General features: G+C 74.5%; 54 protein-coding genes and 1 riboswitch (2 of these 55 only partly in view). Of the genes, 26 read left to right on the top strand and 28 right to left on the bottom strand.

Annotated features, from left to right (window positions below):
* Together ACZ7RU_RS30215 and ACZ7RU_RS30220 are read left to right on the top strand one after the other, a co-directional pair.
* Window positions 1-1,359 carry the 3' portion of an HAD-IC family P-type ATPase gene (locus tag ACZ7RU_RS30215; protein WP_470344137.1) on the top strand. Its footprint begins 1,104 nt before the window's first position, so the window shows 1,359 of its 2,463 coding nt (coding positions 1,105-2,463); its start codon lies beyond the left edge, outside the window; the stop codon is at window positions 1,357-1,359.
* Window positions 1,360-1,385: 26 nt separating this feature from the next.
* Window positions 1,386-1,664: a hypothetical protein gene (locus ACZ7RU_RS30220; RefSeq protein WP_470344138.1), complete on the top strand. Its 279-nt coding sequence runs from the start codon at window positions 1,386-1,388 to the stop codon at window positions 1,662-1,664.
* A 62-nt stretch (window positions 1,665-1,726) separates the two neighbouring features.
* Here the strand turns inward: ACZ7RU_RS30220 and ACZ7RU_RS30225 are convergent, their stop codons facing one another.
* Window positions 1,727-5,023, bottom strand: a complete 3,297-nt coding sequence (locus ACZ7RU_RS30225) for a sacsin N-terminal ATP-binding-like domain-containing protein (protein ID WP_470344139.1) — start codon at window positions 5,021-5,023, stop codon at window positions 1,727-1,729.
* 151 nt (window positions 5,024-5,174) lie between these two features.
* The gene (locus ACZ7RU_RS30230; protein ID WP_470344239.1) at window positions 5,175-6,056 is read right to left on the bottom strand and encodes a DUF3027 domain-containing protein; all 882 of its coding nucleotides are present in this window, start codon (window positions 6,054-6,056) and stop codon (window positions 5,175-5,177) included.
* Between the two features lie 581 nt (window positions 6,057-6,637).
* On the opposite strand from ACZ7RU_RS30230, the gene ACZ7RU_RS30235 reads away from it, so the two are divergent.
* From ACZ7RU_RS30235 to ACZ7RU_RS30250, 4 genes are all read left to right on the top strand, one after another.
* Window positions 6,638-7,990 (top strand): MFS transporter, encoded by a 1,353-nt coding sequence (locus ACZ7RU_RS30235; protein ID WP_470344240.1) that lies wholly within the window; start codon window positions 6,638-6,640, stop codon window positions 7,988-7,990.
* A 72-nt stretch (window positions 7,991-8,062) separates the two neighbouring features.
* Entirely contained in the window at window positions 8,063-8,593 is a 531-nt protein-coding gene (locus tag ACZ7RU_RS30240) for a hypothetical protein (protein WP_387760414.1), read from the top strand.
* A gap of 10 nt (window positions 8,594-8,603) precedes the next feature.
* On the top strand, window positions 8,604-9,401 hold the full coding sequence (locus ACZ7RU_RS30245; RefSeq protein ID WP_470344140.1) for a futalosine hydrolase: 798 nt from the start codon (window positions 8,604-8,606) through the stop codon (window positions 9,399-9,401).
* Window positions 9,394-10,245, top strand: coding sequence for a 1,4-dihydroxy-6-naphthoate synthase (locus ACZ7RU_RS30250; RefSeq protein WP_470344141.1), 852 nt, complete (start codon window positions 9,394-9,396; stop codon window positions 10,243-10,245). The genes ACZ7RU_RS30245 and ACZ7RU_RS30250 overlap by 8 nt, the downstream gene beginning before the upstream one ends.
* A 61-nt stretch (window positions 10,246-10,306) precedes the next feature.
* Here ACZ7RU_RS30250 and ACZ7RU_RS30255 read toward each other — a convergent pair whose 3' ends face one another.
* Window positions 10,307-10,690 (bottom strand): cold-shock protein, encoded by a 384-nt coding sequence (locus ACZ7RU_RS30255; RefSeq protein WP_470344142.1) that lies wholly within the window; start codon window positions 10,688-10,690, stop codon window positions 10,307-10,309.
* A gap of 470 nt (window positions 10,691-11,160) precedes the next feature.
* Between ACZ7RU_RS30255 and ACZ7RU_RS30260 the strand changes: the two genes are divergently transcribed.
* The gene (locus ACZ7RU_RS30260) at window positions 11,161-11,400 is read left to right on the top strand and encodes a hypothetical protein (protein WP_470344143.1); all 240 of its coding nucleotides are present in this window, start codon (window positions 11,161-11,163) and stop codon (window positions 11,398-11,400) included.
* A gap of 91 nt (window positions 11,401-11,491) precedes the next feature.
* Here the strand turns inward: ACZ7RU_RS30260 and ACZ7RU_RS30265 are convergent, their stop codons facing one another.
* On the bottom strand, window positions 11,492-12,121 hold the full coding sequence (locus ACZ7RU_RS30265; RefSeq protein WP_470344144.1) for an HAD family hydrolase: 630 nt from the start codon (window positions 12,119-12,121) through the stop codon (window positions 11,492-11,494).
* A gap of 99 nt (window positions 12,122-12,220) precedes the next feature.
* Here ACZ7RU_RS30265 and ACZ7RU_RS30270 point away from each other — a divergent pair, with 99 nt between their 5' ends.
* The 4 genes from ACZ7RU_RS30270 to ACZ7RU_RS30285 all read left to right on the top strand — a co-directional run bounded on the left by ACZ7RU_RS30270 (window position 12,221) and on the right by ACZ7RU_RS30285 (window position 16,171).
* Window positions 12,221-13,252, top strand: coding sequence for a FecCD family ABC transporter permease (locus tag ACZ7RU_RS30270; RefSeq protein WP_470344145.1), 1,032 nt, complete (start codon window positions 12,221-12,223; stop codon window positions 13,250-13,252).
* On the top strand, window positions 13,249-14,295 hold the full coding sequence (locus ACZ7RU_RS30275) for a FecCD family ABC transporter permease (RefSeq protein WP_470344146.1): 1,047 nt from the start codon (window positions 13,249-13,251) through the stop codon (window positions 14,293-14,295). Before ACZ7RU_RS30270 ends, ACZ7RU_RS30275 begins: the two co-directional genes overlap by 4 nt.
* A complete protein-coding gene (locus ACZ7RU_RS30280) occupies window positions 14,295-15,113 on the top strand; it encodes an ABC transporter ATP-binding protein (RefSeq protein ID WP_470344147.1) in 819 nt (272 codons plus the stop codon). The genes ACZ7RU_RS30275 and ACZ7RU_RS30280 overlap by 1 nt, the downstream gene beginning before the upstream one ends.
* A gap of 71 nt (window positions 15,114-15,184) precedes the next feature.
* Complete coding sequence (locus tag ACZ7RU_RS30285; protein ID WP_470344148.1) at window positions 15,185-16,171, top strand: ABC transporter substrate-binding protein; 987 nt, start codon at window positions 15,185-15,187, stop codon at window positions 16,169-16,171.
* 18 nt (window positions 16,172-16,189) lie between these two features.
* On the opposite strand, the gene ACZ7RU_RS30290 is transcribed toward ACZ7RU_RS30285, so the two are convergent.
* On the bottom strand, window positions 16,190-17,020 hold the full coding sequence (locus ACZ7RU_RS30290; protein ID WP_470344149.1) for an AraC family transcriptional regulator: 831 nt from the start codon (window positions 17,018-17,020) through the stop codon (window positions 16,190-16,192).
* An 83-nt stretch (window positions 17,021-17,103) separates the two neighbouring features.
* On the opposite strand from ACZ7RU_RS30290, the gene ACZ7RU_RS30295 reads away from it, so the two are divergent.
* Window positions 17,104-17,691, top strand: coding sequence for a TIGR03086 family metal-binding protein (locus ACZ7RU_RS30295; protein ID WP_470344150.1), 588 nt, complete (start codon window positions 17,104-17,106; stop codon window positions 17,689-17,691).
* 67 nt (window positions 17,692-17,758) lie between these two features.
* On the opposite strand, the gene ACZ7RU_RS30300 is transcribed toward ACZ7RU_RS30295, so the two are convergent.
* A complete protein-coding gene (locus ACZ7RU_RS30300) occupies window positions 17,759-18,643 on the bottom strand; it encodes a LysR family transcriptional regulator (protein WP_470344151.1) in 885 nt (294 codons plus the stop codon).
* A gap of 116 nt (window positions 18,644-18,759) precedes the next feature.
* The gene (locus ACZ7RU_RS30305; RefSeq protein WP_470344152.1) at window positions 18,760-19,761 is read right to left on the bottom strand and encodes a PRC and DUF2382 domain-containing protein; all 1,002 of its coding nucleotides are present in this window, start codon (window positions 19,759-19,761) and stop codon (window positions 18,760-18,762) included.
* Between the two features lie 199 nt (window positions 19,762-19,960).
* Between ACZ7RU_RS30305 and ACZ7RU_RS30310 the strand changes: the two genes are divergently transcribed.
* The 3 genes from ACZ7RU_RS30310 (at window position 19,961) to ACZ7RU_RS30320 (ending at window position 22,229) form a co-directional block, all read left to right on the top strand.
* Window positions 19,961-20,323: a nuclear transport factor 2 family protein gene (locus tag ACZ7RU_RS30310; RefSeq protein WP_470344153.1), complete on the top strand. Its 363-nt coding sequence runs from the start codon at window positions 19,961-19,963 to the stop codon at window positions 20,321-20,323.
* A 170-nt stretch (window positions 20,324-20,493) separates the two neighbouring features.
* Complete coding sequence (locus ACZ7RU_RS30315) at window positions 20,494-21,033, top strand: hypothetical protein (RefSeq protein ID WP_470344154.1); 540 nt, start codon at window positions 20,494-20,496, stop codon at window positions 21,031-21,033.
* On the top strand, window positions 21,030-22,229 hold the full coding sequence (locus tag ACZ7RU_RS30320; RefSeq protein ID WP_470344155.1) for a sensor histidine kinase: 1,200 nt from the start codon (window positions 21,030-21,032) through the stop codon (window positions 22,227-22,229). Before ACZ7RU_RS30315 ends, ACZ7RU_RS30320 begins: the two co-directional genes overlap by 4 nt.
* Window positions 22,230-22,250: 21 nt before the next feature.
* Here ACZ7RU_RS30320 and ACZ7RU_RS30325 read toward each other — a convergent pair whose 3' ends face one another.
* The 5 genes from ACZ7RU_RS30325 to ACZ7RU_RS30345 form a co-directional block, all read right to left on the bottom strand.
* Window positions 22,251-23,042 (bottom strand): hypothetical protein, encoded by a 792-nt coding sequence (locus ACZ7RU_RS30325; protein ID WP_470344156.1) that lies wholly within the window; start codon window positions 23,040-23,042, stop codon window positions 22,251-22,253.
* 118 nt (window positions 23,043-23,160) lie between these two features.
* A complete protein-coding gene (locus tag ACZ7RU_RS30330) occupies window positions 23,161-23,586 on the bottom strand; it encodes a VOC family protein (protein WP_470344157.1) in 426 nt (141 codons plus the stop codon).
* A gap of 111 nt (window positions 23,587-23,697) precedes the next feature.
* A complete protein-coding gene (locus tag ACZ7RU_RS30335; RefSeq protein ID WP_470344241.1) occupies window positions 23,698-24,738 on the bottom strand; it encodes a fatty acid desaturase family protein in 1,041 nt (346 codons plus the stop codon).
* A gap of 156 nt (window positions 24,739-24,894) precedes the next feature.
* On the bottom strand, window positions 24,895-25,542 hold the full coding sequence (locus ACZ7RU_RS30340) for a TetR/AcrR family transcriptional regulator (RefSeq protein WP_470344158.1): 648 nt from the start codon (window positions 25,540-25,542) through the stop codon (window positions 24,895-24,897).
* A gap of 100 nt (window positions 25,543-25,642) precedes the next feature.
* A complete protein-coding gene (locus ACZ7RU_RS30345; protein ID WP_470344159.1) occupies window positions 25,643-26,416 on the bottom strand; it encodes an SDR family NAD(P)-dependent oxidoreductase in 774 nt (257 codons plus the stop codon).
* A 164-nt stretch (window positions 26,417-26,580) separates the two neighbouring features.
* Here ACZ7RU_RS30345 and ACZ7RU_RS30350 point away from each other — a divergent pair, with 164 nt between their 5' ends.
* Window positions 26,581-27,216, top strand: coding sequence for an NAD(P)-dependent oxidoreductase (locus ACZ7RU_RS30350; RefSeq protein ID WP_470344160.1), 636 nt, complete (start codon window positions 26,581-26,583; stop codon window positions 27,214-27,216).
* A 71-nt stretch (window positions 27,217-27,287) separates the two neighbouring features.
* On the opposite strand, the gene ACZ7RU_RS30355 is transcribed toward ACZ7RU_RS30350, so the two are convergent.
* On the bottom strand, window positions 27,288-28,217 hold the full coding sequence (locus ACZ7RU_RS30355; protein WP_470344161.1) for a hypothetical protein: 930 nt from the start codon (window positions 28,215-28,217) through the stop codon (window positions 27,288-27,290).
* A 181-nt stretch (window positions 28,218-28,398) separates the two neighbouring features.
* Here ACZ7RU_RS30355 and ACZ7RU_RS30360 point away from each other — a divergent pair, with 181 nt between their 5' ends.
* Complete coding sequence (locus ACZ7RU_RS30360) at window positions 28,399-30,900, top strand: helicase-associated domain-containing protein (RefSeq protein WP_470344162.1); 2,502 nt, start codon at window positions 28,399-28,401, stop codon at window positions 30,898-30,900.
* Window positions 30,901-30,911: 11 nt separating this feature from the next.
* Here the strand turns inward: ACZ7RU_RS30360 and ACZ7RU_RS30365 are convergent, their stop codons facing one another.
* Window positions 30,912-31,211 carry a hypothetical protein gene (locus tag ACZ7RU_RS30365; protein ID WP_470344163.1) on the bottom strand — a complete coding sequence of 100 codons (300 nt, stop codon included), beginning with the start codon at window positions 31,209-31,211 and terminating at the stop codon, window positions 30,912-30,914.
* 59 nt (window positions 31,212-31,270) lie between these two features.
* Between ACZ7RU_RS30365 and ACZ7RU_RS30370 the strand changes: the two genes are divergently transcribed.
* Window positions 31,271-31,675 (top strand): hypothetical protein, encoded by a 405-nt coding sequence (locus tag ACZ7RU_RS30370; RefSeq protein WP_470344164.1) that lies wholly within the window; start codon window positions 31,271-31,273, stop codon window positions 31,673-31,675.
* Between the two features lie 82 nt (window positions 31,676-31,757).
* On the top strand, window positions 31,758-33,395 hold the full coding sequence (locus tag ACZ7RU_RS30375; protein ID WP_470344165.1) for a DNA repair helicase XPB: 1,638 nt from the start codon (window positions 31,758-31,760) through the stop codon (window positions 33,393-33,395).
* Between the two features lie 9 nt (window positions 33,396-33,404).
* Here ACZ7RU_RS30375 and ACZ7RU_RS30380 read toward each other — a convergent pair whose 3' ends face one another.
* On the bottom strand, window positions 33,405-33,566 hold the full coding sequence (locus ACZ7RU_RS30380; protein ID WP_316526849.1) for a hypothetical protein: 162 nt from the start codon (window positions 33,564-33,566) through the stop codon (window positions 33,405-33,407).
* A 313-nt stretch (window positions 33,567-33,879) separates the two neighbouring features.
* Here ACZ7RU_RS30380 and ACZ7RU_RS30385 point away from each other — a divergent pair, with 313 nt between their 5' ends.
* Window positions 33,880-35,934, top strand: coding sequence for a HelD family protein (locus tag ACZ7RU_RS30385; RefSeq protein WP_470344166.1), 2,055 nt, complete (start codon window positions 33,880-33,882; stop codon window positions 35,932-35,934).
* Window positions 35,935-36,007: 73 nt separating this feature from the next.
* Here the strand turns inward: ACZ7RU_RS30385 and ACZ7RU_RS30390 are convergent, their stop codons facing one another.
* The 3 genes from ACZ7RU_RS30390 to ACZ7RU_RS30400 form a co-directional block, all read right to left on the bottom strand.
* Window positions 36,008-36,694 (bottom strand): copper homeostasis protein CutC, encoded by a 687-nt coding sequence (locus tag ACZ7RU_RS30390; RefSeq protein ID WP_470344167.1) that lies wholly within the window; start codon window positions 36,692-36,694, stop codon window positions 36,008-36,010.
* Between the two features lie 78 nt (window positions 36,695-36,772).
* Entirely contained in the window at window positions 36,773-37,732 is a 960-nt protein-coding gene (locus tag ACZ7RU_RS30395; protein WP_470344168.1) for a hypothetical protein, read from the bottom strand.
* Window positions 37,729-38,112, bottom strand: coding sequence for a PadR family transcriptional regulator (locus ACZ7RU_RS30400; RefSeq protein ID WP_470344169.1), 384 nt, complete (start codon window positions 38,110-38,112; stop codon window positions 37,729-37,731). Before ACZ7RU_RS30400 ends, ACZ7RU_RS30395 begins: the two co-directional genes overlap by 4 nt.
* A 66-nt stretch (window positions 38,113-38,178) precedes the next feature.
* Here ACZ7RU_RS30400 and ACZ7RU_RS30405 point away from each other — a divergent pair, with 66 nt between their 5' ends.
* Window positions 38,179-38,817 (top strand): HD domain-containing protein, encoded by a 639-nt coding sequence (locus tag ACZ7RU_RS30405; protein WP_470344170.1) that lies wholly within the window; start codon window positions 38,179-38,181, stop codon window positions 38,815-38,817.
* An 8-nt stretch (window positions 38,818-38,825) separates the two neighbouring features.
* Here the strand turns inward: ACZ7RU_RS30405 and ACZ7RU_RS30410 are convergent, their stop codons facing one another.
* The 5 genes from ACZ7RU_RS30410 to thrC form a co-directional block, all read right to left on the bottom strand.
* Complete coding sequence (locus tag ACZ7RU_RS30410; protein ID WP_470344171.1) at window positions 38,826-39,182, bottom strand: hypothetical protein; 357 nt, start codon at window positions 39,180-39,182, stop codon at window positions 38,826-38,828.
* 114 nt (window positions 39,183-39,296) lie between these two features.
* Entirely contained in the window at window positions 39,297-40,919 is a 1,623-nt protein-coding gene (gene groL, locus ACZ7RU_RS30415) for a chaperonin GroEL (RefSeq protein ID WP_470344172.1), read from the bottom strand.
* Between the two features lie 335 nt (window positions 40,920-41,254).
* On the bottom strand, window positions 41,255-41,458 hold the full coding sequence (locus tag ACZ7RU_RS30420; protein ID WP_030057071.1) for a cold-shock protein: 204 nt from the start codon (window positions 41,456-41,458) through the stop codon (window positions 41,255-41,257).
* Between the two features lie 537 nt (window positions 41,459-41,995).
* A complete protein-coding gene (locus ACZ7RU_RS30425; protein ID WP_401118504.1) occupies window positions 41,996-42,274 on the bottom strand; it encodes a MoaD/ThiS family protein in 279 nt (92 codons plus the stop codon).
* 26 nt (window positions 42,275-42,300) lie between these two features.
* On the bottom strand, window positions 42,301-43,581 hold the full coding sequence (gene thrC / locus ACZ7RU_RS30430) for a threonine synthase (protein WP_470344173.1): 1,281 nt from the start codon (window positions 43,579-43,581) through the stop codon (window positions 42,301-42,303).
* Window positions 43,582-43,597: 16 nt separating this feature from the next.
* Window positions 43,598-43,733: riboswitch (SAM riboswitch) on the bottom strand.
* Window positions 43,734-43,879: 146 nt separating this feature from the next.
* On the opposite strand from thrC, the gene ACZ7RU_RS30435 reads away from it, so the two are divergent.
* Both ACZ7RU_RS30435 and ACZ7RU_RS30440 read left to right on the top strand, forming a co-directional pair.
* Window positions 43,880-44,881 carry a glucosyl-3-phosphoglycerate synthase gene (locus ACZ7RU_RS30435; RefSeq protein ID WP_470344174.1) on the top strand — a complete coding sequence of 334 codons (1,002 nt, stop codon included), beginning with the start codon at window positions 43,880-43,882 and terminating at the stop codon, window positions 44,879-44,881.
* 38 nt (window positions 44,882-44,919) lie between these two features.
* Entirely contained in the window at window positions 44,920-46,386 is a 1,467-nt protein-coding gene (locus ACZ7RU_RS30440) for an alpha,alpha-trehalose-phosphate synthase (UDP-forming) (protein WP_470344175.1), read from the top strand.
* Here the strand turns inward: ACZ7RU_RS30440 and otsB are convergent.
* Together otsB and ACZ7RU_RS30450 are read right to left on the bottom strand one after the other, a co-directional pair.
* Window positions 46,373-47,197 (bottom strand): trehalose-phosphatase, encoded by an 825-nt coding sequence (gene otsB / locus ACZ7RU_RS30445; RefSeq protein WP_470344176.1) that lies wholly within the window; start codon window positions 47,195-47,197, stop codon window positions 46,373-46,375. The genes ACZ7RU_RS30440 and otsB overlap by 14 nt on opposite strands.
* Before the next feature lie 387 nt (window positions 47,198-47,584).
* Window positions 47,585-47,812, bottom strand: a complete 228-nt coding sequence (locus ACZ7RU_RS30450; protein ID WP_470344177.1) for a DUF3263 domain-containing protein — start codon at window positions 47,810-47,812, stop codon at window positions 47,585-47,587.
* Window positions 47,813-47,913: 101 nt separating this feature from the next.
* Between ACZ7RU_RS30450 and ACZ7RU_RS30455 the strand changes: the two genes are divergently transcribed.
* A complete protein-coding gene (locus ACZ7RU_RS30455) occupies window positions 47,914-48,264 on the top strand; it encodes a cupin domain-containing protein (protein WP_387760513.1) in 351 nt (116 codons plus the stop codon).
* 69 nt (window positions 48,265-48,333) lie between these two features.
* Here the strand turns inward: ACZ7RU_RS30455 and ACZ7RU_RS30460 are convergent, their stop codons facing one another.
* Entirely contained in the window at window positions 48,334-49,614 is a 1,281-nt protein-coding gene (locus ACZ7RU_RS30460) for an extracellular solute-binding protein (protein WP_470344178.1), read from the bottom strand.
* Window positions 49,615-49,918: 304 nt separating this feature from the next.
* Between ACZ7RU_RS30460 and ACZ7RU_RS30465 the strand changes: the two genes are divergently transcribed.
* Both ACZ7RU_RS30465 and nagA read left to right on the top strand, forming a co-directional pair.
* Entirely contained in the window at window positions 49,919-50,866 is a 948-nt protein-coding gene (locus ACZ7RU_RS30465; RefSeq protein WP_470344179.1) for an ROK family protein, read from the top strand.
* A complete protein-coding gene (nagA, locus tag ACZ7RU_RS30470; RefSeq protein ID WP_470344180.1) occupies window positions 50,863-52,044 on the top strand; it encodes an N-acetylglucosamine-6-phosphate deacetylase in 1,182 nt (393 codons plus the stop codon). Before ACZ7RU_RS30465 ends, nagA begins: the two co-directional genes overlap by 4 nt.
* Window positions 52,045-52,111: 67 nt before the next feature.
* On the opposite strand, the gene ACZ7RU_RS30475 is transcribed toward nagA, so the two are convergent.
* A complete protein-coding gene (locus ACZ7RU_RS30475; RefSeq protein WP_470344181.1) occupies window positions 52,112-53,119 on the bottom strand; it encodes a carbohydrate-binding protein in 1,008 nt (335 codons plus the stop codon).
* Between the two features lie 177 nt (window positions 53,120-53,296).
* Window positions 53,297-54,959, bottom strand: partial view of a GGDEF domain-containing protein gene (locus ACZ7RU_RS30480; RefSeq protein WP_470344182.1) — the 3' portion only. The gene runs 131 nt beyond the window's last position; 1,663 of the gene's 1,794 nt are visible here — the last part of the coding sequence; its start codon lies off the right edge, out of view; its stop codon occupies window positions 53,297-53,299.

The following is a 54,959-nucleotide window of genomic DNA, read 5'->3' on the forward strand; positions in this document are numbered from 1 at the left end:
CCCAACCCGTCCATGCAGGCCGTCATCGACGCGTACGGGCGCGGCGACGGCGGTCCGGACGGTGCGACGGGGAACGGCTGGCGGGTGATCGAGGCGATGCCCTTCTCCTCCGCCCGCAAGTGGAGCGGCGTGCAGCTGCTGGAGCCGCAGGGCGGCGAGGCCAGCTGGCTGCTCGGCGCGCCCGACGTGCTGCTGCCCGCCGGGCACCCGGCGCTCGCCGAGGTGGACGAACTGGGCGCCCGGGGCCTGCGGGTGCTGCTGCTGGGCCGCACCCCCGTCCCGCTGGACTCCCCCGACCCGGCGGCCGACCTCACCCCGCTCGCCCTGGTGGTGCTCCAGCAGCGGCTGCGCTCGGACGCCGCCGAGACCCTGCGCTACTTCGAGAGCCAGCGGGTCCGGGCCAAGGTCATCTCCGGCGACGCGGCGGTCTCGGTCGGCGCGGTGGCCGGCCACCTGGGCCTGCCCGGCGCCGACCACCCGCTGGACGCCCGCAGCCTGCCCGCCGACCCGGAGGAGCTCGCCGAGACCGCCGACCGGACCAGCGTCTTCGGCCGGGTCACCCCGCAGCAGAAGCGCCGGCTCGTCGGAGCGCTGCAGTCCCGCGGCCACACCGTGGCGATGACCGGCGACGGCGTCAACGACGTGCTCGCGCTCAAGGACGCCGACATCGGCGTGGCGATGGGCACCGGCTCCGACGCCACCAAGGCGGTCGCCCAGATCGTGCTGCTGAACGACTCCTTCGCCTCGCTGCCGTCGGTGGTGGCCGAGGGCCGCCGGGTGATCGGCAACATCGAGCGGGTCGCTTCACTCTTCCTGGTGAAGACCGTCTACTCGGTGCTGCTGGCGCTGCTGGTGATCTTCACCCACTCGCCGTACCCGTTCCTGCCCCGGCACTCCACCGTGCTGTCCTCGCTGACCATCGGCATCCCGGCGTTCTTCCTCGCGCTCGCCCCCAACAACGAGCGGGCCCGCACCGGCTTCGTGAAGCGCGTGCTGCGCCTCGCGATCCCCGGCGGCGCCATCGCCGGCACCGGCACCTTCGTCGCCTACACCCTCGCCCGCACCGACCACACGACCGACCTCAAGGCCGACACCAGCGTGGCCACCCTGACGCTCTTCCTGATCGCCATCTGGGTGCTCGCCATCGTCGCCCGTCCGTACAACTGGTGGCGCCTGCTGCTGATCGGCACCATGGGCGGCGCCTTCGCCCTGGTCCTGCTGGTGCCCCCGCTGAAGACGTTCTTCGACCTCTCCCTGGTCGGCTTCCGCGACCCGCTGGTGGGCGTGGCCGTCGCGGTGGTCTGCGGCATCGCGCTGGAGGTCACCTGGGCCTGGATGAGGCGCCGCGGGTACGAGTAACGTGCCCGGCGGGAGGGGGTGCCGACATGGCGTACCGAGGTGGGGAGACCGATCGTGAGGCCGGGCAGGTCGAGGCCTTCGCCGCGTTCCTGGGCGGCGCGCTGGCCGCCGGGCTGGCCGTCCTGGCGCTGCTGGGCGGCTCCTGGCTGGCGGACGCCGGCGAGCTGACCGCCCCGGCGCGGCCGTGGCTGCCGACGGCCGTGAAGGCCCTGGTGGCGACCGTCTGGTCGGCCACCACCGTCTGCGTCTACCTGCGGCTGAAGCAGCGCAGGCGGACGCGCCGAGCCGGTTCGGCGCCCCGCTAGGGCCTGCCCGCTCGACCCCCGGATCCGGGCCCGCCGGTCCGGGCGGGCCCGGACCGGTCCGCTCAGCCCTCGAAGTCGCGGGCGGCGGAGAGCTCGTAGGCGCGGTCCGGCTCGCTGAGGGCGGCCAGCACCTCGAAGCGGCGGTGCCACTGCCCGACCGACCAGGCCAGCCCGGCGGCGAGGCCCTCCGGGGTGGCCGCGTGCAGCAGTCCGGGCACCGGCGGGACCTCGAACTCGTCGTCCTCGTCGCCGGCCTCGGCCAGCTCCGGGTCGTACGGCGGCTCCGGGCTGTCCGCCCCGGTGTCCCAGCGCCAGTCCACCGCCGCCTCGCCGCCGTCCGGCCCGACGACCAGCAGCTCCTCGTGCTCCTCGTAGGCGACCGGGCAGCCGGGCAGCAGCTCCCGCACCACCGCCGGGACCCGGTGCAGCACGCCCTCGGAGAGCACCCGGCCGCCCGCCACCTCGCTGGCCAGCGACACGTGCAGCCGCTCGGCGAGGTCGGCGGCCAGCGCCGGGGCGACCGGCAGCAGCGGGTACGGGTGCAGCAGCTGGACCAGGTCCGGGGCGTCGGCGACGACCGCCTCGGTGGCGTCCACCACCACGGTGTGGGCCGGCCGGCGCCCGGTGGCCGGGTCCAGCGGCGGCAGCGCCCGCACCACGTCCAGCGGCTCGATCCGCTCGCGGTCCACCCGGGCCAGCGCGGTGTGGATGCCGTGCAGCTGGCGGTGGCCGACCTCGGCGGCCGGGTCGGTCATCCGGTCCAGCACCTCGTCCGGCCCGTGCGGCTCGGCGAGCAGCGCGGCCAGCGTGGTGCGCACCCCGAGCGCGTGCAGGAACCGGTCGTCCAGGGTGGTGCGGGCCTCGTCGTACAGCCCGCGCAGCAGCGGGTCGGCCCCGGCGGCGCGCAGCCCGGCCGGCTCGCGGCCCCCCAGCACCGGGTGGTCGCGCAGCCACCACGCGGTGTACGGCGGCAGGTCGGCGTACGAGCCGTCCGGCAGCAGCGTGCGCACCGGGTTGACCACCGCGTCCCGGTACGGCGGGCGGGCCAGCGCGGCGAGCGCCTCCGGCCAGGCGTCGTCGTCCACCAGGTCGAGGTCGCGCACGGCCAGCAGCTCGGCGGCCACCGGCGGGACGCCGACCGCCTCGTCCGCCTGGAGCGCCTCCAGCGCGTCCTCGGCCCACTCGGCGAGCCCGTCCGGCGCCTCGTCCAGCAGGCCGGTGGGGTGGCCGCCGGCCGCGCGGTCGGCCGGGACGGTGGGGTCCAGCCGCTCCAGGTCGTCCGGGTCGAGCACCACATCCTCGGCGCGCACCAGCACGAAGTCGGCCAGCACGCCGACGGCGGCGAGCACGTCCGGCCCCCAGCGCTCCAGCAGCTCGTCGTCCACCCAGCCGGCGTCCTCCTCGCGGGCGAGCGCGGCGAACGGGCTTCCGGGCAGGACGAGTTCGCCGGCCCGGGCGGGCTCGCCCTCGTCGTCGAGCAGCGCCAGTCGGGCCAGCCAGGGGTGGGCGCCCGGCTCGGCGGCGGCGGCCTTCACCAACGCCAGGACGGCGTCGGAGAGTTCGAGCGCCGCGTCGAGGTCGTCCTCGGCCAGCTCGTAGGAGCGGGCGACGGCGGCCCGCACCTCGGGGGTGTCCAGCACCCCGGCCGGGGTGGCGGTGCCGGCGCCGAGCTTGGCCAGCAGCGGGTGGGCGGCCTCGGGGTGGGCCAGCCGCAGGTCGAGCGCGGCGAGCGCGCCCGCGAGCGACCCGGGGTAGCCGGGGAAGGCCGCCCAGTCGGCGTCCTCGGAGGGCAGCAGGACGCGCCGCGGCCCGGTGACCGTCCGCCCGTCGGCGAGCGGGACGGGCAGCGCGCCGAGCGCCTCCGGGTCGGCCGCGCCGAGCGCCGCGTACAGGTTGCGCCACCAGGCGGGCTCGCGGTCCAGCCCGCCGAGCTGGTCCACCACCTCGGCCAGCGGCACCCGGCGCACGTTCAGCACCCGCAGCTCGGTGCGGCGCTCCAGGCCGGCCGGCAGCAGCCCGGGGAAGATCGGCGAGAGCGCCTCGACCACCGAGCCGTCCGCGCCCTCCAGCAGCGTCGCGTCCCGGGGCCGCAGCGCGGGCGTGCCCTGCTCGACCGGCGCCGGGTGCGGCAGGAACGGCGTGCCGGGCAGCCGGGAGAGCACCGCGGCGCGCAGCGCGTTGTCCAGCGCGCCCTGGCCCAGCGGGCCCGGGACGAGGCCGAGCGAGCCGAGGTCGGCACCGCGGGCGCGCAGCAGTTCGGCGTAGCTGTCGGCGGCCCGCTCGGTGAGGAAGTCGGCCAGCGGGCCGGGGGCGACGTGCCGGCGGGTGGAGTCCAGCGGGTACGAGGCGATCAGCAGCGCGGGCAGGCCGACCGGCTCGTCGCTGGGGGTGGGCGCGTGCAGCACCGAGGCGATCCCGGGCCGCTGCGGGGCACCGTCCGGGCCGACCGGGACGGCCCAGGTCACCGTCCAGTACGGGCGGGCGCGCTCCTCGGTGGGCCGGTCGGCCAGCAGTTCGGCGGAGAGCGTGCCGGAGGCGCCGGCGGTCTGCCAGACCGTCTGCCGCAGCCCGCCGCCCGCGTCGTCGGTGACGGTGACCTCGGTGACCCCGTCCGGGCGGGTCTCGGCGGCGGCCCGGGTGAGCGTGCGGGTGCCGTCCGGGGTCTCCACCACGACCTCGCGCAGGCCGGGCAGGGTGAGCAGCAGCGCGTCGTCGATCCCGGCCAGCAGACGGCGGGTCAGGTCCTCGGCGGCGGCGTCCCGCAGCGGCAGCACGACCACCGTGTCGTAGCCGTCCGGGGCCGGGCCCTCGGCCGCGAACGGCAACCGCAGCAGCGGCACGTGGCCGTCCCGTCGGCGCAGTTCCTCGGCCAGTTCGGGCTGGGCCCCGGCCAGCGCCCGGGCCTCGCCGAGCGACCAGCGCACCCCGCCGGTGGCGCTCAGCACGGCGGGCTCGTCGGTGACCGCGAGGACGGCGGCGAAGCCGACCCCGAAGCGGCCGACGGCGGGTTCCTCGCCGCGCTTGGAGGACGCGCGCAGGGTGGACAGCGACTCGACGGCGGCCGCGTCCAGCGGGGCGCCGGTGTTGGCCGCGGCGAGCACGCCGTCGGCGAGGGTCAGCCGCAGCCGGCCGGGGCCGTGGCCGGCCCGCACCGCGGCGTCGGCCGCGTTCTGCGCCAACTCGACCACCAGGCGGTCCCGGTAGCCGCCGAGCGCCAGCTCCTCCTCGGCGTTGGCGTCCTCCCGGAACCGGGCCGGCGAGGCGGCCCAGGCGTCCAGCACCCGCCGCCGCAGCGCGGCGCTCCCGAAGGGGTCCGCGAGGTACTCGTCCGTGCCGCTGCCGATGATCCGAGGTTCCACTGGACCTGCCGCCTTCCGCTGCCCTGTTCGTCGTAGGGCATTCTTCCCTGCCCCACCGACTGCTCCCGACCACGGCCCGGCCGCCGCCGAGCCCGGGAACGCCGACGGCCCGCCCCGGTTCGTCACCGGGGCGGGCCGTGCGGCCGGGACCTCAGGAGTGGCCGAGCTCCTCGGCCGGAGCGTCGGGCTCGACGGAGCCGGAGGTGCGGTCGGGGTGCAGCGGGAGCGGCTCGACCACCAGCTCGTCCAGGATCAGCTCGGACGGCGCCGGCGGGGCCGGGATGACGGCCGCCTCGGAGTGCCCGCCGCAGCCGTACGCGAAGGAGACGATCTGGCCGTCGGCCGGGCCGAACTCGTTGCCGCACACGCCGAAGGCCTGCCCGAGCGAGCCGCCGATCGGGACCAGGAAGCCGCAGCTCGCGCACGAGGCCGGGGCGGCCTGCGCCATCGGCGTGTGCGGGCCGTGGACCTTCTCCCAGCGCTCGGCGGCCAGGTGCAGGCCGAGCCGGGAGAGCACCCGGCTGCGGCCCAGGCCCAGCTCCTCGGCGACGGCGTTGATCCGGGCGCGGGCCGGGGCGGGCTGGACGTGCGGGTCGGTGAGGACCAGGTCCTCGTCGTCCACCAGGGCGACCGCGGAGTTCGGCGCGGGCTCGTCCTCGCCGGTCCAGCCGGGCTCCAGCCGCAGGTCGTCGGCATCGGTGGGCAGCAGGTCGCCCGGGCCCATGTCGCCGGGGCGCAGCCGGTCGCTCCACGGCACCCACTGCGGGGCGAGGACCGCGTCGGGGCCGGGCAGCAGCACGACCTCGTCCAGGGTGACGTTCTTGGCGCGCGGCGCACGGGCGACGGTGACCGCCCAGTGCCAGCCACGGTAGGCCGCGTCAAGGCACTCGAAGGTGTGGGTGACGACGCGGTCGGCGTCCGCCTGGACACCCAGGTGCGGCCCGACGGCCTCCGCACCGACGGCCTCCTCGGCGGCCTGGCGGGCGAGTTCGACGGCCTCGGCACAGAGCCGGTCGGGGGTACGGCTTCGCATCGCAGCACTCACGGCGTCGATTCTCTCCCAGTTCTTCTGTCGCCCACGGCGTGTTGCCTGATCCGTCGCGGCTCGGTGTCCCTCGTCCATTCTGCGCGACCCGGAGCCCCCTCGGGTACCGGCCGCGCCGCTCGACCGGCCTGCCGGCGCCCCGGCGGGTCGGCGGGTCGACCTTGGGCAGGCTACCCGCCGGTCGGTGCCCCGGCACAGTCCGGGGCGGACACGGCCGTCCCGGGGCCGCGCCGAGCGGAGCCCGGTCCCGCGTCGGCTCGGCGATTCTGGGGCAGGATGGGCTTGTGGCGGACCACGACCCGTCGCAGCACGCACTCCGCGCCCCGCAGGCCGGCAGCCCCGACCAGGCGGACGCCGTGCCGCGACAGCAGCCCCCGGTCCCCGGCGCGGGCGAACCGCGGCCGGCGGACGGTACCGAGGCGCCCTCCGGCCCCGTCGACCTCTCCAGGACCGGGGCCTCCGCCGCTCCCGCGGACCCCTCCGAGGCCCCGGCTCCGGACGCTCCCGGCCGGGCCGGGCGGGAGCCGCACGAGGACGGGGACGAGGGCCCCGGGCCCCGCCGGAACCTCCTGGTCCGCACCGCCTCCGCCATCGGCTCCCGCACCGGCAAGGTGGTGCACGGCACCGGTCGGCGGATCCGCCGGGCCACCGCCGCCGAGGGCGCCGGCGAGTCCGGCCTCGCGAAGCTGATCGAGTTGCACGCGCTCAACTCCTTCGGCGACATGCTGATCACCGTCGCACTGGCGTCCACCATCTTCTTCTCGGTGCCCACCGGCGAGGCCCGCGGCCGGGTCGCGCTCTACCTGCTGATCACGATGGCCCCGTTCGCCCTGCTGGCCCCGGTGATCGGCCCGCTGCTGGACCGCCTGCCGCACGGCCGCCGGGCGGCCATGGCGATGGCCATGCTGGCCCGGGCGGTGCTGGCCTGGACGATGGCGGGGGTGATCGTCGGCGGCGGCATCGCGCTCTACCCGGAGGCGCTCGGCGTGCTGGTCGCGTCCAAGGCGTACGGCGTGGTGCGCAGCGTGGTGGTGCCCCGGCTGCTGCCGAGCCGGCTGTCCCTGGTGAAGGCGAACTCCCGGGTCACCCTGGCCGGGCTGCTGGCCACCGGCGTGGCGGCCGCGGTGGGCGGGCTGCTGCACCTGATCGGGCCCGGCTGGCCGCTGCGCGGCGCCTTCCTGGTGTTCGTGATCGGCACCCTGATGGCCTTCCACCTGCCGCCCGCGGTGGACTCGGCCAAGGGCGAGCAGCGCGCCGTCCTGCACGCCGAGGTGCACGGCGAGGGCTCCCACCTGATCCACCACAGGCCGCCACCGGTCAAGGCCTCGCTGCGCACGGTCGGCCCTTCGGTGATCCTGGCGCTGCGGGCGATGTCGGCGATGAAGTGGCTGGTCGGCTTCCTGGTGATGTTCCTGGCCTTCCTGCTGCGGGAGGAACCGGTCGGCGGGCTGCGGCCGACGGTGGCGCTGGGCCTGGTGGCGCTGGCGGCCGGCACGGGCAACGCGCTGGGGTCGGTGCTCGGCTCCTGGCTGCGCACCCGGGGCCCGGAGGCGACGGTCACCGCGATGCTGCTGCTGGCGACCTGCGTGACGGCGGCGACCGCGCTCTGGTACGGCGTGGTGACGGTGGTTCTGGTCGCCGCGGTGGCCGGGATGGCGGCCTCGCTGGGCAAGCTGGCGCTGGACGCGCTGATCCAGCGGGACGTCCCGGAGGCGGTGCGGACCTCGGCGTTCGCCCGTTCGGAGACCCTGATGCAGCTGTCCTGGGTGGCCGGCGGGGCGGTCGGCATCCTGCTGCCGCTGAACGGGAAGCTGGGCCTGTCGATCGCCGCCGGGGTGGTCGGCCTGATGCTGCTGTGGACGCTCCGCTCGCTCTTCCGGGTGGGCCTGCGGCGGCACCCGACGGCGCCCCGGGTGGCCTGATCGGGGCGGGCGGCAACACGCGGTGCCGACCCCCGCGTCGCGTGATCGGCCAGGCCCGGTAGATTCTGACGCATGAGCCTCAATTCCCGTGTCATCGCCGCCCTCGGCGCCGTCGTCGTGGTCGGCGCCGCCACGGTGGGCACCTCCGTCGCCATCGCCGCCGACCAGACCGAGCACAGCTCCCACCGGGCCACCCTCACGGTCGGCAACTCCTCGGTCGAGACGGACCCGCTGTGCTGGAACGGCGGCAACCCGATCACCGAGGACCTCCAGCAGGAGTGCCAGGACAAGGCCACCGAGGCCCTCAAGAACGGCACGCTGCCCACCTCGGACGTGGTGGCGAGCGACCGGGTCGGCGTCGGGGTCTCCCCGAACGTGGCCGAGACCGGCTGGTGGGCCTTCACCAACGGCGGCTCGACCGGCCAGGGCGGCCGCTTCAGCCTGTTCTCGTACGCCAAGGGTCCGACCTGGTCGGGTTCCCAGCAGGCCAACAAGGTGCTGAACGCCAGCGGCAAGACCCTGGTCACCGTGGTCGAGGGCGACAAGAACTCGGACAACCCGATCGCCGTCTGGTACTTCCAGCTGAACACCCAGGACAGCTGACGGTCCCGAGATGACCGCACCCGCCGTCACCGACGGCCCCGACGAGCGGTCGGGCCCCGCCCGGGCCCGGCTGCTCGTCGTCGTCGCGGTGGCCGCCGAGGCCGAGGCCGTGCTGCGCGGCCTGCCCGGCGGGTCCGCAGCGCTGCCGCTGCCCGGGGGCACCCTGCACCGGGCCGGACGGGTGCCGGTGGACGTGCTGGCCGCCGGGGTCGGCCCGGCCGCCGCCGCTGCCGCCGCCTCCGCCGCGCTGGCGGCCCACCCGTACGCGCTGGCCGTCTCGGCCGGGATCGCCGGCGGTTTCGCCCCGCTCGCCCCGGTCGGCAGCACCGTGCTGGCCGACGCGATCGTGGCCGCGGACCTCGGCGCCGAGACCCCGGAGGGCTTCGCCGACGTCACCGAGCTGGGCTTCGGCACCGTCCGGCACACCCCGCCGCCGGCCGCCGTCGCCCTGGTCGCGCGGGCGCTGGCCGGCCCGGACCTCGCCGTCGGCCCGGTGCTGACCGTCTCCACCGTCACCGGCAGCGCCGGGCGGGCCGCCGAGCTGGCCGCCCGCCACCCGGGCGCCGTCGCCGAGGCGATGGAGGGCTTCGGCGTGGCCGAGGCCGCCGCCCGGTACGGCGTGCCGGCCCTCGAACTGCGCACCGTGTCCAATCCGGTGGGCCCGCGCGACCGGACCGCCTGGCGGATCGGCGAGGCGCTGGCCGCCCTGGAGCGGGCCTTCGCCGCGCTGCCCGTCCACGAACTGCCCGGGCCGGCCGCCGCCACCGGCCGCGCGGCACGAACCCACCAGGAGGCCGGCCGTGGCTGAACGGCTGAGCATCGCGTACTCGCCCTGCCCGAACGACACCTTCGTCTTCCACGCCTGGGCGCACGGCCTGGTGCCCGGCGCGGACGCCCCCGAGGTGACCTTCGCCGACATCGACGTCACCAACGGCCGGGCCGAACGCGGCGAACTGGACGTGCTGAAGATCAGCTACGGCGCGCTGCCGTGGGTCCTGGAGGAGTACGCCCTGCTGCCCTGCGGCGGCGCGCTGGGCCGCGGCTGCGGCCCGCTGGTCCTCACCCTGCCGGGCGTGGACTCCCCCGCCGACCTGGCCGGGAGGACCGTCGCGGTGCCCTCCGAGCGCTCCACCGCCTACCTGCTGTTCCGGCTCTGGGCGGCGAAGGCGGTGCCGGGCGGCTTCGGCGAGATCGTCGTGCTGCCGTTCCACGAGATCATGCCCGCCGTCCGGGACGGCCGGGTGGACGCCGGCCTGGTGATCCACGAGGCCCGCTTCACGTACCGGCAGTACGGCCTGCACAGCCTGGCCGACATGGGCGAGGCCTGGGAGCGGGAGACCGGTCTGCCGATCCCGCTGGGCGCGATCGTCGCCCGGCGCTCGCTCGGCGCCGAGCGGCTGCGGGCGATCGCCGACGCGATCCGCGCCTCCGTGCGGCAGGCCTGGGCGGACCCGGCGGCGAGCCGCGGGTACGTGCTGGCGCACGCCCAGGAGATGGACCTGGACGTCGCCGAGCAGCACATCGGGCTGTACGTCACCGAGTTCACCGAGGACCTCGGCGAGGAGGGCTACGCGGCCGTCCGCGCGCTGCTCACCCGGGCCGCCGCGGAGGGGCTGGTACCCCCGCTCGACCCGGGTGCGCTCGCGTTCTAGCCGCCGGTTCCGGCCCGCGGTCGCGGCTCGCGGTTCCGGCGGCCGGCTCCGGCCCCGCCGGTCAGATGTCGAACTGGTCGGCCACCGCCCGCAGCAGGCCGGCCAGCTTCTGGCCGGTCGGCTTGGCGGGGTAGCGCCCGCGCTGGAGGCCGGGCAGCACCGAGTCCAGCGTGGTGATCAGGTCCTGGACGATCGGCGCCATGTCGTCGGCGCTCCGGCGCTGGGCGGCGGCCACCGAGGGCAGCGCGTCCAGCAGCTGCACGGCCATCGCCTGGTCCCCGCGGTGCCCGGCGACCACGCCGAACTCGACCCGCTGGCCCGGCTTCAGCGACGTGACACCGTCGGGCAGCGCCTTGGTGTGGACGAAGACGTCGCCGCCGTCGTCGCGCGACAGGAAGCCGAAGCCCTTCGTCTCGTTGAACCACTTGACCTGGCCGGTGGGCATCTCGAACAGTCCTCGAATGGGTGTGAGGGATCCCGGCCCTGGCCGGGGATCACTGGGTGGTGGGAAAAGCGTCCGACCTCGGGTCGGCGCCCATGGGCGCTCATGGTCGGCACGCGGTCAAGGAGCAGACTAACGGTCCGTCACTGCCTCATCCGCGTTCCGCGAGGGAACCGCGTTCCGAGGCCCGGTCGGGGCGGCGGGAGCGGGATCTCGCGGTCACGGGCGACCCGGCACTGGCACGGCCGGGGCGCGGCTCCGCGCAGTCCATCGGCTCACACCCCCGGGTCTGAGGACGCGGGGCGCACCTGTAGCGCCCCTCGGCACCCCGTGCATACCCCCGCTCAACAGGGATCAAAACGTTCAGCTGCCGGGAAACTGCGCAACGTGACCGACCCGCTCCGGTCGACCGCCCCGGCGGCCGCTCTGCCAGACTGGGGGCAGTCCCGACCGGCCCGGAGGAGTGAGCAGACGTGAGCAGCCAGAGCGCCGACCCCGGCGACGTGTACGTCAAGGCCGGGGCGATCGTCTTCGGTCTCGGCGCACTCGCCACCCTGGTCACCTTCGTCCCGCTGTTCCTGCACCTGACGCCGCTGCCGACGGCCGCGTACTGGCTGAGCATGCTGATGCCGGCCGGTTTCCTGGCCGCGCTGACCGGGCTGCTGCTGAACGCGCGGGCCCAGCGCCGCCGGGTCGGGCCCGTCGGGTCCTGAGGGCCCGCCGCGGGCCCGGGCAGGGCCCGGCGTGCGGCCGGCGGACGGCGGACGGCGGACGGCGGACGGCGGACGGCGGACGGCGGACGGCCTAGCCTGCGGCCAGGTGCCCGGCGAGCCAGTCGGGGAAGCCGTTGAGGTCGTCCAGCACCACGTCCGCGCCCGCCTCGCGCAGCTCGACCGCGCTGTACGGGCCGGTGGGCACGCAGACCGCGACCGCGTCCGCGTGCCGGGCGCCCCGGATGTCGCCGAGGTGGTCGCCGACGTAGACGCTCGCGCCGTGCTCGCGCAGTGCCGCACCCTTGGTCTCCGCCCACAGGTCGCCGATCACGGTGTCCGCGACCAGCCCGGCGTGCTCCAGGTGGAGGCGGGCGTTCGGCTCGTACTTGCCGGTGATCACCGCGACCCGGCCGCCGTGGGCGCGGACCGCCTCGACCGCGGCGTACGCGCCGGGCAGGGCCGTGGTCGGGGCGAAGGCGTGGTCGCGGTAGAGCTCGCGGTAGCGGGTCATGGCCCGCTGCACCTCGTCCTCCGGGAACCAGTTGCGGATCTCGTCCACCAGCGGCGGACCGAGCCGGGTGACCACCAGGTCGGCGTCGATGTGGGTACCGGTCTCGGCGGAGAGCGCCAGGTAGGTGGCGCGGATACCCGGCCGGGTGTCCAGCAGCGTCATGTCGAGGTCGAAGCCGACGGTGAGCTGAGCGGTCGAGGTCGCGGGCATGGCGCCAGGCTACCCAACGGGGGCCGTGGACCACGAGGCAATTTGCCCGGGCTCCTGGGCTGAACTTAGGTTTGCCTCAGTTGTCTGCGGAGAGGGCCCATGACCGACACCAGCGCACCGCCCGGCGCGCCCCGCGCGCCGCGGCGCCGAATACTGTGGCTCGCCGCCGCCCTCGCCGTGCTGGCCGCCGCGGTGCTGCTGAGCCTGGCGGTCGGCAGCCGGACCGTCCCGTTCGGCGACACCCTCGACGCCCTGCTGCACGGCGGCGACACCGCCGACGCCGTGGTGGTCCGCGAGCTGCGGGTGCCGCGCACGGTCGTCGGGCTGGCCGTCGGCGCGGCGCTCGGCCTGGCCGGGGCCGTCATGCAGGGCCTGACCCGCAACCCGATCGCCGACCCCGGCATCCTCGGCGTCTCCCAGGGCGCGGCGGCCGGCGTGGTGGTCGCCATCTCCGGCTTCGGCGTCTCCACCCTCACCGGGTACGTCTGGTTCGGTTTCGCCGGCGCGGTGATCGCCACCGTGCTGGTGTACGGGCTGGCCGGGCGCGGCCGGGGCGGCGCCACGCCGATCAAGCTGGCGCTGGCCGGCTCGGCGATGTCCGCCTTCATCGCCTCGCTCAACACCCTGGTGCTGACCACCGACGCGGCCACCATGGACCAGTTCCGCTTCTGGCACGTCGGCTCGCTCTCCGGGCGGACCGCGGACGTGGCCTGGCAGCTGCTGCCGTTCCTGGCCGTCGGCACGGTGCTGGTGGTGGCGGTGGCGCGCGGGCTGGACGCGCTGGCGCTCGGCGACGACACCGCGAAGGGACTGGGCGCCAGGACCGGCCTGGTCCGGGCGGTCGGCGCGCTCGGCGCGACCGTCCTGACCGGCTCGGCGGTGGCGGCGGCCGGGCCGATCGCCTTCGTCGGCCTCGCCGTCCCGCACGCGGCCCGCGCGGTGGCCGGCGCCGACCACCGCTGGATCCTCGCCTTCTCCGCCGTCCTCGGCCCGGCGCTGCTGCTGCTCGCCGACACCCTCGGCCGGGTCCTGTTCCCGCCGTCCGAGGTCCCGGCGGGCGTGATGACGGCGCTGGTCGGCGTCCCGGTGCTGGTCGCCCTGGTCCGCCGCCGGAAGGTGGTGGCGGCATGAGCTCGGTGTCGCTGCGCGGCTACTCGGCCGTCCGGGCCGGGCGCGCGTCGTTCCTGGTGCACCGGCGCTCGGTGGCCGTCGCCGTCGGGCTGCTGGTGGCGCTGGCGGCGACCGTGGTGGCCGCGCTCTGCCTGGGCGAGTCCACCGTCGCGCCGGGCGAGGTGGTCAAGGTGGTGCTCGGACGGCCGAGCCCGCACGAGCTGGTGGTCGGCGAGTTCCGGCTGCCCCGGGTGGTGGTCGGGCTGCTGGTCGGCCTGGCGCTCGGGCTGGCCGGCGCGCTGGTCCAGACCGTCGCCCGCAACCCGCTGGCCAGCCCGGACGTGGTGGGCGTGACCTGGGGCGCGACCGCCACCGTGGTCGGCCTGACGGCGTACGGCGTGGTCGGCTCGACCGGCCAGGCCCCGTACGCGGCGGTGGCCGGCGGCGTGCTGGCCGGGCTGCTGGTGTACGCGCTGGCCTGGCGACGCGGCCTGCACGCGCAGCGCTTCGTGCTGATCGGCATCGGCATCAGCGTCGCGCTGTCCTCCCTGACCTCCGTCTTCCTCACCAAGGGCGACGGCTTCCAGGCCCAGGCCGCCAAGGTCTGGATGACCGGCAGCCTGAACGGCGCCGGCTACGACCAGGCCGGCTGGCTCGCCTGGGTGCTGCTCGCCGCCCTGCCGGTCGCGCTGTGGGCCGCCCGGGCCCAGCGGTCGATCTCCTTCGACGACGCCACCGCCGTGGGCCTGGGCCTGCGCCTGGACCGGATCCGCCTCGGCATGGCGCTGCTGGGCATCGTGCTGGCCTCCTGCGCGGCCGGGGCCGCCGGGCCGGTGGACTTCGTCGCGCTGATGGCCCCGCAGATCGCGCTGCGGCTGGCCCGCTCGGCGCAGGTCCCGCTGTTCTGCTCGGCGCTGACCGGCGCGCTGGTGGTCGTCCTCGCCGACCTGATCGCCCGGCGGCTGCTGGCTCCGACGGAGCTGCCGGTGGGCGTGGTGACCGGCATGGTCGGCGCACCGTACCTGATGTGGCTCCTGATCCGTTCCCGCCGTGGAGGTTCCTGATGTCCGATCACCGCCTGGAGGCCCGGGGCCTCACCCTGGCCTACGAGGCGCGCACGGTCGTCGAGGGCCTGGACGTGGCCGTTCCGGACGGGCGGGTGACGGTGATCGTCGGCCCGAACGCGTGCGGCAAGTCGACCCTGCTGCGGGCCCTCGGCCGGCTGCTGAAGCCGGTCCGGGGCGCGGTGCTGCTGGACGGCGAGGAACTGGCGCGGATCCCGACCAAGCGGATCGCCCAGCGGCTCGGCCTGCTGCCGCAGTCGCCGACCGCCCCCGAGGGCATCTCGGTGGCGGACCTGGTCGCCCGCGGCCGCCAGCCGCACCAGAGCTGGTGGCAGCAGTGGTCGCCGGAGGACGAGGCGGCGGTCGCGGAGGCGCTGGAGCGCACCTCCACCGCCGACCTGGCCGAGCGGAGCATGGACGAGCTGTCGGGCGGCCAGCGCCAGCGCGCCTGGATCGCGATGGCGCTCGCCCAGGGCACCGACATCCTGCTGCTGGACGAGCCGACCACCTACCTGGACATCGCGCACCAGGTGGAGGTGCTGGACCTGGTCCGCCGGCTGAACGTCGAGCGCGGCCGGACCGTCGTCGCGGTGCTGCACGACCTCAACCAGGCCGCCCGGTACGCGGACCACCTGGTGGCGATGCGGGACGGCCGGGTGGTGGCGCAGGGCGCGCCCGGGGACGTGGTGACGGCCGAGCTGGTGCGGGAGGTGTTCGGGCTGGACTCGGTGGTGGTGCCGGACCCGGTGACCGGCACTCCGCTGGTCGTTCCGGGCGCCCCCTGGGCGGCACTCACCCCCGACGGCACCCACGCTTAACGGCACTTCAGCTGCCATTTCGGACATAATCGACGGCGCCCCGCCCCCACCGCGCCGCCAGAGGACCGCCGATGCCCCGGATCTCCCGCCGCACCCTCCTCACCGGTCTCGGCGCGGGCGCGCTCGCGGCGGCCGCCGGCTGCACCGCCCGGCGCCCGGCCCCGCCGACCGCGGACGGCCTCACCACCGGCGCCACGCCGTCCCCGGCCCCGGTCGCGCCGGTGACGGTGAACGCCGCCACCGGTCCGGTGGTGGTGCCGGGCGCGCCGATGCGGGTGGTCGTGCTGGACACCGACGTGCTCGACTCCGCGCTGACCCTCGGCATCACCCCGGTCGGTGCCGCCCTGCCGGGCCGCGACACCAGCTACCCCGAGTACTGGCCGGCCTCCCGGACCGCCGGGATCCGGCTGGTCGGCCCGGCCGGCGCGCCCGACCTGCCGACCGTACGGGCGCTGCGGCCGGACCTGATCCTCTCCAACCAGACCCGCGACGGCGACCGCTACGAGCAGCTGCGGGACATCGCCCCGACCGTGCTCACCCAGACCGCCGGGGCGCCGTGGAAGGCGAACGTCCAGGTGCACGCCCAGGCGCTGGGCCGGGAGGCGGCCGCGGCGGCCTTCGCCGGCGCGTACCAGAAGCACGCCGGGCAGGTGGCGCAGGCGCTGGCGGCGGCGAGGGCGTCGGGGCGCAGGGTGAGCCTGGTGCGGTTCGTGGAGGGCGGCGGCATCCGGCTGTTCGGCCGGCAGAGCTTCCCCGGGACGGTGCTCGCCGACGCCCAGGTGGGCCGGCCGGACGCGCAGAACGTCGACCAGTCGGACTTCGAGATCCCCCCGGACCAGCTCGCCAGGGCCGACGGCGACCTGCTGCTGTACGCGACGTACGGCGGTGCGGAGGCGTCGGGCGCCAACGCCGTGCTGGCGAGCGCGGGCTGGCAGGCGCTGGGGGCGGTCAGGGGGCACCGGGCGTTCCCGGTGGACGACCAGCTGTGGTTCCAGGGGATCGGCTACACCGGGGCCAACTACCTGCTGGACGAGTTGCAGCGCTTCATGGGGGCGTAGGAGCCCTGGAGGCCCGTCTCAGCGCGTCCCCGCGTAGCGGGCCGGGGAGACGCCGACGGCGGCGGTGAAGTCCCGGGTGAGGTGCGCCTGGTCCGCGTAGCCCAGCTCGGCGGCGAGCGCGGCCAGGTCCAACCCGCCGTCCGCACCGGCGCGTTCGGCGGCCTCGTGGAGGCGGGCGCGGCGCAGCACCCACTTCGGGGAGGCGCCCACGTACTCGGCGAACAGGCGCTGGAGGCGGCGGACGGTCAGGCCCAGTTCGGCGGCCAGCCCGTCCACCCGGCACAGGTCCGGCGCGCCGGTGATCCGGTCCACCATGGCGGCGACCTCGGCGGCGACCGGGTCGGGCGCGGGCAGCCGGGGGCGGAGGAAGGCGTCGGCGAGGGCGGCGGCGCTGCCGGGCGCGCCGAGGACCTCCGCGCAGACCCGGTCGGCCTCGGGCCCGAAGTACTCGGCGGCGGGCACGGAACGGTCGGCCAGCCCGCTCACCGGGTGCCCGGCGAAGGGGCGGAAGGCGCCGGGGCGGAACCGCACGCCCAGGACGTGCCCGGCGCCCTCCAGGCGGCGCACGAAGAGCGAGCGGTCCACCCCGTACACGCGCGCCCGCGGGGCCTCGAACACCAGGTGGACGTTGGGGTGGGCGAGCACCTTCTGCTCGTACGGCGGCAGGCCGTGCAGGTCCCAGCGGACCAGCCAGTAGTACTCGACGAACCGCGCCACGGCCGGGTCGGGCGCGAGCCGGTCCACGGTGATCAGCTCCGCCGCCCGGGCGGGGTGGAGCACGCCGCGGCCGAGGTCGGAGGGGTCCGGGGGATCCGGGGACTCCGGGGGATCCGGGGGGTCGATCGCCATGCCGCCAGGCTAGGGCGTGTCCGCCCTGGAGCCGTCGCGTTTCTTCAAGACGAGCCGGTGCCCCCTGCCCCAGAATCGACGCCATGAACGCCCACCCGATGCACCCCTTCCTGGCCCGCGCCGCCTCCGTGGCGGCCGGGGTCGCCGCCGCCGTCCCGGCCGACCGGCCGCTGGACGGGCCGACGCCCTGCACGGAGTTCGACACCCGTGCGCTGATCAACCACTGGGTGCTCTACACCTCGCACGGACTGGAGCACCGGGCCCGGCGGACCGAGCTGCCCGAGGAGCTGGGCTCGCGCGACTTCACCGCCGACGCCGACTGGCGCTCCGCCTACGCGGCCCAGCTGGAGCGGGCGGTCGCGGCCTGGGCGGACCCGGCCGCCTGGGAGGGCGACGTCGACCTCGGCGGCTCGCCGGTGCCCGCGGTCGGGATCGCCCGGATGCTGGTGCTGGAGCTGCTGCTGCACGGCTGGGACGTCGCCCGGGCCACCGGCGGGCGGATCGAGGTCGACGACGAACTCGCCCTGCTGGTCGGGGAGATCGTGGCGGAGAACGCCGAGCTGTACCGGCAGTACGCGGGCTTCGCGGCGTCGGTGGCGCTGCCGGATGACGCCTCCGCCTGGGACCGCGCGCTGGCCGCCTCGGGACGCGATCCGCGCTGGAAGGCCTGAGCCCGAGCCGGAAGGCCTGAGCCCCCGGAGGGCGAGGGGTCGACGCCTCCGCGGCCGCGTCCGACGATCACTCGAAGCGGAGCGCCGCCCGGAGCCTGGCCCGCAACAGCCGTACGGCCGGGGACGGTTGGTCGTGGCGGGCGACCAGGCCGAGCCGGGCGCAGGTGGCGGCGTCGGCCAGCGGGACGGTCCGCAGCCCGGCGTCCTCGGCGCCCGCGACGGAGGACGCGCTGAGGACGGCCACGCCCGCGCCGCGCTCGGCGAGCCGGAGCAGCGCGACCGGGGAGCTGGCCTCGATGTCCACCCGCGGGTCGAGGCCGAGCCGACGGCAGGAGTCCTGGTAGGCGGCGCGGATGCCGGTGCCCGGGGAGAGGCAGAGGATCTTCTCGCCCCGCAGGTCGGCGAGTCGCAGCCGCGCCCGGTCGAGCGGGTGCCCGACGGGTACGACGGCGGCGATCGGCTCGTCGACGGCGACGGTGGCCTCCAGGCCCGGGGACACCTCGCCCGCGTAGCCGATCAGGGCCAGGTCGAGGGAGCCGGCCAGGACCTGCGCCTGGAGGTCCTCGGAGTGCCCCTCGTGCAGGCTGAGTTCGATGCCGGGGTGGCTGCGGCCGAGGTCGGCGACGGCGTCCAGGAAGGGCGGGATCGAGCAGCCCATGATCATGCCGAGCCGGACCCGGCCGCGGACGGCGTCGGCGAACTCGGCCGCCGTGTGCCGGATGGCGTCGAGGGTGGCCAGCGCGTTCTTCGCCAGCGGCAGGACCGCCTCGCCGGCCGGGGTCAGACGCACCTGCCGACCGGCCCGGTCCAGCAGCTGCTGGCCCAGTTCGCGTTCCAGCTTGGCCACTTGGGTGCTGACGCCGGACTGGCTCACGTGCAGCCGGGCCGCGGCGGCGGTGAAGGTGCCCTCGTCGACCACGGCGGCGAAGTAGCGCAGCTGGTGCATCTCCATAGCCGGTGACGATATGCGACCGGGCGCTCCATCCGCTCGGCCGATCGGCCCGTCGGAGGAACGGCGGACCGACGAGCGGGCCGTGGCCGCGCGGGGCGGTCACGGCCCGCCGGGTGTCACCGGCGGCGGTCCTTGTCCCGGAGCTCCTTGTCCCGGAGCTCCTGGCCCCGGAGCTCCTTGTCCCGCAGGTGCCCGGACTTCCCGTCGGGCAGGTCGGCCTCGATGCGCTCCTTGCGCACCCGGCCGGTGACGGTCTGCTCCTCGACGCGTTCCTCGGTCACCAGCCGCACCCGCTCGACCGGGACGGCCTCGGTGCGCACCACCGGCCGCTCCGCGTGCAGGGTGACCTCGTACTCGGCCTCCGAGATGAGCTCACCGGACATCGCGGCGCCCCGGTTGGCGTCGGTGATGGGTTCGTGCTCGATGTGGACCTCCTCGTGCCGCACCGGCACGGTCTGCCGCTCCTCCTCGGTGACGACGTACTTGCGCAGCTTCGCGTGGCCGGCTTCGTACCGCTCGACGCCGACGCTCATCCGCTCCTCGGAACGGGTCATCGCGCTGTCCTTGTCCAGGTGGCCGGCGGTCCGCCCGGTGGCGGCGGCGCCCGGAGCGGCGGCGGCGCGCGTGGTGGCGGCCGGGCTGATGCCGGTCGTACCGGCCGTACCGGCGCGGCCGGTCGCCGCGGAGGTGCCGGCCGCACTGCCGGCCGCGGCACCGGCGCCCGCGGCGGCGGCGGTACCACCGCCCGCGCGGGCCCAGCCGCCCTCGCCGGGCTGGTTGGCGGACTTCCAGGCTTCGTCCCAGGCGATGCCGTAGTGCTGGTAGAGCCGGCGTTCCTCCCGCTCGGAGAGGTGTCCGGTGCTGTCCACGTCCACCAGCGGCGCGTCCTTGACCTTCTCCTTCGGGTACGGCACCTCCAGGTGGTCGTCGACGACGCGGGCGTCGCGGATCGGCACGAAGGACTCACTCGCACCGAACCAACCGGTCTTGACGCTCACCCACTCCGGTTTTCCGGTGGCGTCGTCAAGGAACATGTGGTCCGCTTTGCCGATCTTGTTGCCCTGGGCGTCATGGACGGGGTGGTGCAGCATGGAACGGGCCTGCTGTTCAGTGATCACGATTCACGCCTCCTTCACATTCCAGCTCTGAGCGCTTTACCGGGCCCGGCGGTCCGAAACCACCTCAGCTGACATTCGCTCAGAGTGACGACGGCGCGGGACCGCTCACGCTCCGTGTGGCATTTTCATCACCAGAAGAGATGGGAACCATCAGATTCATCTGTTGGACGGATGACTCGGACGGTCGGAGGATGGAGGCATGACGACGACGAAGAGCGCGCGCGAGATTGCCGAGACCTACTTCACCGCCTGGGAGGTGGGCGAGTTCGACACCGTCCGTGACCTGCTGGCCGACGACGTCGACTTCGTCGGGGCCCTGGGGACGGCCTCCGGGGTGGAGGAGGCGCTGGCCGGGCTCAAGGGGCTCGGCCGGGTGCTGGAGAAGATCGACGTGAAGGTCCGGGTGGCCGAGGGCGACGAGGTGATCACCTGGTTCGAGCTGTGCACGAGCATCGCCCCGCCGGCGCCGACCGCGAACTGGATGCACGTCGAGGACGGCCGGATCACCCGGATCCGGGTGACCTTCGACCCGCGCGGGCTGCTCGCCGGCTTCGGCGGCTGAGCGGCCCCGGCCCCTCACCGAGCGGCCGGTCACCGAGTGCCGCTCGGTGACTGCCGCTCACCGGGTGACCGCTCACCCGAGCGGTCACTCCCGCAGGCGGCGTACGACGGGGCGCGCTACGACTGAGGCGAAGGACCCACTCATTCCACTCCCCCTCCGGGAGCCCCGCCATGAACGAACGGACGACCCCGCGCCCCACCGTCGGCGTCACCGTGCACCAGGTCCAGCCGGACGGGTCGGCCGGTCCGGCCCTCGCCCACGGCCTGCTCCTCGGCCCTCGGACCGTCCTGGTGCCCGAACCGCCGAGGACGGTCGGCGACCCGTGGCAGAGCCTCGCCGTCCGCATCACCGTCGACCCCGAACCCGGCGACAGCGCCGAGGCCCTGCGCGTGGCCGGCATCAGGCTGGCCCCCCTCGACACCGGCGACGTCCGGACCGCGGCGGCGTTCCTGACCCTGCTCACGCCGTCGCGGCACGCGACCGCCCCCGAGGAGGTCACCCGGGACCGGCTCGACGAGGCCCTCCGGCAGTACCACGGCGACCTGTGGGCCGTGCACGCGGCACTCGGCTACCCGGTCCGTCCGCCGGAACACGCCGCCGCGCCGGAGCCCTGGTGGTCCGACGTCCCGGTCGAGGGGTTCCGGGAGTTCGACGACTCCTGGTGCTGCCTCGGCACGAACACTTCGTGCTGCCGGGAGCTCCGGCTGTGACGGACGGTGTCCGCCGCCGGAGGTCACCGACCGTCACGGCGGCGGACACCGCGCTGGCGCTGGCGATCACCGTCCCCGACGTCTTCTTCTACGCGGCCCCGCTCGCGCCGGACACGAGCGGGGCCGACCAGCTGCTGCTGGCCGCGTTCGCCCTCCCGGAGGCCGTCGCCCTGACCTTCCGCCGGCGGTGGCCGACGGCGGTGTTCGGCGTCGTCTGGGCCGCCGCCGTGGGCGCGGCCCTGCTCTCCCTGACCACCGACTTCCAGTTCGGCCCGTTCTTCGGTGTGCTGATCGCGCTGTACACGGCGGCCCGGCAGAGTGGCCGGACCGCCGCCGTCGCGGCCCTCGCGCTGACGGGCCTGCCGATCGCCCTGGGCATCTGGTACCCGATCGCCACCGGGGCGGCGGGCCCCGGCCGGCAGACGACGATCATCATCAGCGGCCTCGCGTTCTACCTGCCGGTCACCGCCGTCGCCTGGAGCGCCGGCCGGTGGGTCCGCGCCGCCGCCCTCGCCGCCGAGCGCGACCAGCGCGAACTCGCGCGCGCCCGCGAAGCCGTCCGCAGCGAACGCGTCCAGATCGCCCGCGAGTTGCACGACATCGTGGCCAACGCGGTGGCCGTCATCGTGTTGCAGGCCGACACGGCCCGCAGCACGGCGTCCGCCGACGCGGACCGCCTGGCCCGCGCCCTCGGCGACATCGAGGCGCTCGGCCGCAACGCGATGGCCGAACTGCGCCGCATGTTAAGGGTGTTGCGCAGCGCGGACGTACCCGTGACGCAGACGACCGGACGCGGACTCGCCGACCTGGAGCCGCTCCTGGAGGACGCCCGACGCGCCGGAATCCTGATCGATCTGGAGGTGCGCGGCACCCCGGCCCACCTCGACGACAGCGTCGACCTGACGGCCTACCGGCTGGTCCAGGAGGCCGTCACCAACGTCATCAAGCACTCCGGCCCCGGCAGCCACGCCTCCGTGCAGATCGACTGGTCCGAGGTGCTGGCCCTGGAGGTGGTCGACGACGGCGCCGGCCGCCGCCCCGAGGCCCGCCGGGAGCTGTCCACCGGCCACGGCCTGCTCGGACTCGCCGAGCGCATCGCGCTGTTCGGCGGCGAGCTGACCGCCTCGCCCTACCTCTCGGGCTTCCGGGTCACCGCCACCCTGCCGCTCTCCCCGCCCCCCACCGCGGCGGACTGACCGGCCGGGCCGGCCGGCCGCTCACTGCTCCTGCGCGTACCTGGTGGTGAAGCCCAGGACCGCCACGTACCGGCCCCCGGCCGGCTCCGTGACCTCGCCCGGCCGCACGGGCTGCCAGGTCAGGTACTCGGACCGCTGCCCCTCGTCGTTCCGGTAGCGCCGGTCGCCGTACTTCTCGTACCAGTAGTCCTCGCCGGAGGTCAGGAGTTCGGGGCCCGGCGGCCGGGCGACGCTCACGTGCAGCTCGGTCCGCACCGCCTCGCCCGTCGACAGCTCGAACTCCACGGACGGCGAGATCGGCCGGGCCGCCGCCTCCGCCACCTCCTCCGGGGTGGGGTCGGCGGGCGGCTGGTGGTCGTACTCGTCGGCCGCGACCAGGCCCTTCCACCGCTGCGAGCTCAGCCAGCCCTGGCCGTCCAGGTACCGGTCCAGATCGGCCAGCCGGGAGCGGACGTCGTCCCCGTCGAAGGCCAGGTAGACGTTCACCGTCCGTTCGCAGGCCGTCGGCAGCCACTTGCCCCGGGCGAACAGGTCACCGCGGTAGTCGGTCCGGCACACGTCGACCGTCGACCGTCCCAACTCCGCTGCCCACGGCAGCAGCTCGGGCAGCCGGTCGATCCGGCCGGCCATCCGCTCCTCGGCCGCCCGACGGGCCTCCCCGGTCGCCGCGTCCCGCGCCAGCCCCGGGACGTCCGGCGGGTCCGGGATGGCCGTGTCGCGGTACTGCCGCCACCCCGCCCAGCCGACGGACACCACCGCCGCCGCCAGCACCGCGATCAGCGCCCACCGCAGCCAGATCCGAACCACATCCACCCCCGGCCTCCGCACACCCCGCTCGGGCATCGTACGGGCGCGAACGCGGAACCGGGCGGGCGGTGCCGTCCGACACGGGAGACCGGTGCGTCCGGCCCCCCGTGCGGGACGGCGGCGTTCAGGCCTTCGCGTCGGCCTTCGCGTCGGCCTGCCAGGCGGCGCGCTGGCGCAGCGCGATCCGGTTGCCGTCCGGGTCGACCGCCTCGATCCGGATGCCGAAGCCGTAGTCCTCCGGCTCCGGCTGCTCGAAGGTCACACCGCGCCCGCGCAGCACCTCGAAGTCCGCCCGCAGGTCGTCGGACTCGATGAACACCGGCCCGGGCACTCCCACTCCGGGCTGCCGCCCGGCCGGCAGTCCGGCCGACTCCGGGTGCGGCCACAGGACGATCTCCGGCCCGCCGCCCGGGACGGCCACGGTGAGGAACCGCCCGTCCGGGCCCGGGTGGTCGATCCGCTTCTCCAGGCCGAGCCCGTCGACGTAGAACTCCAGGGCGCGGTCCTGGTCGGTCACGTAGACCGTCACGTACATGATGTTCGTCAGCATCCTGCTCTTCCTCCGTACCGTCGGTGTTGCCCCACTGCCCCACCGACGGATCCCGGCGGCCGGATGTGACGGCCGCCCGCCGCTCGGCCGTGGCTCATCCGCAGCCGGAGCTCAGCCCCCGGAGCGGATCGGCTCGCCCGTCCGGTGCAGGTGGGCGAAGATCTCCCGGTAGGAGCGGAACAGGCCCGTCTCGCAGTACGGGACGCCCTTCTCGGCGCAGAACTCCCGGGTGATCCGGGCGGCCCGCCCGAGCGCCGGGGTCGGCATGCTGGGGAACAGGTGGTGCTCCACCTGGTAGTTGAGCCCGCCCATCACCGAGTCGACGAGCAGCCCGCCGCGGACGTTGCGCGAGGTGAGCACCTGGCGGCGCAGGAAGTCGAGCCTCATCCCCGGCGTCACCATCAGCATGCCCTTGTGGTTCGGGGCGAAGACGCAGCCCAGGTAGACGCCGAGCAGCGCCTGGTGCACCGCGAGGAAGGCGACCGCCTTGCCGACCGGGAGGGCGGCGAACACCAGCCCGAAGTAGGCCGCGAAGTGGACCACCAGCAGCACGCCCTCCAGTACCGGGCGCTTCATGACGGGGCTGCGCAGCGCGCGGAAGCTGTTGAAGCTGAGGTTCAGGCCCTCCAGCAGGAGCAGCGGCACGAACAGGTACGCCTGCCGGCGGCCGATGAACCGGGCGAGGCCGCCCGCCTGCCGGGCCTGCCGCTTGGACCACACCAGGAGGTCGGGGGCGACGTCCGGGTCCCGCTCCTCGTGGTTCGGGTTGGCGTGGTGGCGGGTGTGCTTGTTCATCCACCAGCCGTAGCTCATGCCCATCAGCAGGTTGGCGGCGATCCGGCCGCCGATCTCGCTCGGCAGCCTCCGGTCGAAGACCTGACGGTGCGCCAGGTCGTGGGAGAGCAGGGCGATCTGGGCGAACACCACGGACATCGCCGCCGCCAGGCCGAGCTGCCACCAGGTGTCGCCCAGCGCGAACAGGGCGTACCAGCCGCCGAGGAAGGCGGCGAGCACCAGGCCCGCGCGGACGGCGTAGTAGCCGGGGCGCCGGGCGAGCAGGCCCTCGGCGGCTATTCGGCGGGTCAACTGGGCGAAGTCGCTGCCGCCGCTCCCCGCCCGGGGGGCGGGGGCTTCGGGGGCTTCGGTCGTCATCACGGGCTGCGCGGGCATGCCCAGAGTCTGGCCGCGACCGGCCCGCCCGCAGAACGGGGAAAGCACCCGTCCGGTACGGGTGTTAACCCCCTTGCCGCCACGGGTGCCGGCCCGAGGCGGGGGGTGCCGGCCCGAGGCGGCGCCACGCCGAGGCCGTCAGGAGCGCTCCGCCGGACCGCCGAGCGCGGCGCGGACCAGGCGGGTGACGGCCGGGGTGGCGGCGGTCAGGGCGCCATCGCCGTCCGGCGTCCCGGCCGCCGCCTCCTCCTTCGCCTCCGCCTCCGCCTCCGCCTCCGTCGCCAGCGCGTCGTAGGTCTCGAAGGCGGTGAGGACGAAGAGCAGGCCCGCCGCGTCCGGCGGGGCGGCGGGCAGGCGGCCGGTCAGCACGGCGGCCCCCTCGCGGCGGCGGGCGTCGCGGTCGGCGATGACCCGGCCCACCTCCTCGTCGAGCGCGGCGAGGGCGCGCAGCCGGCGGGTGCAGACCCGGTCGACCGCCCAGAAGCCGCCCATCACCTCCACGAAGCGGTCCACCGCCGCCCAGGGGTCGGCCAGGGTGAAGGCCTCGGCGAGCCGGGCCATGCCGCCCTGTTCGGCGAGGGCGTCGCAGACCGCCTCGAGCAGACCCGCCTTGGAGCCGAACTGGTAGTAGACGGTCGCCCGGGCGACGTCAGCGCGGCGGGCGACGGCGTCCAGCGAGACCCCGCCGGTCTCGGCCAGGTGCGCGCGGGCGGCCGCGACGATCCGGGCGCGGGTCTCGTCGACCTCCGCCTGCCGCTGTCCCATCCGGTAGGACCGGGGGCTCATCCCGCTCGCCTCCACTCGTTCCGTGTGAACTGGCAGTATCGCCGATCGGTTCACCCGGGCCGGGCCGCCCCGGCGTCCGGCGGGGCGCCGCCCCCACCGTTCAGAGCATGATCCGCCCGCCGCTGACGTCCAGGGTCTGCCCGGTGATCCAGGAGGACGCGTCGGAGGCCAGGAAGAGCACGGCCGAGGCGATGTCCTCCGGCTCGCCGAGGCGGCCCAGCGGGTGCGCGGCGGCGACCGTGGCCCGCACCTCGGGCGGCATCTGCGCGGCGGTCCGCTCGGTGCGGACGGCGCCCGGCGCGACGGCGTTGACCCGTACGCCCGCACCGGCGACCTCCAGGGCGAGGTGCCGGGTGAACATCAGCACGCCCGCCTTGGCCGCGGCGTACGCGGCCGACGCACCGCTGGGCAGCCGGCCCGCCGTGGAGGCCATGGTGACGATCGAGCCGCTGCCGCGGGCCAGCAGGCCGGGCAGGAAGGCCTGGACGGTGAGGAAGGTGGCGGTGAGGTTGCCGTCCAGGACGGCCCGCCAGTGCTCCTCGGTCTCGCGGACGGTGGGCACCGGGTAGCCGTCGCCGCCGACGAAGGCGGCCAGGACGTCGACCGGGCCGAGGTCCTGTTCGATCCGGGCGGCGGCGGAGCCGAGCGCCGTCGCGTCCGTGCAGTCGGCGACCAGCCCGAGTGCCCGGGCGCCGTCCGCCCGCATCCGCTCGGCCACCTCCGTCAGCGCCGCCTCGTCGCGGCCGAGGACCGCGACGGCCGCACCCTGCCGGGCGAAGGCTCGGGCGGTCTCCGCGCCGATGCCCCGGCTGCCGCCGGCGATCACGACCACCCGGCCGTCCAGATCGGGGTACCGAGTCTGCCGAACTCCCATGTTCCATCGCTCCTTTGGTCGCGCACTCGCGCTGTGCCGTGGTTCACTTGATTTCATTCATACAGTCCGTCTGAATGAATGACAAGCACCGCCCCGGTGCCCGGTCACGAATCGCAAGTCGCACATCCCGAATCCCGAGTCACGGGAATCCCGAGGAGGAACCGATGAGGATCGCAGTCGTGGGAGCCACCGGACGCACCGGCCGTCTGGTGGTCGACCTGGCCCTGGCGGCCGGGCACACCGTCACAGCCGTCGCCCGCGACCCCGACCGGCTACCGCACTACGCGCACGGCACCCCGCTCACCGCGCGGGCCGACGTCGGCCGACCCGGCTCCCTGCACGGCCCGCTGGACGGCCAGGACGCCGTCGTCGCCGCCCTCGGCACCACCGGCCGCCGGGCCACCACCGTCTTCTCCGACGGCGCCCGGGAGTTGACCGCGGCGGTCCGCGCCGGCGGCGCCGGGCACCTGGTGACGATGAGCTCGGCGGGCCTGGACACCAGCCGGCTCCCGTTCGCCCAGCGGGTGGTGACCGGGCTGGTGGTCGACCGGCTCTACCGGGAGGTCCACCACGACCTCGCCCGGATGGAGGCGGTGCTCGCCGGGTCCGACACCGCGTGGACGGTCGTCCGGGTGCCGATGCTCACGGACGGACCGCCGTCCGCGGGCCCCCAGGTCTCGTACGACCGGCCGCTGCCCCGCGCCGGCACCGCCACCCGCGCCACCGTCGCCCACTGGATCGTCGGCCACCTCGGTGACCCGGCGACCTTCCGCCACCTGGTCCACCTCGCCGACGACTGACCCGACCGCTCGGAGAGATCCGGGAGACCCGAGAGAGCCGGCCACCCCGGCGGCACCCGCACCGCCCCGGCTCAGCCCTGCTGCGGCGGGCGGCGGCGCATGGCGAGCAGCAGCAGGACCACCGCCGACAGCACGGCGGACACCCGCAGCACGTCCGGGGCCGCCGACCAGCTGATCTGGCCCAGCGGCGAGCCAGACTGGAGGCCGCCGCCCTGGCCACCAGCCTGCTTGGCCTGCCGCATGGAGAGAAGGGTGGTCGCGCTCATCGTGGCCAGCGGGATGCCGAGGACCACGAACTTGCGCATCAGGTCGGAGATCTGACGGGACAGGTAGCCGAGGCCCCAGCCGGCCAGCATGGCGGGGAAGAAACCGGAGACCGCCCCGCCGACCAGCAGGCCGCAGGAGAGCAGGATCAGCGGGGAGGGCTTGCGGGCGGGCGCGCCCTGCTCCGCCTCCTTGCCCTTGCCCTTGGTCTTGCCCTTGCCCTTCCTGCCCCCGGCCTTCCCGGCGGCGGCCCCGGGCTGCGCGGGAGGAGCGGCGGGGGTGGGGGCCTGCTTGCGCCGGCCCCGGCGCGGCTTCTTCTTCGGGTCCGCGGGATCCGCCGCGGGCTCGGCCGGCGCCGCGGTCTCCTCGCCGGTGCGCTGCTGGGGGACCGGCTTCGGCGCGGGCTGCGGCCCGTCCGAGAAGTCGAAGAGCGTCATGGTCCACGGGCCGGTGCTGGACACCGTGGGCGGCGGGATCGCGTCCGCCCGCTCCCCGGCCTCGGCCAGGTCCGGCAGGTCCAGCGGCACGGACGGGATGCCGGCCGCGCTCGGCGCCGGCGGCTCGTACACGCTGTCGGGGTCGGGGTCGGGGTCGGGATCCGGGACGGGAGCGGGACCGGGAGCGGACGGGACCTCGGCGGCCCCGTCGGACGCGCGCTCCCCGGAGCCGCCGCCCGGGCCGCCGCCCGAACGCTCGCTCCAGGGCCCGCTCTTGCGCCACCACTCGCCGTCCGTCATCACCGACCACCCCGCCTCACCCGTACCGGCCGCCCACCGAACCGCCCTCGGCGTGACGCTACCCACCCCGCCCCCGCCCGCGCGAGTCCGTCCGCGTCCGTCCGCGGGTACGGCGCTGCGCCGGAGGGACGGCCGCACGAGGGACACCCCGTCGTCCCCGCGCCCGACTAACCTAGGTCGAATGACCACACAGCAGGGCCCTCAACGCCGGGGCAGGTCCGCCACCGGCCCGCGCACCCTCGCCGAGGAGCTGCGCGCCCGTCCCGACGACGCGCTCGCCGCCCTGTTCCGCTCCCGCCCCGACCTGCTGAACCCCGTCCCCGGCGACCTCACCCAGCTGTCCGCGCGGCTCTCCTCGCGCGCCTCCGCGCTGCGCGCCCTGGAGCGGCTCGACCGCTTCACCCTCCAGGTCGCCGAGGCGCTGGCCACCGCCCCGGACGGCACCTCGCTGAGCACCGTCCGCACCCTGCTGACCGGCCCGGCCAAGGTCAGGCCGCACCCCGGCGCGACCCCGCTCACCCCGGCCGACCGGTCCGCCGTCGCCGGCGCCCTGCCCCGCGCGATCGCCACCCTGCGCGACCGGGCGCTGCTCTGGGGCCCCGACAACGGGCTGCGGCTGGTCCTCGCCGTCCGCGAGGCGCTCGCCCCGACCGCCAACAACCCGGGCCGCACCGGCCTCGGCCCCACCCTCGCCGACGCCACCGTCGGCATGTCCCCGGCCCGGCTGCAACAGCTGCTCGCCTCGGCCGGGCAGCCCGCCACCCCGGACCCGGTCAGCGCCGTCGCCGCGCTCACCGCGCTGCTCACCGACCGGGCCCGCTGCGCCGCGCTGCTCGACACCGCGCCCGAGGCCGCGCTGCGGCTGCTGGACCGGCTGGTCTGGGGCCCGCCCACCGGCACCGTCCCGGACGCCGTCCGCCCGGTCACCGCCGAGGACGCGCAGAGCCCGGTCGAGTGGCTGCTGGCCCGCGGTCTGCTGCTGCCCAGCAGCCCCGGCAGCGTCGTGCTGCCCCGCGAACTCGCCCTGCACCTGCGCGGCGGCCGCACCCACCGCACCGTCGAACCGGTCCAGCCCGAGCCCGCGCCCACCGCCGCCCCGCGCGACCCCCGGGTGGTGGACGGCGCCGCCGCCGGACAGGCGCACACCGCGGTCAAGACCGTCGAGGAACTGATGGACGGCCTGGGCCTCAACCCGCCGCTGACCCTGCGCGCCGGCGGCCTCGGCGTCCGCGACCTCAAGCGCACCGCCCAGGCCCTGGAGAACACCGAGCAGCAGACCGCCTTCTGGCTCGAACTCGCCTACACCGCAGGGCTACTGGCCCCCGACGGCGAGGTGGACGAACGCTGGGCCCCCACCCCGGCGTACGACGCCTGGCTGCACCTGGACACCGCCGAACGCTGGTCCGTCCTGGCCACCGCCTGGCTCGCCGCCACCCGCGTCCCCGCCCTCACCGGCACCCCGGACGGCCGGGGCAAGCCGCGCGCCGCCCTCGGCCCCGAACTCGACCGCACCCTCGCCCCGTCCGTCCGCCGCGCCGCCCTCGCCCTGCTCGCCGAACTCCCGCCCGGCACCCCGGCCACCGCCGAGGAACTGCTCCCCACCCTGCGCTGGCAGCGCCCGCTGCGCGGCGGCCCCACCGGCCCGGACGGCCGCGAGCTGCGCGACGAGCTCACCGCCTGGACCCTCGACGAGGCCGAACTGCTCGGCATCACCGGCCGCGGCGCCCTGGCCGCCCCCGCCCGCGCCCTGCTCACCGCCGAGTCCGACCCGGCCGAGGTGCTCGCCCCGCTGCTCCCGCAGCCGCTGGACCACGTGATCCTCCAGCCGGACCTCACCGCGATCGCCCCCGGCCCGCTGCTCACCCCGCTCGCCCAGGCCCTCGCGCTGTGCGCCGACATCGAGTCCAAGGGCGGCGCCACCGTCTACCGCTTCACCCCGGCCTCGGTGCGCCGCGCCCTCGACGCCGGCCGCACCGCCGCCGACCTGCGGGCCTTCCTGGAGCAGCACAGCCGTACGCCCGTCCCGCAGCCGCTCGGCTACCTGATCGACGACGTCGCCCGCCGGCACGGCATCCTGCGGGTCGGCGCCGCCTCCTCGTACCTGCGGTGCGACGACCCGTCCCTGCTCGGCGAGGTGCTCGCCGACCGACGCTCCGCCGACCTGCGGCTGCGACTGCTCGCCCCCACCGTCGTCGCCGCCCAGGCCGCCCCGGACGTCCTGCTCGCCACCCTGCGCACGATGGGCTACGCCCCGGCCGCCGAGTCCGCCGACGGCGACGTGCTGATCACCCGCCCGGACAGCCACCGCACCCCGCCCCGGACGGCACCCGTCCCCGTCCCCGACGGACCGCCCAGCCCCGACGACACCCTGCTCGCCGCCGCCATCAAGGCCATCCGGGCCGGCGACCGCGCGGCCACCGCCGCCCGCCGCGAGCCCGCCGCCGACCCGCGCCGGCTCCCCCGCACCGCCGCCGCCGAGACCCTGGCCGCCCTCCAGACGGCCGTGCTGCTCGGCGAGCGCATGTGGATCGGCTACCTCAACGCCGAGGGCATCGCCAGCCAGCGGATCATCGACCCGGTCAAGGTCGAAGGCGGCTTCGTCACCGCCTTCGACCACCACGCCGACGAACTCCGCACCTTCGCCCTGCACCGCATCACCGGCGTCGCGGAACTCGACGAGTGACCCCGCGGGGTTCAGTGCCCCTGCTGCGCCTCCTTCATCTTGTCCTGGACGGCCTTGTCCGCCAGGCTGCCGATCTGCCCCTGCCCGAGCGGCATCGCACCCCCGGTGGCGGTGTCCGCCAGCAGGAACCCGGGCGCGGCGAGCAGCCCGCCGGGCCCCTCGCCGATGCCCGCGAGGGCGTGGGCCGAACCGGCCGAGGAGGCGGTGGCCGCGAAGGCCGAGCCCATCAGGGCGAGGGCGGTGAGAACACGCTTCGACTTCTTCATGGCCAGCTCAACGAGCGAGTACGCACCGTGGTCACTCGAAGTCATTGACGCGCCCGCCCCATCGGCGTAGTCCGGAAGCAGGGGTTCCGAACGGGAGGCGACCCATGCTCGGCGAACTCATCGGCGAATTCCAGGGCGAGAACACCGGCCGACGGGTCGTCGCCGTCGGCGACGGCCACGTGACGATCGAGATATCCATCCGGAACACCGGCAGCTACTTCGGCACCGCCGTCAACGGGTTCGGCACCTACGACGCCGAACCGCGCCCCGACGGCACCATCTACGGCGAGGGCCAGGGCGTCGACATGACGGCCGACGGCCAGACCGTCACCTGGCACGGCAACGGTCTCGGCCACGTCACCGAGAACGGCGGCACCAGCTTCCGCGGCGCGATCTTCTTCTCCACCGCGGCCCCGCAGCTCGAACGCCTCAACAGTGTCGTCGGCCTCCTCGAGTTCGAGACCGACGCCGACGACAAGATCACCGGCAAGCTCTACGAATGGAAGTAGCCCGTCCACGTTCACGGCGGAATGCGCGACACTGGAGGGTCTGCGTCAATCCAGCCTGTCAGCCAGTGGAGGGCTCCCCCGCGTGAACGACGGACCGCTCATCGTCCAGAGCGACAAAACTCTTCTCCTGGAGATCGATCACCCCAGGGCCGCCGACTGCCGTCGCGCCATCGCGCCGTTCGCCGAGTTGGAGCGGGCGCCCGAGCACGTGCACACGTACCGGGTGACGCCGCTCGGGCTGTGGAACGCGCGGGCGGCCGGGCACGACGCCGAGCAGGTGGTGGACGCCCTGGTGACGTACTCGCGCTACCCGGTGCCGAACGCGCTGCTGGTGGACGTGGCGGACACCATGGGCCGGTACGGGCGGCTCCAGCTGGTCAAGCACCCGACCCACGGGCTGGTGCTGACCACCACCGACCGGCCGGTGCTGGAGGAGGTGCTGCGCTCCAAGAAGATCGTCCCGCTGGTCGGCGACCGGGTCGACCCGGACACCGTGGTGGTGCACCCCTCCGAGCGCGGCCAGATCAAGCAGGTGCTGCTCAAACTGGGCTGGCCCGCCGAGGACTTCGCCGGGTACGTGGACGGCGAGGCGCACCCGATCGAGCTGGACGAGGACGGCTGGCAGCTGCGCCCGTACCAGGCCCAGGCCGTCGAGGGCTTCTGGCACGGCGGCTCGGGCGTGGTCGTGCTGCCCTGCGGCGCCGGCAAGACGCTGGTCGGCGCGGCCGCGATGGCGCACGCCAAGTCGACCACGCTGATCCTGGTCACCAACACCGTCTCGGCCCGCCAGTGGAAGCACGAGCTGGTCAAGCGCACCTCGCTCACCGAGGACGAGATCGGCGAGTACAGCGGCACGCGGAAGGAGATCCGCCCGGTCACCATCGCCACCTACCAGGTGATGACGACCAAGCGGAAGGGCGTCTACGCCCACCTGGAGCTGTTCGACGCCCGCAACTGGGGCCTGGTGGTCTACGACGAGGTGCACCTGCTGCCCGCGCCGGTGTTCAAGTTCACCGCGGACCTCCAGGCCCGCCGCCGGCTCGGCCTGACCGCCACGCTGGTGCGCGAGGACGGCCGCGAGGGCGACGTGTTCAGCCTGATCGGCCCCAAGCGCTTCGACGCGCCGTGGAAGGAGATCGAGGCGCAGGGCTACATCGCGCCCGCCGACTGCTGCGAGGTGCGGGTCACCCTGACCGACTCCGAGCGGCTCGCCTACGCGACCGCCGAGCCGGAGGAGCGCTACCGCTTCTGCGCCACCACGGCGACCAAGCGGCGGGTGGTGGAGGCGCTGGTCAGGAAGCACGAGAAGGACCAGACGCTGGTCATCGGCCAGTACATCGACCAGCTGGACGAGCTCGGCGAGGTCCTGGACGCCCCGGTGATCAAGGGCGAGACCAGCAACGCCCAGCGCGAGAAGCTCTTCGACGCCTTCCGGAACAAGGAGATCGGCGTCCTGGTGGTCTCCAAGGTCGCGAACTTCTCGATCGACCTGCCCGAGGCCACCGTGGCCATCCAGGTCTCCGGGACCTTCGGCTCCCGCCAGGAGGAGGCCCAGCGCCTCGGCCGGGTGCTGCGCCCCAAGGCGGACGGCCACGCGGCCCACTTCTACTCGGTGGTCGCCCGGGACACCGTGGACCAGGACTTCGCCGCCCACCGGCAGCGCTTCCTGGCCGAGCAGGGCTACGCGTACCGGATCATCGACGCGGACGACGTGCTGTAGGCCCGCGGTTCAGTACCGGACACCGTCGCGCCCGAGGAAGATCACGCGCGCGGCGGTGTCCAGGGCGATGCCGACGTTGCGGACGGCGGTGCTCAGCGGGTTGCGGTGACGCCCGGAGACGGCGGTGGCGCCGGACGGGCCGGATCGGGGGGTGCGGTTCGTGGTGCTCATGTCTTCAACGGTAGGCACCCGGGCGGCCGCGGGCATCACTCCAAGGCCGTATCCGCAGGTGCGCGGATCGTCCTCCCGGTGTACGGGGGCCCCCGGGGCCGGAGTAGGGGTCAACCCTGAGACCTGCACGGCTGGAACCCCGGGACGGACGGGACTAAGATCGTCCGTCTGCCCCCTCCCGAACCGTGGTACCTGCTGAAGTCCCGCAGGCAGCCGGGGGAGGTGTCGACCGCTCGGCAACCGGTCGACCGTACCCACCGTGAGCTCCTACGATCCGCTGCGCCCGCCACCGGGGCAGCCGGGAAGGTTCGCTGTGCCCGCCACCCCCACCACCACCGACCCCCTCCAGCGCGAACGCGCGCACCTGGCCGCCTCCCGGGCCGCGCTGCGGGCCATGCGCGAGGACGTCGAATCGCTCGACATCCGCGACGTGACCGGCACCTGGGTCACCGCCCTCGTGCTCCAGAACCAGATCGAGGCCAGGATCGCCGCACTGGCCGACCTCTCGCACACCCCGCTGTTCTTCGGCCGCCTCGACTACCTGCACGCGATCAGCGAGGAGTTGAGCGAGGGCAGCGGCGGCGAGAGCTTCTACATCGGCCGCCGGCACGTCCACGACGCCGACGGCGACCCGATGGTGATCGACTGGCGCGCGCCGGTCTCCCAGCCGTTCTACCGGGCCAGCCGCACCGCGCCGATGGACGTCGAGCGACGCCGCCGCTTCGGCTACACCGGCGGCGAGCTCACCGCCTACGAGGACGAGCACCTCAGCGACCCGGCCGAGACGGAGCAGGGATCCGCCCTGCTGGCCGCCGAGATCGAGAAGCCCCGCGTCGGCCCGATGCGCGACATCGTCGCCACCATCCAGCCCGAGCAGGACGAGATCGTCCGCTCCGACATCACGGGCACCATCTGCGTCCAGGGGGCGCCCGGCACCGGGAAGACCGCCGTCGGCCTGCACCGCGTCGCCTACCTGCTGTACGCCCACCGCGAGCGGCTGGCCCGTACCGGCACCCTGGTGATCGGGCCGAACAACGCCTTCCTCTCCTACATCGAGCAGGTGCTCCCGGCCCTCGGCGAGCTGGACGTCGCCCAGGCCACCGTGCAGCAGCTGGTCGGCCACGTCGAGGTGAGGGGCGAGGACGACCCGGAGGCGGCCCGGCTGAAGGGCGACGCCCGGATGGCCGAGGTGCTGCGCCGGGCGGTGCGGTCGGGCATCACGCTGCCCACCGAGCCCTGCGTGGTGGTCCGCGGCTCCCGCCGCTGGCGCGTGCCGGTGTACGAACTCGTCGAGATCATCGAGGAGTTGAAGAGCCGCGAGGTGCGCTACGGCGCCGCCCGGGACGCCCTGCCGCAGCGCATCGCGCACGCCGTGCTCCTGAAGATGGAGCAGGGCGGCGAGGCCCCGGACGACCGGGTGCAGGACGCGGTGGCCCGCAACAGCGCGGTCAAGGCGGTGGTCAAGGAGTGCTGGCCGGCCGTCGACCCGGCGAAGCTGGTCCTGCGGCTGCTCTCCGACCCGGAGTTCCTGGCCGCGTGCGCCGAGGGCGTGCTGACGCCCGAGGAGCAGCGGGCGGTGCTGTGGCCCAAGCCCGGCCGCTCGGTGCGGACCGCGCGCTGGACACCGGCCGACGCCGTCCTGGTGGACGAGGCGACCGACCTGGTGCAGCGCACCCCCTCGCTCGGGCACGTGGTGCTGGACGAGGCCCAGGACCTCTCCCCGATGCAGTACCGCGCGGTCGGCCGCCGCTGCACCACCGGCTCGGCGACCGTCCTCGGCGACCTCGCCCAGGGCACCACCCCCTGGGCGACGGCGAGTTGGCCGGAGGCGCTGCGCCACCTGGGCAAGCCGGAGGCGCACGTCGAGGAGCTGACCAAGGGCTTCCGGGTGCCGGAGGAGGTCATCGCGTACGCCTCCCGGCTGCTCCCGGCGATCGCCCCGGGCCTGGCCCCGGCCTCCTCGGTCCGTACCGCGCCCGGCTCGCTGACGGTCCGCCGGGTCGCGGACGGGGAGACCACGGAGGCGGTCCTGGCGGCCTGCCGGGAGGCGCTGGAGCACGAGGGCTCGACCGGCCTGATCGCCGCCGACGCCCGCATCCCGCGGCTCGCCGAGGCGCTGACCGCGGCCGGCCTGCCGTACCTCTCCCCCGGCGCCGAGACCAGCGCGGAGGCCCGGCTCACCCTCGTCCCGGCCTCGCTGGCCAAGGGTCTGGAGTACGACTACGTGGTGCTGGACGAGCCGGCCGCGGTGGTCGCCGGGGAGCCGGACGAGCGGACCGGCCTGCGGCGGCTGTACGTGGCGCTGACCCGTGCCGTCTCCGGGCTGACGGTGCTGCACGGCGAGCCGCTGCCGGAGCAGCTGCGGTAGCACGCGGGAGGGCCGGTCCGGGGGGCCGGCCCTCTCGGACGGGCGCCCGTGACGAGGACCCCGGGACGGGCACTCAGCCGTCGATCAGCGCCCGCCACTCGGCGACCCTGGCCGCGTCCACCGGCGTCCGCCAGCCGTCCACCCGCACCGCGCCGCCGACGTGGAAGGCGTCGAAGCCCTCCGCCCGCAGCTCCTTCAGGTGCTCGGCCCGCAGGCCGCCGCCGATCAGGATCCGCTGCCGGTACCCGGGCTCGCCGGCCCGGGCCAGCTCCGCCGACAGCACCTCGCGCCCGGCGTCCACTCCGGCGGCCGCGCCGGAGGTGAGGAAGGTGTCCAGGCCGGGCAGCCCGGCGACGGCGGCCCGCAGGGCGGCCCGGTCGGCGCTGTGGTCGATCGCCCGGTGGAAGGTCCAGCGGCAGCCGGCGACCGCCTCGGCGACGGCCGTGGTGGCGGCCAGGTCGACGGCGCCGCCGGCGTCGAGGAAGCCGAGGACGAACTCCTCGGCGCCCTCGGCCCGCAGCGCGGCGGCCCGGGCGCACAGCTCGTCCACGTCACCGGGGGCGAAGCCGTCCCGGATCCGCAGCATGACCCGCAGCGGGATGCCGACCGCGGCGCGGATCCGGGCGAAGTCCTCGACGGAGGGAGTGAGCCCGTCGGCGGCCATGTCGGTGACCAGTTCGAGCCGGTCGGCGCCGCCCGACTCGGCGGCCTGGGCGTCCTGGGGCGTCAGCGCGATGACTTCGAAAATTGGTCTAGACATATCAGTAGGTTGCCACATCCGTCCGGACCCGGCGAGACCGCGTCCCCCGTTCCTGCCACGCCGGCCCGGGGGCGCCCGTCACACCCGCCCCGGCGCCGTCCCGACGGTCTCCCGCCGGCCGAACCGGCGCTCCGCCACCGCCGCCAGCACCAGCAGAGCCACCACCGGCACCGCCACCGGCAGCAGGTTCGAGATCCCGCCGGACTCCCGCCAGATGTTGAACAGGCTGCCGGGCCCGGTCAGCACCAGCACCGCCAGCCCCACCGCCGCCGGTCCCATCCGCCCGCGCAACCCGGCGAAGGTCAGCAGCATCGGAGCGATCAGCATCACCACGAACCACGGACGGTCCAGCGGGAAGGTCGTGTCGTCCCAGTCCTGGACCGCCTGCAACAGACCGCCCCCGGCCATCGAGGCCAGCACCAGTCCACCCGTCCGCAGGCCGGGCCGCGGCAGCAGGTCGGTCGGCGCCGCGATCAGCAGCAGCCCGGCCACCACGAACGGCAGCGTGGCCATCCCGATGTAGCCGACCCACCACACGTCGAACCCGGACGTCTGCCAGGCGGCGTCGCCCAGGTCGTACAGCCCGATGGCGCCCAGGAGCAGCGCGGTGACCCGAACGGCCGTCCACCGCCCCAGCAGGGCCGCCACCCCGAGCAGCAGCGCGGCCACCGGCGGGCCGAAGGCCCGGACGTGGTTCCCGAACGAGTCGTCCCAGGCCAGCCACCTGGTGGTCCGTTCCAGGGTGGCCACCCAGGGCACCATCGTGGCCCCGACCACCGCACCGGCGATCATCGGCGCCACCAGCGCGAGCAGCCGTCCGACCGCCGAGGCGCCGGTCAGCCCGAGCCGCACCCGCAGCCCGTAGACCGCCAGGCCGAGCACCTCCCGGGTGACGGCCGCACGGCCGCCCGCCGCCGTCGTGTCGGCGAACACCTCGGCCAGTTCCTCGCCGCGCTCGCGGCGGTACTGCGCCGGGTAGAGCTGCAGCGCGGCCCGCAGCACCACCGAGGGGGAGGGGCCGATCACCGGCATGGTCATGAGAGCCCTCCCCCCGATGCGGGCCGCCCCTGCGACCCGGTGTTCCCCGGCAGCATCGCCCGGATCTTCGTCAGCCGGCGCTCGGCCTCGGTGGCGACCGCCCGCAGGCGCTCGGCCTCGGCGGCCAGCGAGTCCCGTCCGGCGTCGGTCAGCGCGTAGGTGCGCCGGGCCCGGCCGTCCACCACCTCTTCGGCGGCGACCTCGATCAGTCCCTGGCCCAGCAGCCGGTCCAGGGCACCGTAAAGGGTGCCGGTGCGCATCTTGACCCGGCCGCCCGAGATCGCGTCGATCTCCTGGATGAGCGCGTAGCCGTGTCTCGGCGCGTCGGCCAGAGCGGTGAGCAGAAGCAGCGTGGGCTCCTGCATGGAGCGTTCTGTCATACGACTACATATATCGTCAACCTACCTATAGGTCCAGCGCCGGGCCGACCCACCACAATGGCCGTCATGCCCACCACCGAGGACGAACTGCTCACCGCCTGGACGGCCCTGCTGCACCGCTGCGGGACCGCCGTCGACCCCGAGCCGTACGGGCGGGAGCTGCTGCGCCGCTGGTCGGAGCCGCAGCGCCGCTACCACACCGTCGCCCACCTGCACGCGATGCTGCGGCACGTCGACGAGCTGGCCGGACACGCCGCCGACCCGGACGCCGTCCGCCTCGCGGCCTGGTTCCACGACGCCGTCTACCGCCCCGACCGCACCGAGAACGAGGAGCGCAGCGCCGCCCTCGCCGTCCGCGCGCTGACCGCCGCCGGACTGCCCGCCGAACGGGTCGCCGAGGTCGAGCGCCTCGTGCTGCTCACCATCGGCCACGACCCCGCTCCCGGCGACCGCAACGGCGAGGTGCTCTGCGACGCGGACCTCGCCGTCCTCGGCGGCACCCCCGAGGCGTACGCGGCGTACGCGGCCGCCGTCCGCGAGGAGTACGGCTTCGTCCCCGAGCCGGACTTCCGGGCCGGGCGCGCCGCCGTGCTGCGCGCGCTCCTCGCCCTGCCCGCGCTCTACCGCACCGCCGCCGCCCGCGAGCGCTTCACGGCGGCCGCCCACGCCAACCTGACGGCCGAACTCCGGGCACCGACGGCCTGAGGCGCCTCTCAGACGAGCTTCCCCACCGGCGCCACCACCGCGCCCTGCTTGCCGCACACCCAGTGTGGCTCCGGCCCCAGCTCGGGCTCCACGCTCAGCGCGTGCGGGTCCCCGTCGGCCGCGCAGTCGGTGCACAGCGGCCAGCGCCCGTACGCCTCCAGCAGCGCGTCCTGGACGTCCTGGGCGACCAGCCCGAGCACGTACTCGGTGCCGTCCGGCCACTGCTCCAGCCACCAGCGGCGGTGGGTGACGGCCTGTTCCACCAGCGAGACGACGGCGGCGTCCGCCACCTCCCGCGCGGTGAGGTCGGCCAGGATCAGTGCCCGCGCGTTGTGCAGGGCGGTCTCGATGTCGTCGGCAGCCATCCGTCCATCCTCTCCTCAAACTCCCCCGAACGCCGAAACGCCGTGTGGGCGGCCCCCCGAAGGGAGCCGCCCACACGGACGGGGAATCAACCGATCCGATCGAAGCGATCAGGATCAGAAGTCCATGTCACCGCCCGGCATGCCGCCGCCGGCGGCCGCGGCGGCCTTCTCCGGCTTGTCGGCGATGACGGCCTCGGTGGTGAGGAACAGCGCCGCGATGGAGGCGGCGTTCTGCAGCGCGGAGCGGGTGACCTTGGCCGGGTCGATGATGCCCGCGGCGACCAGGTCGACGTACTCGTTGGTGGCGGCGTTCAGGCCGTGACCGGCGGGGAGGTTGCGCACCTTCTCCACCACGACGCCACCCTCCAGGCCGGCGTTGGTCGCGATCTGCTTGATCGGGGCCTCCAGCGCGACCTTGACGATGTTGGCACCGGTGGCCTCGTCGCCCTCCAGCTCCAGCTTGTCGAAGGCGACACCGGCCTGCAGCAGCGCGACGCCACCACCGGCGACGATGCCCTCCTCGACGGCGGCCTTCGCGTTGCGGACGGCGTCCTCGATGCGGTGCTTGCGCTCCTTGAGCTCCACCTCGGTGGCCGCGCCGGCCTTGATGACGGCCACGCCGCCGGCCAGCTTGGCGAGGCGCTCCTGGAGCTTCTCGCGGTCGTAGTCCGAGTCGCTGTTCTCGATCTCGGCGCGGATCTGGTTCACGCGGCCCGCGACCTGCTCGCTGTCGCCGCCACCGTCGACGATGGTGGTCTCGTCCTTGGTGATGACCACCTTGCGGGCGGTGCCCAGCAGGTCGATGCCGGCGTTCTCCAGCTTGAGGCCGACCTCCTCGGAGATCACGGTGCCACCGGTGAGGATGGCGATGTCGCCGAGCATGGCCTTGCGGCGGTCACCGAAGCCCGGGGCCTTGACGGCGACGGACTTGAAGGTGCCACGGATCTTGTTCACGACCAGGGTCGACAGGGCCTCGCCCTCGACGTCCTCGGCGATGATGACCAGCGGCTTGCCGCTCTGCATGACCTTCTCCAGCAGCGGGAGCAGGTCCTTGACCGAGCCGATCTTGGAGTTGGCGATGAGGATGTACGGGTCCTCGAAGCTCGTCTCCATGCGCTCCAGGTCGGTGGCGAAGTACGCGGAGATGTAGCCCTTGTCGAAGCGCATGCCCTCGGTGAGCTCGAGCTCCAGACCGAAGGTGTTGCTCTCCTCGACGGTGATGACGCCTTCCTTGCCGACCTTGTCCATGGCCTCGGCGATCAGCTCGCCGATCTGGGTGTCGGCGGCGGAGATGGAGGCGGTGGAGGCGATCTGCTCCTTGGTCTCCACGTCCTTGGCCTGGGCCAGCAGCTGGTCGGAGACGGCCGCGACGGCCTTCTCGATGCCGCGCTTCAGGGCCATCGGGTTGGCGCCGGCGGCGACGTTGCGCAGACCCTCGCGAACCAGGGCCTGGGCGAGCACGGTGGCGGTGGTGGTGCCGTCACCCGCGACGTCGTCCGTCTTCTTGGCGACCTCCTTGACGAGCTCCGCACCGATCTTCTCGTACGGGTCCTCGAGCTCGATCTCCTTGGCGATGGAGACACCGTCGTTGGTGATCGTGGGGGCGCCCCACTTCTTCTCCAGCACGACGTTGCGGCCCTTGGGGCCGAGCGTGACCTTCACTGCGTCGGCGAGCTGGTTCATGCCACGCTCAAGGCCGCGGCGAGCTTCCTCATCAAAGGCGATGATCTTGGCCATCAGAAGTGGTCCTCCGGGACACGGTCGACTGCTCGGACCAAGGGGTGCCCGCGACGGACGGCCCTGGTGTGCGGGGGTCTTTTCCCCTACCGCTCCCGGGGGCCTCACCGACCCGGTCCGCTGTCACTCTCACGCTGTGAGTGCTAACGCCAATGATTAGCACTCCGGGTGGTCGAGTGCAAGCCCAATCGACGATCCGCGAGCCGCCGCCGGGGCCGCCCCCGGAGCGCTCCGGGAACGCCGACGGGCCCGTACGACACGCGTCGTACGGGCCCGTCGAGAAGCGAGTGGTCACCAGCCGTAGGGCCGCGCCGAGCTCCTGGGGTCGGAAGGCGTCAGCCCGCGGCGCGGACCATGTCCGCCTGCGGGCCCTTCTGTCCCTGAGAGATCTCGAACTCGACCCGCTGGCCCTCCTCGAGGGTGCGGTAGCCGTCCATCTGGATCGCGCTGTAGTGGACGAAGACGTCCGCACCACCGTCGACCGCGATGAAGCCGTAGCCCTTCTCCGCGTTGAACCACTTGACGGTGCCCTGAGCCATTCCGAACTCCCCTAGTGCTGTGCTGGCCCTTCACGCGCCCGCAGGTCGCGGGCCCGGGTTGGTTGAAGGCCGGCCCGGGGAACCCCCCCTGGGCGCAGCCGTGCACGCCGCAACCCTCCGCGCGGGACGCCAGGCGGCTTCCGGTGAGCGGGTGATTGCGTCGACCGCCGCTGAATGTATCCGGACCGACGCCCTCTGCAACAGGGTCAGCCGCTGGTAATTCCATCAAGCCGGCACAGGACAGTACGGGCCGAATCGGAATAAACTCGGCATTCCACGCCGGACATAGCGGACGAATTACTCAAAGGTCTGCGGGAATTCTGACATCCGCCTGACATGTTTCCCGGGCCGGTCCCGGCGGCCGGGCGCCCCCGGGCCGCGCACTGCGGGGGCCGAAAGGGAAACCTTGTTCCCAGCCGAGCGACACTCTACTCCGGTTCGACTCGGAAATATTCCCGCAAGAATGCAAGCGGTCGCCCGTGCATACGGAGAGCGGAATTCCGTACGCGCGGGCGACCGCGGGTTCTCGCGAACGGCTCAGCAGCCGCCGGCCACCGCCGGGATGATCGAGATTCCGGCGCCGTCCCTGATCTCGGTCGCCAGGCCCTCGGCGAAGCGCACGTCGTCGTCGTTCACGTAGACGTTCACGAAGCGGCGCAGCTTGCCGGTGTCGTCCAGGATGCGGGCCGAGATACCCGCGTGGTTCTTCTCCAGGTCGGCGATGACCTCGGCCAGGGTGGCGCCCTCGGCGGTCACCTCGGCGGCGCCGCCGGTGTAGGTGCGCAGGATGGTGGGGATGCGGACGTTGGCGCTCATGACTCTCCTTGCGGGGGACGGGTGGTTCAGGCGGACGCGAGGCCGGCGGCGCGGAACGAGTCCAGCGTCGGGCGGATGACGGCGGTCATCCCGGCGTCTGAGACGGCGTCCAGGGTCTTCAGGCCGTCGCCGGTGTTGATCGCGACGGTCTCCTTGGCCGGGTCCAGCTGTCCGGTCTCGACCAGCTTCTTCAGCACGCCGACGGTCACCCCGCCCGCGGTCTCGGCGAAGATCCCCTCGGTCCGCGCCAGCAGCCGGATCGCCGCCACGACCTCGGCGTCCGTGACGTCCTCGACCGCGCCCCCGGTGCGGCGGGCGATGTCCAGCACGTACGGGCCGTCGGCCGGGTTGCCGATCGCCAGCGACTTGGCGATGGTGTTCGGCCTGACCGGCTTGATCACGTCCCGGCCGGCCTTGAACGCGGCCGACACCGGCGAGCAGCCCTCGGCCTGGGCACCGAAGACCTTGTACGGCCGGTCCTCGACCAGGCCGAGCCTGATCAGTTCCTGGAGCCCCTTGTCGATCTTCGTCAGCTGCGAGCCCGAGGCGATCGGGATCACGATCTGCTCCGGCAGCCGCCAGCCGAGCTGCTCGCAGATCTCGTACGCCAGCGTCTTGGAGCCCTCGCCGTAGTACGGCCGCAGGTTCACGTTGACGAAGCCCCAGCCCTCGCCGGCCGCGTCGCCGATCAGCTCCGAGCAGAAGCGGTTCACGTCGTCGTAGTTGCCCTCGATGCCGACCAGCTCGCCGCCGTACACCCCGGCCATGACGACCTTGCCCTGCTCCAGGTCGTGCGGGATGAACACGCAGGACCGGAACCCGGCCCGGGCCGCCGCCGCCCCCACCGCACCGGCCAGGTTGCCGGTGGAGGAGCAGGACAGCGTGGTGTACCCGAACGCCCGGGCCGCCTCGATCGCGCAGGCGACCACCCGGTCCTTGAACGAGTGGGTCGGGTTCCCGGAGTCGTCCTTGATGTGCAGCTGGGCGGTGAAACCGAGCTCCCGGCCCAGGTTGTCCGCCTTCACCAGCGGGGTCCACCCCGGGTTCAGGTTGGGCTTGGACGCCACGTCGGCCGGAACCGGCAGCAGCGGCGCGTACCGCCAGATGGAGGCCGGACCGGCCTCGATCCGCTTGCGCAGCTCCTCGGCGCCCTCGCTGCCGAACTCGTAGGCGATCTCCAGCGGGCCGAAGCACTCCAGGCAGGCGAAGCTGGGGCCGAGCGGGAAGCGGGTGCCGCACTCGCGACAGGACAGCGCGGCGGCGGGGCCGAGGTCGACGGAGACGGGTGCGGCAGTGTCGATAGCCATGACGGCGAGGCCTCTCTCCTCATCTTCCCCGTGGCGCGGTCGCGACACGGGCCGGAATTGGCACCTGTCCCGCCGGGGCCTGTCGTCGACAGCCGCGCGAGAAGGTTGCCGGGACGTCAACGGGCCGTTCCCTCAGTCCCTCTGGATGAGCTTGTGAAATTGTGGTGGTGCTCAACGGCGACCCCGGCGTGCAAAGGTCCGACCGCTGTACGAAGACTGTATCCGAAGGCGTCAATCCTGAACGGGACCGTCCGCCAAGCGAGATGACACGTCCCACCGACCCGCCGAGGAGACCTCAGTGCCCGCCGAACCGACCCCCGAGCTCCTCCCGCAGGCGGCGTCCTGGCTGCGCCGCCGCTCCTGGAGCGCGGCCGACCGGCCGGTCCGCACCCTCCTCGACGCCAAGCAGCGCACCGGTCGCACGGTCAGCGTGGTGCTCCCCGCCCTGGACGAGGAGGCCACGGTCGGCGACATCGTCCGCACCGTCCGCCGCGAGCTGATGGAACGCCTCCCGCTCGTCGACGAACTCGTCGTCGTGGACTCCGGCTCCACCGACGCCACCGCCGCCGTCGCCGCCGAGGCCGGCGCCCGGGTGGAACACCGCGACCTGATCCTCCCCCGCCTGCCCGCCGTCCCCGGCAAGGGCGAGGTGCTCTGGCGCTCGCTGCTGGTCACCCACGGCGACATCGTCTGCTTCGTCGACGCCGACCTGCGCGAGTTCGACCCGGCCTTCGTCACCGGCATCGTCGGCCCGCTGCTGACCGACGAGTCCATCCAGCTGGTCAAGGCCATGTACGACCGCCCGCTGGAGTCGGAGGGCGCCGTGCTGCCCGCCGGCGGCGGCCGGGTCACCGAACTCGTCGCCCGCCCCCTGCTCAACCTCCACTGGCCGGAGCTCGCCGGGTTCGTCCAGCCCCTCGGCGGCGAGTACGCGGCCCGCCGCTCACTGCTCGAACGGCTGCCCTTCCCCACCGGCTACGGCGTCGAACTCGGTCTGCTGGTCGACGCCCTGGAACTGGCCGGACTGGACGCCCTGGCCCAGGTGGACGTCGGCGTCCGGCACCACCGCCACCAGGACGGCCAGGCCCTCGGCCGGATGGCCGCCACCATCTACCGGACCGCCCTGGAACGCCTCGACCGCACCCACCGCCTGAAGGCCTCCGCCGACCTCGTCCACCCCCATCTCACCCAGTTCACCCGACACCCGGAAACCCGCGCGTTCACCGCCCACACCCACCCGGTGACCGCCCTGGAACGCCCCCCGATGCACACCGTCCCCGAATACGCGACCCGCCACTGACGGGTTTGCCACGCCGAACCCCAGGCAACATCCCAACCATGGGCGATCTCACGACCAACCGTTCGAGCGACACGGGCACCGCCTCCGTCCTGGTGGCCTCCAACCGGGGACCGGTGTCCTTCAGCACCGCCGACGACGGCACGCTGACCCTGCGCCGGGGTGGCGGCGGCCTGGTCTCCGGCCTGTCCGCCATCGAGGACCCGAACGCCGTCTGGGTCTGCGCCGCCCTCAGCGACTCCGACCGCAGAGCCGCCGCGGAGGCGCCCCGCGGCCGCCTCGACCTGGCCGGCCACGAGGTCGGCGGCCAGGCCGTACGGATGCTGGACATCGACCCGCAGACCTTCGCCCGCGCCTACAACGGGGTCGCCAACTCCACCCTCTGGTTCGTCCACCACCTGCTCTACGCGACCCCCACCGCCCCCTCCTTCGACGCCGGGTTCCGCACCGAATGGGCCGCCTACCAGGCCTACAACAGCGCGTTCGCCGAGGCCCTGGCCGCCGAAGCCGCCCCGGAGGCCGCCGTCCTCATCCAGGACTACCACCTCTCACTGGCCCCGGCCCTGCTCCGCGAGGCCCGCCCCGACCTGCGGATCGGCCACTTCTCGCACACCCCCTGGGCCCCGCCCGAGTACTTCCGGCTGCTGCCCGACGACGTCGCCCGGGCCGTCCTCACCGGCATCCTGGGCGCCGACCGGGCCGGCTTCCTCACCGAACGCTGGGCCCGCGCCTTCGCCGCCTGCTGCGAGGACGTCCTCGGGGCGGCCGTCGACCACGACGCGCTCACCGTGACCCTCGACGGCCGCACCACCCGCCTGGGCGTCCACGCCCTCGGCGCCGACGCCGACTTCCTGCGCGAACGCGCCCACCGCCCCGACGTCGACGACCGCCTGGCCGCCCTCCGCGAGGCCGTCGGCGACCGCCGCACCATCGTCCGGGTCGACCGCACCGAGCTGAGCAAGAACATCGTCCGCGGCCTCCAGGCCTACCGGCACCTGCTCCGCACCCGCCCCGAGTGGCACGACCGGGTGGTGCACATCGCCTTCGCCTACCCGTCCCGCACCGACCTCGCCGAGTACCGCAGCTACACGGCCCAGGTCCAGGAGCTCGCCGCGGCCGTCAACGCCGAGTTCGCCACCCCCACCTGGCAGCCGGTGGTCCTGCACGTCGACGACGACTTCCCGCGCTCCCTCGCCGCCTACCGCCTCGCCGACGTGGCGCTCGTCAACCCCATCCGCGACGGCATGAACCTGGTCGCCAAGGAAGTGCCGGTGGTCTCCGACAACGGCTGCGCCCTCGTCCTCTCCCGCGAGGCCGGCGCCCACGCCGAACTGGGGGACGACGCCCTCACCGTCAACCCGTACGACGTCATCGCCACCGCCGACGCCCTCCACGCCGGCCTCGGCATGAGCCCGGAGGAGCGCGCCGACCGCACCAAGCGCCTGGCGGCGGCGGCCACCGCGCTCCCCCCGCAGCAGTGGTTCCTGGACCAGCTCAACGCGCTGTGAGCGCGTCCCCCAGGGCCCCCAGCAGCTCCACCACGCCCTCCGGCCCGGCGACCACCAGGTCCGCCCGGTCGGCCAGCTCCCGCACCGGCGCGTCCCCCACCGCACCGGCGCACACCAGCACGCCGGCCATCCCCTCGCCGCGCAGCTTCTCCACCGCGGCGAACGCCGCCACGTCCCCCAGGTCGTCCCCCGCGTAGAGCACCGAACGAGCCCCCCGCTCGCGCAGGAACCCGGTCAGCGCGGCTCCCTTGTCCACCCCCGGCGGCCGCAGCTCCAACACCAGCCGCCCGGGCTCCACCACCAACCCGTGCTCCGCCGCCAACTCCTCCACCGGCGCCCGCAGCAGCGCCAACGCCTCCTCCGGCGCCGCCGTCCGCCGGGTGTGCACGGCCACCGCCCGCCCCTTGTCCTCCACCCACGTCCCCTCGGGCGCCCCCACCCGCTCCAACACCCCCGGCAACCCCGCCCGCACCCGCGCCACCCCCGGATGCACCTCCGGCGCCGAAAGCTCCCCGCCCTCCCACCGCTCGGCCCCGTAGTGCCCCAGCACCACCACTCCCGGCACCCCCGCGAACCCCCCGTACTCCACCGCCACCCCGGCCGGCCGCCCCGTCACCACCACCACGGCCCCCACCGCCGACCCCAACCGCCGCAACGCCCCCACCACCCCCGGATGCGCCCGCGCCCGCCCCGGATCCGCCACGATCGGCGCCAACGTCCCGTCGAAGTCCAACCCGATCACGGCATCCCCGGGCGCCGCCAGCAACGCGCGCACCCCGTCCCGCCCAGCCTCGGTCCCCGGCACAAACATCTCTTCAAAACCCATACCGAAGCCCCTACCCCGGACCGCCCCCCTCCGCACACCCCCAGCGAGCGCGCAGGGCGAAAGCCCGCGCGCCCAGAACCCACCCCCACCAACCCCCACCCACGCGCACCCGTCCCCCCTCCCCCACCCACGTGCACCCGTCCCACCCCCTCCCCCACCCACCCACCCCTCCCACCCAGCGAGAGGGACGCGCTGCGGAAGGGGGCGGCGCAGGGGGTGGGTGCGGAGAGGGGCGTGACGGGTGATTTTCAGACTGCCAACGCACCCAACGACCCCACCCACGCCACCGGCAGTCTGAAAATCATCCAGCCCCCGCAGCACCCACCCCCGGAGCCGCCCCCGACCCCCCACCCTCCCGAAAGCCCGAACGACTCAACGAGCCTCCCGCCGCGCCTCCCGAACCCGCCGCAACCGGTTCACCAGCACCGGCGCCTGCGCCAACGCCTCCTCCCGGTCCAGCAGACCGTTCAGCACCTGGTAGTACCGCGTCGAGGAGAGCCCCAGCTCCTCCCGGATCGCCCGCTCCTTGGCCCCCGCCGTCCGCCACTGCCGCCCCTCCAGCGCCAGCACCGCCCGGTCCCGCTCAGTCAGCTCGCCCACCGGAAAACCTCCGTCCACCACTACGGAGTGTCATTCTCCCGCGCAAGCCCGACACACACTGATCGCCCCACCGCGGCCCCGCCCCGGGCTACGGTCACCCCATGACCACGCCCGGCTTCGCCCTGCACATCCCCACCGCCGACCTCGACCCCGATCCGCTGGACCCGTCCCAGATCGTCTCCGGCACGCCCGAGGTCTCCGGCAGGGTGCTGTCCGAGTCGGCCGACGGCCGCCACCTGCGCGGCCTCTGGCAGATCACCCCGGGCGTGGTCACCGACGTCGAGGCCGACGAGATGTTCGTGGTGCTCAGCGGCCGGGCCACCATCGCGATCGAGGGCGGTCCGACCCTGGAGGTCGGTCCCGGCGACTGCGGGGTCCTGCGCGAGGGCGACCGCACCACCTGGACGGTCCACGAGACCCTCCGCAAGGCCTACGCCATCACGCTCCCCTGACCCCTCCGCCCGTCAAGGCCGCCCCGCCCGGACCGGACTCCCGCCCCACCCCGGTCCGGGCCTCCGGTCCTACTTGCGGACCTTCGCCGCCTCCTTCACCGCCGCGTCCTGAAGCCCGCCGAGCACCTGCTTCGGGTCCCCCGTCACGGCCTGCCCGATCCCGGCCTTGATCTGGTTGCTGACCTCGCCCCAGGCCGGGTCCCCGAACGGGTAGAAGCTCGCGTTGGTCAGTCCGACCGCGAACTGCTTGAGGTCCTCGTGCCTGGGGTCCGACGACATCTGCCCGAACGCGTCCTGGGTGACCGGCAGGAGGTTGTACTGCTCGTCGAACTTCAGCTGGTTGTCCTTGTCGTAGACGAACGACAGGAACTTCTTGATCTCGTTCTTGTGCCCGTTCGCCTTGAACGCCATCATCCAGTCCGCGACCCCGAGGCTCCCGGTCCGCCCGACGCCGTCCTTCTTGGGGATCGGCGCCGTCCCGAATTCGATCTTCCCGGCGGTCGCCATCCGCAGCAGCGTCGGATGCCCGTTCAGCATCGCGACCTTCCCGGCGGCGAAGTCCTGGAACACCGGGGTGCGGTTCATCTTGCCCGGTTCCGGGTACGTCAGCCCGGTGCCCACCAGGTTGCTCTTCAGCCAGTTGAAGGTGGCCTGGTTCTGGGGGCTGTCGATGGTGTAGTTGCCGACGTCGTCGGAGATGCTGCCGCCGCCGCTCAGCGTCCAGAGCATCGACTCGGCCGGCGCCTCCTCCGGCCCCAGCGGCAGCCCGTACGGGGTCACCCCCGGCACCTTGGCCTTGATCTTCTCCGCGTCCTGCCGCAGTTCGTTCCAGGTGGCCGGCGGCTGGGTGATCCCGGCCTGCCGGAACACCGCCTTGTTGTAGAAGAGCACCCGCGACGAGGACACGAACGGGATCCCGTACTGCGTCCCGAGCACCTGCCCGGCGTGCGCGAAGGTGTCCAGGAACCTGGCCTGGGTGTCCACCGAGAGCACGTCGGAGGCCGGGTACAGCCGGTCCGCCGCGACCTGGTCGGCGAAGCCGCCGGTCTGGAGCAGGTCCGGCGACTTGCCGGCCGCGATCATGTCCTCGACCTTCTTGCCGATCTCGGTCCAGCTGTCCACCTCGACGCTGACCCTGATCCCGGGGTTGGCCGCCTCGAAGTCCCTGGCGACCGCGTCCCAGTAGTGCTTGGAGTTGGTCTCGGGGCTCTCCCCGTAGTCGGCCGCGACCAGCCTGAGGGTGACCGGTCCACCGTCCTGTCCGCCGCAGGCGCTGACCGCGGTGAGGACCAGTGCTCCGGCCAGCGCACCGCCGAGCACACGGGTGGGAACGTGGACGCGCCTGTTCAACGCGGGTACCGCCTTCGGGGGGATGAACTTCGACCGGAACGGGGGATTCCGGCAGGGGGACGCGCAACACTGCCAAACCCGCCGACCACCGGTCCACACCACCGGCCCGCGCCGCCCCAGGAGTTATCGAAGTGCCCGGAGTCATTGCACGATGCGCAACAAAACCCCCGTCCGCACCGTTCACGGACCCCGGCGCAAAGGCCCGCACACCCCCGCAGCTGCGACAAAGCTCACCCAGTATGGACCAGACCAATCCGACAACTGGACTAGACCTCTTCCACCCGCCCAAGGGAAACTGTCCTCCGTGAAGCACGTCATCGCACTCGATGTAGGCGGCACCGGCATGAAGGCCGCGCTGCTCGCCCAGGACGGCTCCGTGCTGTTCGAGGCACGCCGACCGACCGGGCGGGAGCACGGCACGGACGCCGTCGTCGCCGCCATCCTCGACTTCGCCACCGACCTGGCGGACGAGGGCCGCAGCCGTTTCGGCGTCGCCCCGCTCGCGGCCGGTGTCGCCGTCCCGGGGACGATCGACGAGAGGAACGGCGTCGCGGTCTTCTCCGCCAACCTCGGCTGGCGGGACCTCCCGCTGCGCAAGCTCCTCGGCGAGCGCCTGGCCGCACCGGACGGCAGCGCGATGCCGGTGGCCCTCGGCCACGACGTGCGCTCCGGCGGCCTGGCCGAGGGCCGGCTCGGAGCCGGCCGCGGCGTCGACCGCTTCCTGTTCGTCGCCCTCGGCACCGGCATCGCCGGCGCCATCGGCATCGAGGGCCGGATCGAGGCCGGTGCGCACGGCTACGGCGGGGAGATCGGCCACGTCGTGGTCCGCCCCGGCGGCCCGCAGTGCGGCTGCGGCGCCCGCGGCTGCCTGGAGACGCTGGCCTCCGCCTCCGCCGTCTCCCGCGCCTGGGCCGAGGCCAGTGGCGACCCCGACGCCGACGCGGCATCCTGCGCCGCCGCGGTGGACGCCGGGGACGACCGCGCCCTCGCGGTCTGGCAGCGGGCCGTCGACGCCCTCGCGGACGGCATCGTCCTGGCCCAGAGCCTGCTCGACCCGTCCACGGTGATCGTCGGCGGCGGGCTGGCCGAGGCCGGCGACACGCTCTTCACGCCGCTGCGCGCGGCGGTCACCGAGCGCCTGACCTTCCAGATGCCCCCGAAGGTCGTACCCGCCATGCTCAAAGACACCGCCGCGTCCCTGGGCGCGGGCCTGCTCGCCTGGGATCTGCTCTCCATGGAGGTGACCGCGTGACCACCGCGGACCGTGACCGTACTGCCCTGGCCGGTGCCCGGCTGGTCCTGCCCGGCGGCGTCGTCGAGGGCGACCGCCTGACCGTCGAGGGCGAGCGCATCGCCGGCCTCGGCGGCGACACCGAGCCCGGCGACCTCGACCTGACCGGGTACACCGTCGTCCCCGGCTTCGTCGACCTGCACGTCCACGGCGGCGGCGGCGCCTCCTACGCCTCCGGCATCGCCGAGGAGGCGCTGCTGGCCGCCCGCACCCACCTGGAGCACGGCACCACCACCACGGTGGCCTCCACCGTCACCGGCGAGATCGACGAGGTCGCCCGCCAGGCGCACGTCCTCTCCGAACTCGTCGAGGACGGCGTCCTGGCCGGCATCCACTTCGAGGGCCCGTTCATCTCGCACAACCGCTGCGGCGCCCACCGCCCCGACCTGCTGCGCGAGCCCGACCCGGCGCTGGTGCGCAAGCTGGTCGACGCCGCCCGCGGCCACGCCAGGATGGTCACCCTGGCCCCCGAGCTGCCCGGCGGCCTGGACTCGGTGCGGATGCTCGCCGACCTCGGCGTGATCGCCGCCGTCGGCCACACCGACGCCGACTACGCCACCACCCTGGAGGCGATCGACGCGGGCGCCACCGTCGCCACCCACCTGTTCAACGCCATGCCGGGCATCGCCCACCGCGCCCCCGGCCCGATCGTGGCGCTGCTGGAGGACGAGCGGGTCACCGTCGAGCTGATCAACGACGGCGTGCACCTGCACCCCTCGGTGCTGGACCTCGCCTACGGCACCGCCGGCGCGAACCGGGTCGCCCTGATCACCGACGCGATGGGCGCGGCCGGCATGGGCGACGGCCTCTACCCGCTCGGCCCGCTCCAGGTCGAGGTCAGGGAGGGCGTGGCCCGGCTGGTCGAGGGCGGCGCGATCGCGGGCTCCACCCTCACCCTGGACGTGGCGTTCAAGCGCTCGCTCACCGTCAACGGCCTGAGCCTGAACCAGACCGTCGAGTCGCTGTCCGCCACCCCGGCCCGGCTGCTCGGCCTGAGCGACTCGATCGGCTCGCTGGAGACCGGCAAGCTCGCCGACCTCGTCGTGGTCGACTCCGACGGCTACGACCTCGTCGCGGTGATGCGCCGCGGCCGGTGGGTGCTCGGCGGCGAGAGGTTCTCCACCGTCAAACCCGCCTGAGCGACGCCGACGGCCGCCCTATCCCCTGCGGGGACGGGCGGCCGTGGTGCGTCGGGGGCGGGCCGGATCAGCCGTTCGGCTCGATGGTGATCTGGTCGATCAGGATCGGCCCGGAGGGCACCGTGAAGGTCACCGAGTTCGACCCGGCCTGGAACTGCGGGAGTATCCAGGTGGAGTACCAGGCGGACGCCTGGTCCTTGGGCGGCGGCCCGTAGAGCTTGTACGTCACCCCGCTCGGCCAGTCCTTGCCGTTCACCACGGCCGCGCCCTTGAGCTCGGCGCCCGCGTAGTTGTAGTGCACGGTCAGCTTGTACGTCCCGGCGGTGGCGATGTCACCGGTCCACGTCACGGAGCCGCCCGGCTGGAGCGTCAGGTAGCTGCCGTCGGCCGACTTGGCGCCCTTGACGCTGTTGCCGGAGGGCGCGTTCTGCGCCTGGAGCTGGCCGGCGTCCACGGTCGACGGACCGGCGATCGGGGTGGCGGTCGCCGACGGGCCGGTGCTCGCGGCCGAGGCCGTCGGAACCGGGGTGTTGGGGGCGGGCGGCGCGGTGGTCGCGGTGCCGCCCTTGGCGTTCTTGTCGTCCGGGTCCCCGGTGGAGAGCGCTATGCCCGCGCCGATCGCTATCGCCGCGACCACGGCGACCGCGCCGATCACCGCGCCCTTGCTCCGGCCGCTGCTGCGGGGCTCCTCCCCCGGCTGCGGCCGGGAGTGCTCCGCGTAGCGGGCCTGCTGGGTGGGCGCGGCTCCGTACTCGGGCTGCTGCGGCACGCCGGGCTGCCCGCCGTACGGGGCCTGCGGCTGACCGCCCTGGTACCCCTGCGGCGGCATGCCCTGCTGGCCGTACGGCTGCTGCGGTGCCCGCTGCGGATAGCCGTACTGGGCGCGCCCGACCTCCATCGGGCGGCTGTACGGCGTGCGCGGGACGCCCTGCTGCGGCTCGGCCGGCTGCCCGGTGGAACCGTCGGCCGGGCGGTAGAGGTAGCCGAACGGGTCGTCGTCCTGCGGGGCACCGCCCCCCTGGCCCTCGGGCACTCCGTTGCTGCCGGCGGTCGTCACGGTGGTCTGCTCCCCCATCCGGTGCGCCACCTGCTGCGGGCGGCGCGGATCATGGACGCTGTCGTACCGGGAACCCTACCTGTCGTACCTGACAGCGGGAAAAGAACCCTTGACAACTCACGGGTAACCAGGCCCGACCAGGGCGGCACCGCACACCCGCGCCCCGCCGTCCAGGCGCCGGTCCGCCCTCGCCGCTCAGCCCGCGCGCCGGTGCGAGCGCTCGGCGCGCGCCCCGCGCACCGCCCCGCCCCGGGCCCGCTTCTCGTCGTACATCCGTTCGTCCGCGGTCTGTAGCACCTCCTCGATGCTCATTCCGCAGCCGGCCCAGCCGACCCCGAGGCTCACCCCCACCCGCATCGCCCGGCCGTCGATCCGCATCGGCGGGATGATCGCGCCCCGCAGCCGGTGGGCGAGGTCCTTGGCCTCCTCGCGGCCGATCCCGTCGGCCAGCACCACGAACTCGTCACCGCCGAGCCGGGCCACCGTGTCGCCGTCCCGGACGGCCTGGCTCAGCCGCCGGGCGACCTCGACCAGCACCGCGTCGCCCGCGTTGTGGCCGAACCGGTCGTTGATCGACTTGAAGCCGTCCAGGTCGCAGAAGAGCACCGCGAGCCCCTTGTCCACCGGCGCCGCACCGCCCGAGCGGAACGGCGCCGACCAGGCGTCGCCGCCCGGCCCGTACTCGGCCGGGACCACCGCGTGCACGTGCTCCCCGTAGCCCGGGCCGAGCCCGCCGGGCAGGCCCTCGGGCAGCCCGTAGCCGTGCACCGGCCCGGCGTACGGGTCCGTGCCCTCCAGCCCCTCGCGCGCCGTGTGGGCGCTGTAGCCGTAGGAGTCGGCGGGGTAGCCGTACGGCTGCGGGTATGCCGGCTCGACCTGGCCGGCGGTGGCGCCGACCGGCTGCGGCTGGGCGCAGAGCCGGCGGGCCAGCCGGGCCTTGAGCTCGGCGCCGTTCGGCAGCCCGGTGAGCGCGTCGTGGCTGGCGCGGTGGGCGAGCTGGAACTCGTGCCGCTTGCGGTCCTCGATGTCCTCGACGTGGGTGAGCAGGAAGCTGGGGCCCTCGGCCGCGTCCGCGACGATCGAGTTGCGCAGGCAGACCCACTGGTAGCCGCCGTCCCGCCGGGACAACCGCAGCTCCGCTCGGCCGCTCTCGGCGCTGGTGCGCTCCAGCAGCGCCCGGTCCTCGGGGTGCACGAGGTCGGCGAAGCTCTGCTGGCGGAGCACCGCCCGGGGCCGGCCGAGCAGTCGGCAGAGCGCGTCGTTGACCCTGGTCAGCTGGCCGCGCCCGACGCCGTGCAGCTCGGTGATCGCCATCCCACTGGGCGCGTACTCGAAGGCCTGGCGGAAGCTCTCCTCGCTGGCCCGCAGCGCCTGCTGCTCCTTCTCCAGGCGGGCCAGCGCGCGCTGCATCTCGGCCCGCAGCCGGGCGTTGCCGATCGCGATGGAGGCCTGTAGCGAGAACATCTCCAGCGCCTCGCGGGTCCAGGCGCCGGGCCGTTTGCCGCTGCGCGGGCGGTCCACCGAGAGGACGCCCAGGAGGTCGCCGCCGGCGCTGTACATCGGGGCGAGCAGCCCGTCGGCGGGGTGCCAGTCGTTGGCGTACACCGGCAGCGGTCCGTCCCCGATCCAGCGCGGGATGTCGCTGGCGACGGCCCAGCCGCGGTCGTACGGCAGGAAGCGCAGGGTGCCCCAGTGGTCGCTGACGCCGAGCAGCCGGTCCCAGGACTCCCGGGAGCCGACCTGGCCGAGCAGCACGGAGGGGCCGCCCATCGGGCTCTCCTCCAGTTCCCAGACGGCCGCCACCACGAGGTCGCCGTCCGGCCTGACCAGGCTGACCGCGGCCGCGTCGAAGCCGAGC

Source organism: Kitasatospora sp. NPDC114501, from assembly GCF_055633695.1.

Coding starts and splice junctions, on each gene's coding strand:
- ACZ7RU_RS30310 (WP_470344153.1), top strand. CDS start 19,961: ATGACGACGACGAAGAGCGCGCGCGAGATTGCCGAGACCTACTTCACC.
- ACZ7RU_RS30220 (WP_470344138.1), top strand. CDS start 1,386: ATGGCGTACCGAGGTGGGGAGACCGATCGTGAGGCCGGGCAGGTCGAG.
- thrC (WP_470344173.1), bottom strand. CDS start 43,581: ATGGCTATCGACACTGCCGCACCCGTCTCCGTCGACCTCGGCCCCGCC.
- ACZ7RU_RS30380 (WP_316526849.1), bottom strand. CDS start 33,566: ATGAGCACCACGAACCGCACCCCCCGATCCGGCCCGTCCGGCGCCACC.
- ACZ7RU_RS30395 (WP_470344168.1), bottom strand. CDS start 37,732: ATGACCATGCCGGTGATCGGCCCCTCCCCCTCGGTGGTGCTGCGGGCC.
- ACZ7RU_RS30440 (WP_470344175.1), top strand. CDS start 44,920: ATGGGCGATCTCACGACCAACCGTTCGAGCGACACGGGCACCGCCTCC.
- ACZ7RU_RS30345 (WP_470344159.1), bottom strand. CDS start 26,416: ATGGGAGTTCGGCAGACTCGGTACCCCGATCTGGACGGCCGGGTGGTC.
- ACZ7RU_RS30420 (WP_030057071.1), bottom strand. CDS start 41,458: ATGGCTCAGGGCACCGTCAAGTGGTTCAACGCGGAGAAGGGCTACGGC.
- ACZ7RU_RS30270 (WP_470344145.1), top strand. CDS start 12,221: ATGACCGACACCAGCGCACCGCCCGGCGCGCCCCGCGCGCCGCGGCGC.
- ACZ7RU_RS30315 (WP_470344154.1), top strand. CDS start 20,494: ATGAACGAACGGACGACCCCGCGCCCCACCGTCGGCGTCACCGTGCAC.
- ACZ7RU_RS30295 (WP_470344150.1), top strand. CDS start 17,104: ATGAACGCCCACCCGATGCACCCCTTCCTGGCCCGCGCCGCCTCCGTG.
- ACZ7RU_RS30365 (WP_470344163.1), bottom strand. CDS start 31,211: ATGACTTCGAGTGACCACGGTGCGTACTCGCTCGTTGAGCTGGCCATG.
- ACZ7RU_RS30400 (WP_470344169.1), bottom strand. CDS start 38,112: ATGACAGAACGCTCCATGCAGGAGCCCACGCTGCTTCTGCTCACCGCT.
- ACZ7RU_RS30300 (WP_470344151.1), bottom strand. CDS start 18,643: ATGGAGATGCACCAGCTGCGCTACTTCGCCGCCGTGGTCGACGAGGGC.
- ACZ7RU_RS30280 (WP_470344147.1), top strand. CDS start 14,295: ATGTCCGATCACCGCCTGGAGGCCCGGGGCCTCACCCTGGCCTACGAG.
- ACZ7RU_RS30410 (WP_470344171.1), bottom strand. CDS start 39,182: ATGGCTGCCGACGACATCGAGACCGCCCTGCACAACGCGCGGGCACTG.
- ACZ7RU_RS30330 (WP_470344157.1), bottom strand. CDS start 23,586: ATGCTGACGAACATCATGTACGTGACGGTCTACGTGACCGACCAGGAC.
- ACZ7RU_RS30340 (WP_470344158.1), bottom strand. CDS start 25,542: ATGAGCCCCCGGTCCTACCGGATGGGACAGCGGCAGGCGGAGGTCGAC.
- ACZ7RU_RS30360 (WP_470344162.1), top strand. CDS start 28,399: ATGACCACACAGCAGGGCCCTCAACGCCGGGGCAGGTCCGCCACCGGC.
- ACZ7RU_RS30335 (WP_470344241.1), bottom strand. CDS start 24,738: ATGACGACCGAAGCCCCCGAAGCCCCCGCCCCCCGGGCGGGGAGCGGC.
- ACZ7RU_RS30275 (WP_470344146.1), top strand. CDS start 13,249: ATGAGCTCGGTGTCGCTGCGCGGCTACTCGGCCGTCCGGGCCGGGCGC.
- ACZ7RU_RS30230 (WP_470344239.1), bottom strand. CDS start 6,056: ATGCGAAGCCGTACCCCCGACCGGCTCTGTGCCGAGGCCGTCGAACTC.
- groL (WP_470344172.1), bottom strand. CDS start 40,919: ATGGCCAAGATCATCGCCTTTGATGAGGAAGCTCGCCGCGGCCTTGAG.
- ACZ7RU_RS30370 (WP_470344164.1), top strand. CDS start 31,271: ATGCTCGGCGAACTCATCGGCGAATTCCAGGGCGAGAACACCGGCCGA.
- ACZ7RU_RS30355 (WP_470344161.1), bottom strand. CDS start 28,217: ATGACGGACGGCGAGTGGTGGCGCAAGAGCGGGCCCTGGAGCGAGCGT.
- ACZ7RU_RS30255 (WP_470344142.1), bottom strand. CDS start 10,690: ATGCCCACCGGCCAGGTCAAGTGGTTCAACGAGACGAAGGGCTTCGGC.
- ACZ7RU_RS30290 (WP_470344149.1), bottom strand. CDS start 17,020: ATGGCGATCGACCCCCCGGATCCCCCGGAGTCCCCGGATCCCCCGGAC.
- ACZ7RU_RS30245 (WP_470344140.1), top strand. CDS start 8,604: ATGACCGCACCCGCCGTCACCGACGGCCCCGACGAGCGGTCGGGCCCC.
- ACZ7RU_RS30265 (WP_470344144.1), bottom strand. CDS start 12,121: ATGCCCGCGACCTCGACCGCTCAGCTCACCGTCGGCTTCGACCTCGAC.
- ACZ7RU_RS30240 (WP_387760414.1), top strand. CDS start 8,063: ATGAGCCTCAATTCCCGTGTCATCGCCGCCCTCGGCGCCGTCGTCGTG.
- otsB (WP_470344176.1), bottom strand. CDS start 47,197: ATGTTTGTGCCGGGGACCGAGGCTGGGCGGGACGGGGTGCGCGCGTTG.
- ACZ7RU_RS30455 (WP_387760513.1), top strand. CDS start 47,914: ATGACCACGCCCGGCTTCGCCCTGCACATCCCCACCGCCGACCTCGAC.
- ACZ7RU_RS30405 (WP_470344170.1), top strand. CDS start 38,179: ATGCCCACCACCGAGGACGAACTGCTCACCGCCTGGACGGCCCTGCTG.
- ACZ7RU_RS30285 (WP_470344148.1), top strand. CDS start 15,185: ATGCCCCGGATCTCCCGCCGCACCCTCCTCACCGGTCTCGGCGCGGGC.
- ACZ7RU_RS30475 (WP_470344181.1), bottom strand. CDS start 53,119: ATGGGGGAGCAGACCACCGTGACGACCGCCGGCAGCAACGGAGTGCCC.
- ACZ7RU_RS30425 (WP_401118504.1), bottom strand. CDS start 42,274: ATGAGCGCCAACGTCCGCATCCCCACCATCCTGCGCACCTACACCGGC.
- ACZ7RU_RS30350 (WP_470344160.1), top strand. CDS start 26,581: ATGAGGATCGCAGTCGTGGGAGCCACCGGACGCACCGGCCGTCTGGTG.
- ACZ7RU_RS30390 (WP_470344167.1), bottom strand. CDS start 36,694: ATGTCTAGACCAATTTTCGAAGTCATCGCGCTGACGCCCCAGGACGCC.